We start from the raw sequence: 57,671 nt of genomic DNA, 5'->3' as shown, positions 1-57,671 counted from the left end.
ATAGTCTCATCCCAAATGGTATTAACACAAAATTTAGATGCAATTTCATTACTTAAATTTTTATTGTCAGGTAACTCTAGTTGTGATATATATCCTGCTTTTTGGTGTAGCTTTACAAGTCCTTCATCAGGTTCTAACCTTTGACTCAATATATCTATTAAAGTTGTTTTTCCTACACCATTTACACCTACAACCCCAATACAATCTCCAGAATAGATTTTAAGATTATCTATTTTTAATATTAAACGCTCACCAAAATATTTTTTAATTCCACTACATTCAACTAACAACATAAAAAATCCTCCTTTAGATAAAGAGGATAGCATCTTGCAAATATAATAATCTTAAACTATACAATAAATATACTTTAAATGCATAATATTCAAGGAAAGCCCATTGTATAATGGTCTAAAAATAATTATATATAAGCCAAGCTACTTTTAGCTACAAAAATACTATCCACTAATTAATTTTAATAAAATATACACCAGCAGAACTTGAGATAATCTCAAAAAACCAGTAGTTCTAACTATGCCTAATTTTAAATTCATTAAAAAAGTGAATTATTTTTTCATCGCTTTAAGTACCTTACCTTTCTTATTATTGTTTACTAAATTTAAATCTAATTATACATATTAGCTATTAATATGTCAATATCATTACCATTTTTTTACTGGATGTCATTTATGTAATTTAAATATGGACTCAATTCATATATATTTAAAAATATTATATGAATTAAATAAAATGTTTCATGCTTTAAATTTAAGGTATTATAAAATTAAAATAATTTACATAGAGCTAAATGTTAAAACTTAATATTATTTTTCTTACTTACCTTAAAAAATAGTTAAAGGTATGTTAAGGAAATCAAAATATTACTCAAAGTTTAGCCCTTATTGTATTTTTCTAAATTTTGCCACCACAAATGTTATAAAAGGTATCCCATAAAGAATAGGAATTGTATAGAACGGAAATACTCCATCTAAAAACTGTATTACTTCTACTTGATTTGGTATGAATAAATATAAGATAGCAAATAAAGCTGCTATAACAGGAATAATTAAAATTTTGTAATTTTTTACTCCAATAAGTTTAGAAGTACAATAAACTAACACATAAAAAAACACTGACATTTTAACAAAATTACCCATTAAATTGACAGCAACAAAAATAATATCATATCTTTCTATAAAGGCTGTTTCTTCTATGTATCTTACTATTGTATAAAAGGGATGAGTTAAATGCTGCCTAAGTGCCCCAAACACTGCTGTAAAAAACATCTCAGTAATTATTCCCCCTATTCCTATCAAAAGTACAGTGCTCATAGAATAAAAAGTTATTTTAGAGTTATTTTTTATGTTTGGAGCAAGAAATAAAACAAACATTATCTCTCCTGCCCATGCTAAAGGAGCTAAACTTGAACGCAGAACATTAAAAACACCATCATCTAAAACAGGAAGAAGGTTTTCTATATTAAAATCAGATGTATTTAAAAAAAACAAGAATAAAAAAGGTAATATAGTAAGAAAAAAGACAAACTGCCCACTCCTGGCTATACTTTCTATTCCTAAAAATACAGCATAAATCGAAGGAACTATAAGAATTATTGTAACCATAAAAAAAGGTGTTTCAGGAAGCAATGTGATTTTTGTAAAATTTGATGTTTGCCATATTACAATACTTGTAGTATGAAACATCCATATAACAAAGATAAGGATTATACTTTTCCCCAAAAACCTTCCGAATACTTCGGTAATATAAGTTACAAAATCTTTTTCTTTATACATTTTAGAAAGGCTTCCTATTAGTAAGCTTAAAATCAAACCTCCTATTGTGAATATAACTGCTGCCATCCAAGCATCCCTTGGTGCATGTATTCCAACGAGTATAGGAAGAGTTAAGACTGCTGTCCCCATTATTGTCCAAAACATTATACTTATCAACTGACCGCCACTTATTTTCTCTTGGTTCAATTACTTCTCCTCCTCTACATTTTTCAAGGGTTTATATCCCATATTTGTTCCTTCTATCTCTAACTCTACATCTACAGTAATATTAATGTCTTTATAAATTTCATGCCAGTCATGTTTTATTTCTCCCCAGACTTTAGGATATTTTATGTGAAGAAATCTTCCTATGCCTAGAGCGTCAGACTCAAGCTCCTGAAATTTTTCTATTCCTTTTTGTAAGACTTTCTGTATTTTTATTTTGAACTGCTCTTCTAATTTATTTAACTCCTCTTTTGTTAAATTAGAAAATAAATATATTTCATTTATTGTGCCTTTAATTTCTACATCATAATTTACTTTAATTCTTCCTTTATCTATATAAATTTTCCTTCTAACCTTTGTAGCTTCATATTTTAAAGATATCTCTCCATGCTCATAATGCACAGTAAAAACTCCTTTGTTCGCCAAATCCTTTAAAATAGAAAAAGCCTGTGTTTCCTGCATATTTAAAAATCCAACCATTTTATCATTTTTAAATAACGCAACACCATCTACTACAATTCTCTTATGCTCCGTTCTTTCTGGCGAATCCTTTATACTTATACCTTTCATAACTGGTGCCCATGGATCTATTCCCTCAGCTAAATAATCTCTTGCGAAATCTCCAAAGTAATTTATCAAAACATAATCAGACTCTATACTTCCCTTTTGAAGTATTATATTTAATTCTTCCGTTAATGTCCTTTCATATTCAGGCAAAGTATCAAAAAACTCAACCATTTTTCCACTAACCACTATTATATGACTTCTAAGCCTAAACCCCCTCTTTCTAATAATATAATCTAAACTTTTTACAACACCCTCTTTAGCAAATTCTTCTCCCCATAAAACAATACTGCTATGGTCTACATAAAAATGTTTTGGGACTCTTTTTGAAAATCTATTAATTGCCTCTTCAAAGGAATACCCCTTAGAACTCGGTGTCCATTGATCTTCACTTTCAATATCCCCTTCCTCTTCACCCATTCCCATTTCCTTTCCATTTTGATAAAGTTTTTTTGCAATAAAGGAAACCCTATATATTGGTCTGTTATCAGAGTCTTGATATAAGTCAAATGCAATTGCATCACTTAATAATAATTCCTCTACTTCTCGTCTATCCCAACATCCACTTGAAAATAAAAATAAAGCAATTACTAAAATTATCAATTTTATCATTTTAAAATTCAATATATACTTCTCCTTTCACTTACTTTTGGCGTTTTTTATTTGATTTTGCTAGCTGATTAGGCCTCAATTTAATAAACTGTGTTGGAAACCTTACTAAAAAATCTTTCCAATCCGAAAGAATAAAAGGGCTTATGGGCGACAAATATGGAATTCCAAAGCTTTTCAGATAAGCTATATGTAAAAAAATCATCATCAGTACACTTATAACTCCAGTCATTCCAAACATGCCTGCAGCAATTAAAACTGGAAATCTAAGAATTTTATATGGATTTGCAGCTTCAGTAAAAGGTATCGTAAAGGAGCTTATAGCTGTTAATGCAACAATAATTATAGATGGAGGTGATACCAAATTTGCAGCAACCGCCGCCTGTCCTATAACTAAGGCTCCTACAATACTAACCGCCTGCCCAGCAGGCCGAGGTAACCTCACTCCAGCTTCTCTTAATATTTCAAAAGCAAACTCAAGAATAATCATTTCAACAAATATAGGAAACGGTAAGTGCTCCCTCGCTTGGGCGACTGTTTTTAAAAGCTCTGTAGGAATCATTTCATTGTGAAATGAAAACACCGATACATATAAGCCCGGAAGCAAAAGATTGACATTTATAGAAATAAATCTTAACACTCTGGAAAAGCTTGCAACTAAATATTTAGAATTATAGTCTTCTGTAGATTGTAAAAACATACCAATGTTTGTAGGTGCTATAATTACGGATGGAGAATTATCCATAATCACAGCAATTCTTCCTTCTAAAAGATTACTACATACCCTATCAGGCCTTTCTGTAGAAAATGTTGAATTAAAAACTGAAAAAACAGAATCCTCAATTAATTCCTGTAAAGTTCCAATTGTAAAAATGCCATCAATATCAATTTTATTAATTCTTTCTTTAACATTACCTAAAAGATTGTCCTTAACAATTCCTTCAATATAAACAATATTTATTTCAGTATTAGTTAACCTTCCTATAGTAATTTTTTCAAATTTTAGCCTATGACTTTTTATCATTCTTCTTAAAAGAGAACCATTAACTCTTATATTTTCTATAAAGCCTGCTCGCATACCCTTTACAACAGTTTCAGCCTGGCTTTCTTCTACTTTTCTTTCTTGCCAGCCTACTGTTGAAATTATTAAAGCTTTTGATTCATTCTCCATAATAATACATGCGTTCCCTGACAAAATCTCAATTATTGAGGTTTCAACATTTTTTTCAGTGGTTATATTGCTTACACCAATCAAGCTTTCATATATGTTTTTTAATATTTCTTTATTATAAGCTTTTTCAATTTCACAATTTATTAATGGTTCTATGACACTCTGAGTCATAAAAATTGAATCAACCATGCCATTTACAAATATAATACAAGCATCTTTTTTTAAATTCTGTGATATTTTAAAATATCTATATTCTATATCACAACAATTAGAAAACTGACCTTTTATATGTTTTAAGTTTTTGTTAAAATCATCGGAAAAAATATTTTGTTTTTTAGTAATACTCAAATTAATCATCCCATAAATAATAATTTTTTATTATTTATATGTTTTGCATAATTAATTAAAATTATCCAACTGTTTGCAAAAATAATTTTTATATTTTTGGGGTGTATGTCATTTCAGATTTTTTTGTTAAAGTTTCGTAATGAATGTTAAATTATTGTTAGATAAATTGAAACTTCTAGTATAAAATAATAAAATATAAATTAGATGAATTGCAATAAATATTATAATAGGATTATTGTAAAACATTTAGAAATCTATTTAGTGAGGAGAATTACAATATGAATAAAATAAGGGTGCTTTTTTTATGTGTACACAATTCGGCAAGAAGTCAAATCGCTGAAGCATATATGAATAAATATGGGTCTGACTTTTTTGAAGCTGAAAGTGCAGGATTTGATCCTAAAGAGATAAACCCATTAGCAATTACTGTTATGAAAGAAGAGGGAATAGATATCTCAAAAAATTCTATAGACAATGTTTTTGATTTTTTTAAACAACAAAAATTCTTTGGTTATATAGTTACTGTGTGCGAAGAATCTACTAATCAAAAATGCCCTATATTTCCAGGTGTATTAAAAAGAATACACTGGGATTTAGAAGATCCTAATAATTTTTCAGGAACAAATGAAGAAAAGTTAGAAAAAATGAGAACTCTTAGAGACATTATTAAAAATAAGGTTTTGATTTTTATTAGAGAGTTAGAACAAAATTATAAAAAATAAACGCTTAAAAATGCGTTTATTTTTTAGTAAGGACTAAATAAAGTATGAACTTAAATTTTTTCTAGCTTATAGAAAACTAGAATTTACACTATGTATAATTCTATATAAACAGTTTTTACAACTGTAATTTTAAAAAAATTAATTATAAAATTAAAAGTTTTGGGAGTACATTTTAAATTTATAATTTTTATATTACATTTATAATTATAAATTTAAAAAATTAAAGCAGTATTAGAGTGATGTTAAAAAACTGTTAATTAATCTTTTATCACTTAATTATAACAATATTAAATTATATAAATATCCCATAATTATGCTTCCTGCGAGTATAAATCCTGAATATAGTATTATAGCCTTTGTTTTTATAATTGTTGCTATACCAGCCATAACACCTGCACTAGTTCCTGAACCTGTGATAATAAATGCTAAAAGTGCACCTGGCTTGCCCCTGATTCCATCAACGAATTGATTAACGGAAGCGAAGAAGATCCACTAACGTATAATGGCATTCCAATAATTGATGCAATTGGCACCGCAAATAAATTGCTTGAATTAAATAAATTAAATATTATTTCCTGTGGAACAAAACTGTTTATTATATAGCTTATAGCTGCAAATATTGAGAAAAAAAACAGAACTCTTTTTATTCCTAAGTTTATAACTGTTTTTAAAACTTCTCTAATTTTAAGCTTTTGCCAAAATTCTTTAGACTTTTCATTACTTCTTTTTGAATCACAACATGAATCACTTGACTTCTTTAAATTCTCATCACTGCAACCACAGGTTGTTTGCGTATTCTTTTGCTCTTTGCTATTACATTTGTTATTAGTTTTTTCTTTAACATTTTTTTCACTACATCCACAACCTTTTTTTACTGTATTCTTTTTATATCTTATCTGATTGTTTAAATAATTAGTGTTTTTTTCAATTATCTGCGATAAATAACCTGATAAGGCTCCAATTGTAACCGCTGAAATGGCTAAGGCAACTGCAAAATTTAAACTTACAACACCAGACATCATAATAAATAAATCTGGACTCATAATAGGTGATGCTGTTAAAAAAGCCATAGTAGCTCCCCATGGTATCGTTGCAGCTAGAAGAGAAACAATTACAGCCATAGTTCCACATGCACAAAATGGAGTAAAAGCTCCAAAGGCAACAGCACCAGGAACAGATACTTTTGATCTTTTTAAAAGATAATTTCTTATTTTTTCTGCATTTAAATGCACGCTTATCGTAGAAGCGATTAATATACCTATTAATAAAACAAGAAAATTATTTGATATTGTTTTAATAACATAAGTTATAGTTTCTATTATAAATTCTAACATACTTAAAATTCCTTTCAAATTTAGCGTAGGTTGATTTGTTAATGCACAAGATACGTCCATATTTTTATGCTTGATTTGTCATAGAATAGGATTTATTATCAGTTTTTTTGTTAATCATATATGCAAACTCGTCTGGTAAAAAATTGTTTTCTATTATTGCCTGTGCTGCCCTTTCATAATCATAACTAACTTTGTTTATTGATACTTCAACACTATCTTTTGTAATGTTAAGGATTAAATACGTTGGGTTAGGATCCTCTGTAGCTGGCTTACCTATTGACCCAGGATTTAAAATGTATTTGTTTCTTACTCTTTTAATAAATGGAATATGTGTATGACCTACAATTAATATATTTTCAGGTATTTCCTCTAAAACCTTTTCAATTAATGGTGAGTCTTCCTTTAAAGACTGGTTTATTTTTTTGGGACTACCATGGACAACTAAAATATTATATTCTCCGCATTTAAGTTTAAAATTTTCCGGTAAGTTCCTTAAGTATTCTCTATTTGATTCGGTTATTACTTTATTAGTGTATTCAAGTGAAATAGCACCTAATTCAATCAACCTTTCTTCTTTATAGTCACAGCCACATACTGGTTCTCTATTACCTATTGCTTTATCATAGTTTCCCTGAATTGATATTATATTTTTACTTTTTAAAAACTTTATAACTTCATTTGGAAAGGGTGAATATCCTACATTGTCACCTGTGCAAATAATAAAGTCTACTTTTTTCTTTTTTATATCTCTTACAGCACTTCTTAGTGCTAATAAATTACTATGTATGTCTCCTATTACTGCTAATTTCATATAAAAACCTCTCCTTTTTAGAGTTTTAAATTTAAAATAGTTAAAAAAAGTGGTTAGAGTTCACTCTATATTATGATACATTTTCACTTGATTCAAATTCAACAATTTTATATTTTAATAATTGTATTTCTTCAATAGACAAACCTAGATGAATAAAATATTTTTCAATACTTCCAAATGTATCAAGAATGAAGTAGTACGCGTATTCAATAAGTTTTTTGTCTGACAATGCTAGTGGCACTTCATTCTTTTTTATAATTCTACCTGCTGGAGTATAAGCTTCTTTAAGATAAGTATTAGAAATTTCATAATTTGCGTATATATCTTCTTTAGAAACACCTGCAATAGCCAAAAGCAACATAGATATAACTCCTGTTCGATCTTTTCCTACTTTACAATGGAACAATATGCCCCCTGGCTTTGCTGTAAGTATTATTCGAAAAATTGATGCCATCTTGGTATACTGTCTTAATAAATATGTATAGAAACTTTCTAAAGCATTGGTTGTTTGTTCCATTGAATATAATTGTTCTAAATCAAAAGGAATATGATAATAGTCGAAATTTTTAATATTTTTTATAGGATTTGGTGCTAAGTTTTTTTCAGTAATAGACCTAAGGTCTATTACTGTTTTAATCCCATAATTCTCCAAAAATATTAACTCGCCTTTTGTGAAATCATATATATCCTCTGAACGTATAAAAGATTTCCATTTCGTCTGATATCCTTTATCTGTTAAATATCCTCCAAGATCCCTTGTATTTCTTACCCTGTCCAATGGTAGTCTAGTCCAGTATTTTTTATATATTTTTTTATCCATGTTTTCCTCCTTGCAAATTGCCTAAATCTAAATATTTAAATTAATTCTCTTTTGTACCACTAACAGCTGTAGTTGGCAAATCTAATTGTTTTTTTATGTAGGCAGTTATTTTTTCTACTGCAACAATTATTATAAAAATAATAATTGTAACGCCTAATGCCTGATCGTAATTAGAAGATCTTGTATATCTGCTTAATTCCTGACCAATCCCTCCAGCTCCTACAACTCCAAGAATAGCTGCATATCTAATATTTATATCAAGCCTAAATACAGACCATGATATGAATATTTTTGATACTTCTGGCAAAATACCTTGCATAAAAACTTGAAAAGATGATGCTCCTGTTGCTCTAATAGCTTCTATTACTCCCTTATCTATTTCTTCAATTGATTCTGCATAAACTTTTAATAACATACCAATGCTATTAATAGCAAGTGCCATAATTCCAGCACTTGGACCAAAACCTACTGCCACTATAAACATAATAGCCCATATTAAGGCAGGTATAGCTCTAACAAAAACTGCAAATGCTTTTATTAAATATGATATCGTAAAGTGTGGAGATGTGTTCGAAGCTGCAAAAATTGCTAGTGTAATAGAGAACAAGACACCTAAAAAAGTTCCTATAACTGCTACTTGTATCGACTCAATTCCCGCAGCAATTAAAGCATTTAAATCTGTAATAACTGGGGGTAACATTCTTTGCAGCATAAATGAGCCTCTTTCATAACTTTCAATAAGCCTTTTCCACGTAAAGCCTAATTGCAAAAAACTGTATATAAATAGTATAGACATAATGACTAATAAAAGTTTTGTGGAATTCTTTTTTGAAAATAGACTACTTAAAAATTTTAATGATTTCACAATAATTTCCTCCTTAGCCTTGAGGTTATATATTCCACAATAATAATTAGCACAAAAATAGTCAGAATAGCTGTAGAAGCTTGTTGATATTGAAATAGTCTAATATTTCCCATCAAAGCCAATCCTAATCCACCTGCACCTATCATCCCTAAAATTGCTGAGTCTCTTATGTTTAGATCAAACTGAAATAAGGACCACCCTATAAATGTGGGCTTAAATTGAGGCATTACACCTTGGCCAATTATATGAAACCATTTAGCCCCCACCGATTTTAATGCCTCTATTTGTCCTTTATCAATTTCTTCTAATGCGGCTATATATGCTTTACCTAACATACCGATACCTGAGACACCTAATGCTAATGCTCCTGAAAAAACACCTAGACCAAAAGCTGCAACCAAAAAAATAGCTATAATAATGGATGGCATTGCTCTGATAAAACTTACCAGAGATGTAGCCACTTGTCCTATAATATAATTTGGTGTTGTAGTCTTTGCACCTAAAATAGCCAGTATCATAGAAAACATTATTGTAATAACTACTCCAACAATACTCATGTATATAGTATCTAAAGTAGGATTTATCATGGAGCTAAAAACCGTTAAATCAGGAGGAATTAAGTCTTCATAAATAAAGCTAAAAATACTTTTTGAACTAACCAAAATAGATTGTACGTTGAAGTCTGTACCAAGCCAAGACCATATAAATATAAATAAACCAAATCCCCATATAGTAAACATGTGATACATCTTGTTTTTTTTATTTTTTTGATATGATAAATATAATTCATGTGACATATCTATATTGTTAGCTTGGCTATATGTGTCACTTGTTTTTTCAATTACTTTTGTTGCCATTTTGCACCCCTCTTTTGCTAATTGTATATTTTGTGTAATTCTTCATCATTTAGCTCGGCTGGTGTTCCATTAAACACCAAAACACCTTTTTTTAAGCCTATAATTCTATCTGAAAATTTTTTAGCAAAGTCAACTTGATGAAGATTAACAATAGCAGTTATTTTATCTTCATGACATACAGTTTTAAAGTATTTCATGACTTTATCTGAGGATTGAGGATCTAAACTAGCAATAGGCTCATCAGCCATAATTATAGATGGATTTTGTGCAATGGCTCTGGCAATTCCAACACGTTGCTGCTGTCCCCCGCTTAATTCATCAGCTCTTTTAAATGCTTGTTCTTGCAATCCTACTCTTTCTAATAGCTTAATAGCCTCTTCAATGTTTTTTTTAGAAAAAAGCCCCAAGCCACCTTTTATGCTACTCATATAACCTAATTTTCCGTGCAACACATTTCTTAAAGTTTCAGATCGTTTTACCAAATTATGCCCCTGAAAAATCATCCCTATCCTGCGTCTTAATTTTCTCAAATCCTTTGACCCAGCTTTTACCACATCCTGATTGTGAAAAATTATACTTCCACCACTAGGCTCTACAAGTCTATTAATACAGCGAATAAATGAACTTTTACCAGCTCCACTAGGCCCTATAATAGATACGAACTCACCTTTTATAAACTCGGTACTAACTGAATTTAGAGCTTTTGTACCATCAGGATACACTTTTGATAATTCATTTATTTTTAAAATTATTTCTCTCATATTACTCTCCCACATAATAATTTTTTATTGCATTTCTAAACGCTCTGCTGTATCTATAACAATTTGATAGGCGTCTATATCTGCTGCAAAATATCCCCCAAGAGCATTTATTTCTTCCATGAATTCTGCTAATCCAGGATAATTTTCCTTCTCATCAAGCATATCAAGCATGGCATCTTGAACAGCTTTCTGAAAAGACTCTGGTAAATCTCCTCTTACAGTAAAAGGTGAGTTGGGTATAGGATTACCCCTATCTATTATAATCATATCGTCTATATTAGGATGATCTTGATTTCTTTCAGCAAATCTGTCAAATGACCTGTCATAAATAGCTGCCGCATCTACGTCACCATTTAGTACTGAAAGAAATGATGCTTCATGTCCTCCTGAGAAAGTCGTATTACCAAACCATGAATCAATTTCATCAAGACTTAAACCCATCTCATTCATAATATGAGCTTTAGGAAAAAGATGACCTGAGGTTGAAGCAGGATCTGCAAAGGCAAAATTCTTTCCTTTTAAATCTTCAAGTTTTTCAATTCCTGTATCTTTTCTTGTTATTATAAAAGATTCATATGTAGGATCATCTTCTGGTGTTGATAAACGTACGGCTACAGGTACAGCTCCAGCCCTTTGATAAGCTAAAACAAAAGAAAATGGTCCAAAAGTAGATATTTCTACATGCTTTCCTCTCATTGCTTCAACAGTTGCTGTATAATCTGTAGGGTGATTAAGTTCAACAGGTCTATCCAATCTTGCTTCAAGGTAATTAATAAATGGTTCATATGTTCTACCTAGCATTTCCATATCTTCTGTAGGAAGCAAAGCAAAACGTACAACTTCAGGCCATCCTTCTTTATCATCTTGTTCTTGTGTATCATTCTCATTACTTGATGGTACTTCATTTGATGGTTGTTCAACTTCATTATTCTGACTGGTAGTTTCTGTATCACTTGTTGTGTTTCCTGATGCGCAACCTGTTACAAATGTTAATGTTAAAAGAATAATTGTTATCGCACCAAAATAAAGTAAGTTTTTTCTGATTGGTGAAATGTTTTTCATTTTTAATATCATTGGTTTCATTTTTTACATCTCCTTTTAAATAATGATTTTTATTTACAAGACTATTTTAATATTAATAGAATTATTAGTCATCAAATTGATGTTAAAAGATAATTAAAGGTATGTTAAAGAAATGATTTTTGCATAAATTGTTATAATATGCACATCTTTGAGAATTGGCAAAAATAAAGACACAACAACCAGTGTCTTTATTTTGCTATACATATTTATGGGGGAAGTATATATTAAAATTTATTTTTCTAAGACAATTATATATATTTTTTGTTTTAGAAAGATTAATGCGATGTTAAATGTAGGTTAATTTAAAATACATTTAACAAGTACTCTATTTGCTTATTAAATATTGAAAACAATCACTTCTGTAAATAATTTTAGAAAACTCTAATATTTTATTTGTTTCTTTATCGTAGCATCCTGATTTTATAACTAAAATAGGAACAAACCCCGAACAATTTAATAGTTCTCTCTCTAATTTTGTGGGAAATGATACACTTAAAACACTCTGTTTTGAATTAAACTCATTAAATCCTTTACTTTTATAGTATTCAAACATTGAAAGTATTTTCATTCCTTCTGAATCTATATCATTAAAAGTAGATTTTTTAACATAAGAAATATGCAGTGCAACAGGTCTATCATCTACAATTCTTAATCTTCCAATTTTATAAATTTGCTCAAAATCATCAGCCTTTAGAATTTTATAAATTTTTTCATTGTAGTTTATTTTTTTGCAAAAAACATTTTTGGAATATAAATTGTAGTTGTTATCATTCATTTTTTTAGTAAAACTTTGATTCCCAGATAATATAAGATGAATTTTCTTTTTTCTTTCTTTTAAAAATGTTCCTTTCCCTTTTATGGAATTTATATATCCCATTTCATTTAATCTTTCATATGCTTTTCTCACAACAATTCTTGTAACAGAAAAATGATTAGCAATTTCATTCTCTGAAGGGAGTTTGTCTCCCTCTTTGTATTTTCCAGTTACTATGTTGTTTATTATAAAATCAATAATATCTTTTTCGGTATTCATTTTACACCTCTTATTTATAAAATATTTAAATTTAAGACAAAACAATACCGTCTACAATAGACGGTATTGTTTTCTTATAATACATTATTAATATAATTATTAATTATTAACATTAAAAATTTTTTAAGCCTTTGTTAAAAACCTGTTATTTTTTTATTAAATCTCATATCAATTTGTTGGCCAATTATTTTTCCTTCATTAATTTTATACTCTTTGGTACATAAATCTTTCATGAATTCAATATCATGAAAGATACCAATCATTGTAGTTCCTTTACTCATTAAGCTTTTAATAAGACTTTTTACTTTTATCTTTGATGCATTGTCAAGACTTGCTGTTGGTTCATCTAAAAGCAATAACCTTGGTTGTTTTACCATAGCTCTAGCTATGTTTAACCTAAGTTTTTCACCTCCAGAAAAAGTATTGGGGTAACTTTCCCAAAGGTTTTTGTCAAGTTCAAAGTGTTCTAATATAGTCTCCGCCCTCAATTTAGCCACAGTATTATCACATCCCATTTCTTTTACAGATGTCATCACACTTTCTATTGCTGTTGTTCTTGGCATAAGATTTAAAAACTGTGATACGTAGCCTATTTCTTTTTTCCTTAAATATATTATCTGCCTTTCTTTAGCAAAAGCTAAATTAATAAAACCATATTTTTTTGAATTGTACCATATCTCGCCTTCATAAGGAAAATATGTTGAATAAATGCATTTTAGAATTGTAGACTTTCCACTGCCACTTTTTCCTGTTATACCAATAAATTCCCCTTCGTTTATTTCTAAATTTATATTATCTATTGCTTTTATTTTATTATTTGAATTAAACAATTTAAATTCCTTTGACAAATTATTTACTTTTAAAATATTCATCATTTTCTTCTCCTTCTTTTAATTTATTTAAGATTATAAAACATTTTAGTTTTTATATTTCAGCTTTTATTACGCCATTTATTTTACAACAATGAGTAAACTAATTCCTGTGTATACGAATGTTGTGGATCTTCAAGTATTTGATCAGTAAGACCTGATTCTATTACTTTTCCTTCAAGCATAACAATTGTTCTGTCAGCTAGCATTCTTATTACAGCAAGATCGTGAGAAACAAGAATCATACTTATATTAAGTTCTCTTTGTATTTTTTTTATCAAATCTAAAACACTTGCCTGAACTGAAAGATCAAGTCCAGTTGTAACTTCATCTAATAATAATATAGGGGGATTATTTGAAAGAGCTTTTGCTATTTGAACTCTTTGTTGCATACCACCTGAAAAATTCTCCGGCGCTTCTTTCATTCTGTAAACAGGAATGTTAACATGTTCCAAAAGTTCCTTTCCTCTGTTTTCCATTTGGCCAACATTAAAGCAACCTGCTCCAATTAGCTTTTCTGCAATATTACCAATAGAACTAAAATTCATTCTAAGCCCAAGAATTGGATTTTGATAAACCTTTCCCATCATATTATTTCTAATATACCTTTTTTGCTGTGAAGATTGCTCGAATAAATTAACCATACCGTCTTTATAGATACTCATAAATAATTGTCCGCTAGAAACATCCTCGTCAAAATAAAGACATTTCATCAATGTTGATTTACCGCTGCCACTTTCTCCAACAATACCTAAAATCTCACCTTCAAATACATTGAATGAAATATTTTGACATGCATAAACTGTAGAACATTTAGGGCAATAGTTTTTTAATAGTTTTCCACTATCTAAATCTCGGCAATTATTACATCCACTCCCATAGTTTTTATTAAGGTTTTTAACCCTTAATAGAGGTTTTTCTTCATTAAAAACCATTTTAACTTCCTCCTTTTTCTGCTTCTTTAATATTTAGCCTTGTTATGCAATGGCTTGTATCATTGCATTGATAATATGTTTCTTTTGTTTCATTATCAAAAAGTTCATCCATAAATACTCCTTGTGCACCACATAGTTTACATTTTTTATTATCAAATGACTCTACAGAAAAAGGGTAATCTTCAAAATCCAATGACATAACTTTTGTATATGGTGGGACTGCATAGACTTTCTTTTCTCTTCCTGCTCCAAATAACATAAGAGACTTTGAATAGTTTAATTTAGGGTTATCAAATCTAGGAATAGGACTTGGTGCCATAACATATCTATCATGAACCATTACAGGATGACTTGCTCCTGTAGTCATATTTCCATATCTCATTATTTGCTCGAATAAAAGCAGCCAGGCTCCACAATACTCTTTTTCAGCATGTAATTTTTTTGTTTGATACTCACTTTCCTCATACGCCCTAAGAGGCTCAGGAATTGGAACTTGAAGAATGAGTATTTGTTTTTCATTTAGTTGGATTTCTGGTATCCTGTGTCTTGATTGAATTAGTGTAGCTTCTGATGTATTATCTGTTAAATTTATATTTGAAGTTTTGTAAATAAGTTTTTTTATATTAACAGCATTTACAGATTCATCAGAACCTTGATCTATAACCTTTAAAACATCTTCTTTTCCTAAAAGAGAGAAGGTTATTTGCAATCCACCAGTACCCCATCCTCTGGCTATCGGCATTTCTCTTGATGCAAAAGGAACTTGATATCCAGGTATTGCTATTGCTTTTAAAATTGCTCTTCTGATTTCTCTTTTTGATTCTTCATCAAAAAAAGCAAAATTGTATTCCATTTTCATATCCTTTTTCTCCTTTTTTCAATATAAAAATTTTAGATTAATTGGAATTTTTAGATTTTACCACGCTATCCATTTTAGATTTAAAAGTTACATAATGCGGAAGCTTTAAGTGAGAAATAAAACCTGTAGCTTCAACCGAATCAACATGTAGTAACACAAATTCCTCATTATGTGTCGCATAACTTTTATCACCTGTTTCCAGACATTGATCTAAAATACTCATGGCAATAGCCTTTGTTTCATTTTGTCCTAAACATAGTCCATATCCAATATCAAACTCCAACTCTTTTTTCCCAGTCTCGTTATTTTCTTTTTCTTTTGGAATTAATGTTTCCACTTCAGTAACTCTTATTTCTCCAATGTAATAGCTGTCTTCATCATTTTTTTCTTCGCCAAAAGGATTATCAATGTAAATTGGAATATTACCAACTCTTAGTTCACCAACTGTTGGATGGACTGAACCAAATCCTCTAAGTGATGCATAGCCAAGTGATGTAATAGCTCCTGTTTGACCTCTTGAAAGTGTTTGCAATCTTTGACTTCTGCTCGAAGGAAAGCTTATGCTTTTTTTTGTTATATCATCAGGTACTTCATTATTTATTTTCATTTCCTTAATAAGACCTTTTACCCTAAGATAATCTGATACTCTTCCTAACATATTTAAGTCTATTTTATCCTGCTCTAAATCTTTTTCTTCTTCAAACATATAGAGCCATTTTAAGCACTCTTCTAAAGTTTCATTTTGAAGTTGAAAATCAATTAATCTATGTGTGTAGTCATAGCAAGGTCCTAGTATTTGTCCTCCTAATATATCTTTAAAACTTGCAGATATTCGTCTCTCTATTTTCATGTAATCAGTATTAATTGTTTTTGAATAGTGTTTTCTCTGTAAAGTTGATCTGTAAGCTCTCATTAAAAACACCGCTTCTTCCGGACTTCCTTCTGCTTGTTTTATTGATATAGCAGCTAACTTTTTATTATAAAGGCTAGCTTCTGACATAACCTGATCAGTAAGGCACCTCATTCCACCTTCAATATCTGCTACATCTAAAATTTTCTTATTTTTAACTCTTTCATACTTGAGCATTTTAATTGATTCTTCTATAGCTTTTGTTCCTCCCTTTACAGCCACATAACCCAATTTAATCTACCTCCTTTTGAATTTGTGTAGTTCTAGGAATGCATACTAGATTGCCTTTCTTGTCAACAAAAATAATATCAACACCAGTGGGGTATTCAGCATTTTTCATATCTCTTACGTCAACCCAACCATCGTCACACTCAACATTTACGAAATTTGAATTTAGAATGCCTGGACCTTTTAATTCTAATTTTTTTGTACAGTCTATATTTTTAACCTCAACTATTAAAGTTGCAGACGATTGAGGATTAATGGAGTCTCCAAGTTTTGCTTTTTTTAGTGCTTTACTGAAATTAATCTCATTATTTCTTTCAGCTATTATAATATAGTCAGCTTCACTTTCATGAACAGAGTTAGCATATGTTAATTGGTTTATTATTTTTATGCTGTCATTTTCGTCATCTGAATAAAGCTTAAATGTTATTTCTGTATCAAAAAGCATCAATATTAAAACTAATGTGGGTTTATATAAATCTACACTAAAGTCAAGGTTTTTCGCTTCATTAAAAATGTTAGTCACCACACCTGGTCTTGACATTGACTCAACAACTTTCCTGTATGACGCTTGAATATCATGTACCATATCAATCATTCTTGTCACTCCTTTAAATATTCATAGTTTCAAAATTTACCTTTGTTTTTAAAATTCTATTTTTATATTGCTCGTATTCTTTAAGCTGTTTTGTTTCTTCAAGTAAAAGAATTTTCTCCAATTCCTTTGTTTCTTCAAGTTTCGCATTATATGCAGCATCTATTACAGACAAATAAAAAGCCATATCATCTTTATGACCTTTTATTATGCCAATACCAATATGACCTTTAATTTGAACTTTACACTCTGTAACTAAAACTTCACCTAAATAAAAAAGACTTTTTTTCGAAGTTTCCCGTACTTTCATCATTACCATTCCATAATCAGGTTTTTCAACAGTTACAACTTCATATTTATTGAGTATTTGTTCTGCTAAAAATTTAACAATATTTTCATTTGTATTGATTAAAATTTCTGTTCTTTTTCTTCTTTTCATATTAACCCATCCTCCTATCTCATAAAAATGTCTTCATAAATTATTATAACTTGTTGCCAAGTTTAGATATGTTAAGCCTTTGTAATAAATGTTAAATTACTGTTAGATAATTTGTAGTAAAAAAATGAATTAACAATAAACTTAGTTTTTAACCTTTATTTATCTTAAATTTAATATTGTTTTAGCATTTTAAACTTATAATTTTCTTATAAGATTATAAAAATTATTAGAGAGGATTTTTTTATGCATATAAATATTCATCTTTTAATAGCTAAAACAACAAAAAATTACATTGAAAATAATTTACCTTTTAAGCTTCACTCTTTTTCCCTTTTTCGGGGTAGTGTAAAACCTGATTTTTCTAAAGATGTAAGCCATTTTCCTCAATGGTCAAGAAAATATCTTATAAATGAAATAAAAACTTTTCCTTATAAAAAAAGAACAGATAATTATAATTGGATTTTTGCTGAGAAACTTGGTATAATAACTCATTTTCTTGCTGATTATTTTTGTTATGCACATTCTGATTATTATAATGGTAATTGTTTAAAACATTTTTCTTATGAACTTAAGCATATCCTGTATTTTAATAAAAGTGCTAAGAAAATGTTTGAATCTAAAAACAGAAAGACGGATTTTTATTATTCCAACGTTTTAGAGACTATTGATTCATATATTGACGAAAACTATTTAAATTATATAAATGGATCTCAATCATTAATTAATGATTTAGTTTATGCTCTTGATGTATGCACTACAGTATGTTATTCAATAGTATTAAAATATATATCTGTGAATTCTAGTGAAAATCTAAAAAAAGATTTGATTTTAGAAACTGCATAAATATAACTTGATTTTTACATTAATTTAATATTTTCTTATTAAACATAAATTATACTTTAAATTGTGGAAAAATTTTTTGGAGGGTTTACAATTATGAAAATAGCATTATTTACAGATACATATACACCACAAATAAATGGAGTTGCTAAAACTCTTGAAAAATATACACAGTATATGAAGAAACAAAAACTCAATTATAGAGTATTCGCACCAGGCAACGATGATAATAATTATGATGACAATATTAAAAGATTTTTAGGAATAAAATTTCTACTATACCCTCAACTTAAAGTCCCCCTTCCAAACTATTTTTCCATTGTTAAAGAACTAAACAATTTTAAGCCTGACATTATCCACGTAGCAACACCATTTAGTATTGGACTTTGTGGTTTAAAATACTCAAAGTCTTATAATGTACCATTGGTTTCATCGTTTCATACAAATTTTCACCAATATGTTAACTACTTTAATATGAATTTTCTATACAATATTGTATGGAACTATCTATTGTGGTTTCATAATAATTGCCTTATTAATTTCTGCCCTTCTAATTCAACAATGAATCTTCTAAAAGAAAAAGGATTTAGTAATTTAAAAATCTGGGATCGAGGCATAGATAAAGGTATTTACAATCCTAAATTTAGAAACAATAATTATAGAAATAAACTCGGAGTGAATGATAAAACTGTATTTTTATATGTAGGAAGATTATCTCCAGAAAAAGACATTGATATTTTAATAAGTACAATAAAAAGATTGAATATTAACTATATGGATAAAATTCACTTTTTAATAGTAGGAGATGGTCCTTTTTATAAATCATTAAAGAAAAATGAATTTCCAAATGTTACTCTGACTGGATTTAAAAAAGGAAAAGAATTATCTACAATATATGCTTCATCAGACATTTTTCTCTTTCCATCTTCTTCTGAAACTTTTGGAAATGTCATTTTAGAGGCAATGGCTTCAGGTCTTCCTGTTATTGCGTGTAAAAATGCAGGAGTAATAGATAAAAACCTTATTAAATCTAGCTTAATTACGTGCAAACCAAGAAATGGTAATGATTTTTTTAACGCAAGTGAGTTACTTTTAAACCATAAGGAATATCGTGATTTTTTAATATCTAAAGGTTTAAATTACATATCTAGTAAATCCTGGGACAATGTATTTTCTAGCTTAATTGATAATTATTCTACCATATTAGACCATGATGCGTTAAACATATGTAAAAAAGCAGTATAAAGCATCTATAGAAATTAATGTTATCAAGTCTTTGATTAACACTAATCTTTGTATTTCTCATAACATACTGTTTCTTCTATAGACTTACGAATGTTATGTTTTGTAGATGAAGATTGCACACAATCAGCATAACCTAAAGCCAAAAGGTTTATGGGTTCAATATATTCTGGCAAGTTAAACTCTTGTCTTATGATTTCAGGATTAAAATTACATACCCATAAAGTGCCTAACCCAAGATCGGTAGCAGTTAACATCATATGATCTGTAACAATAGTAACATCAATATCAAGTAGTAATTTTTGATCATATGATCTTATCCATGCATCTTGATAATTACCACATACAATAATAATAATAGGTGCATTAAATACGTTGGCAGCCTTTTTGACTTTATCCAATCCGTCTTGCTGACTCACCACAATGAGCTTTTGTGGTTGACTATTCTTTGAAGACGGAGCAATTCTTCCAGCTTCCAAAATTATTCTTAGTTTGTCTTCTTCCACTGAATCTTTTTTATAATTTCTCACAGAAAATCTTCTCTGTGCCAATTTAAAAAAACTCAAATCATACACCTTCTTTCAAAGTTTTATACTCTATAATTTGTAGTATGTATAAGTGTTCCATCTACAAACGTTTTAGTTATTATTGGAAACTCATCTTCTAATTTTTCAATAATCAATAAGTCTGCTTTTTTGCCTTCTTTAATTGAGCCAATTTCATCATCCATTTTTACAGCTCTAGCAGGATTTAGACTAACCTTTTTAATCATTTCTACAAGACTTATCCCATATATTTCGTGCATTTTAAATACCGCATGAATCATACCAGGAGGATAATAATCACTACAAAGTATATCAATACAATTTTCCTTAATTGCTTCATGTGCTGATAGGTTTCCATTATGGGAACCACCTAAGAGTACGTTTGGAGCTCCTGCTATAGTAAACATCCCCAGCTCATTTGCCCTTTTGGCAATATCAATTGAAGTAGGAAATTCGCTTATATTGGTTCCAATACTTTTTATAAAATCAAGCTTTTCATAAGTGTCATCATCATGAGAAGCAATAGGAATATTGTTTTCTCTGGCTAATTCAGCTATTTCTTGCATGCACTCTATAGTTATTTTTTCTTTACTTTGATGCTTAAGAATTTCTTTATCCACTTGTTCATCACTTAAGTTTCCATAACCCTTTAATGTGTCCTTATATAAACTTATATTTCTATATTGCCCCTGACCTGGGGTATGATCCATAAAAGAAATCATGTGCAATTTTTTATACGAAATATATTCTTTTAAGTTTTCTACTTCTCCTATACTGTCAACCTCAAACCTTGCATGGAATCTATGTCTTATTAGATGTTTTTTCTTATGAGAGTTTTCTATTACACTAATAATTTTTCTTATATTTTCTGATTTTCTTATGGGGTTATGGGTAAAGTGGTCAATTCCATAAATTGACAAAGAATGAAACATAGTTGTTATCCCATGAGAAACAAGTTCTCTTTCAGTCTCACGAAGGCTAAGATCTATATCCATAAGGCATGAAGGCCTAGGAGCAGCCATATGTTCTATAAAGTCTGAATGTATATCTATAAATCCAGGAACTACATACCCACCAGAAGCGTCAATAATTTCTACATCCTCATTGATTTCAATCTGTCCACTTTTAATTATTTTGTGGATATAACTGTCCTTTATTAAAAGATCAAATCCCTCTAAAATACTATTTTCAGTTATTATAATTCCATTAGTAATCAAATTCATCACAATTAAACCTCCTTATTTTTACAATAGCTAAACTTATAATAATGAATTTAACAAATGCTGTGGATAAGATTACTTTGAACATTTAACTATTTGTTTCATTACATAAGCTAAAAGCGTAAAATTTTTATTCATCGAATTTTATTAACGTTTTTGTCTCTTCCCATAATTTTTTAGATTTGAATGCTGCTACAAAGAATTTATCGTTGAAGTCTTTAGAATAAGTTGCTTTTTTTGTAACCATATGCCCGCCCCTTTGTTCTAGATATATTCTTGCGGCAGCTATATCCCATTCGTACACATTAGTAGATATGTACATATCATATTCTTTATTGGCAACCTTACAAATTTCAATAGAAGCACAACCTAAATATCTATGTGCTTGAGCTTTTGAAAGCAAGTCAATTACATTAACTCCTTTTTCAAACATTGATTTGATTGTTTTAGAGCTCATAGAAATAACAGCATTTTTTAGTTCTTTAACCTCACAAGCATTATCGTTTTCAATTTTTTGCCCATGGATTCCTGAATACATAATATTGTTTGAGCAATCATATACCAGTCCAAAAACAGGCTTGTCAATATTATATAAAGCAATGGAAATAGCATAATCTTTCCCATTTCTAAAGTAGTTTGTTGTGCCATCAATTGGATCAATAATCCATCTGTATCCTTCATTGTTCTGACTTCTACAGTTTCCACCTTCCTCTGATAAAATGCAATGGTAAGGAAATTTATCTTTAATTTCAGAAGTAAGTAAATTATCTACATAAACATCGTGCTCTGTGACAAGATCGGAATGGGAACTTTTCTCAAAAGCTTTAACCACTTCTGAATTTCTTTTGACTTTAAGTTTCTTCCCAACAGTTTCTATAAGTACCCACATAAAATCATACATTTTTCTTTCTTGTTCGTTCATAAACATTACTCCTCCCAATATAACTATTTAACAAAATCATTTAATCCATGAATTGTTTCTTTATCTTATGTTTTTTCTATAAACTAAACAATTCAATACATATTTTGTCTTATAAAAACGTACAAACAATAATACTGTTAAACGCTTAATAGTGTGTATACAAACTTTATTATGCTAGGAAACAGAACAATAACACTTATAAGCCTAACTAATTGCATAATAACTACTTTTGTCTGATCTGCTCCAAATTCTTTTGAAATCAATGCCATATCTGACATCCCCCCAGGAGCACTCGCAAAAAGTGCTGTAGGAAAATCAATTTTACTTACTTTATTTATAAGTATACCAATAAAAATATTTATAACTGTAACCCCAACTATAAGAACCAAAATAGCAATTAGAAAATCCTTTTTTAGCAAAAAACCTGAAAAAGAAAAACTACTACCTATTAATGTACCAGCTAATATCTGACATATAAGCCTTTGATGTTTGAAAACCCTTCCCATTTTTTTAACTATATTAATTAGAGCCACCGCGAGCATTGAAAAAGTAAGAGCTCCCGCTGGAATTGGTAAAATTGAACCAATAAGTCCAAAAACAATGGAAACAGTTAATGTAATTGCAATTCTTTCCTTTTTACTGTATTCATTTTCTTTGTCTTCTACTAAACCTTCACACTTTTTATCATCTTTTATGAAATCATTAGAAGATAATTTTTTGTTACAAATTTTCCCCAGAACAAATGGTGATATACTCATAACACTTATAAACCTTATTAGCTGAATTACTGCTACTAGAGCTGCGTTTCCACCTAAATTAACAGCAATTAATGACATTTCAGTCACTCCTCCCGGGGCACTCGCTAAAAGTGATGTTGCAAGGTCTAAACTAGAAAAGCTAAAAATAGCAAATCCGATTAGCATGTTTAAAATAATCATGCATGCAATCAACATCAATGAGGGAAAAATTATAGATTTAAGTTCTGTTATGTCATTTTTGTTTATGTTAGCACCCAGTACTCCACCTGCAGATATTTGAACAGCCAAAGTTGTAATTGAAGGCATGGCAGAGTCATAAAAAAAGGAGTTTAATATAGCTACTGATAAAAGTGACCCCATAAGGTAACCTGCGGGTAGTCTGAGTTTGCGACCCACAAATCCCCCTAAAATTCCAGTAATTAATGTTAATAACATTTTAGTTCCTAGCTTTCTTTGTTGAATTTTGGTAAGTTATAAATACACATGAGCTTGGGATAAGCCTTCTCTATCAATTTCTATGCTTCTGTTAGAACTGTATTATTGTTATGTTAATAAATTATTAAATTTCAAACACTTAGTTTTTTAAGAAATCTAGATTTATCAAAAATTTGCTTAATATATATAGATAGAACTTTTAAAACTAATTGTGCTTTCAAGCAGCTTTTTCTTTTCTTCTAAATAAACTATTTACACTATCTTCTCCAACTACAGTAAGCCCCATTGGGCTTGTATGCCCTTCATACATTCCATGAAAGTCAGAGCCTCCTGTCATAATAAGGTCGTATTTTCCTGATATCATAATCAACTGATTTGTCTCGGCTTTTGTATGAGATGGATGAAAAGCTTCAACTCCATCTAGCCCAACATCTATTAGTTCAGGAATGATATCTATATTTTTATATCCTGCAGGATGAGCTAAAACAGCCAGTCCTCCACTCTTTTTTATTTCTCTAACAGCTTCAAAAGCATCAACATAATTTATTTCTTTATATAAAATACCTCCTGCTGACTTTTCTTTAGGTTTTGAAAAAAGCCAATTATATAATTCACCTTTAATTGAACTTGAATAACCTATTTCCATTAATGCTCTCATTATGTGCTGTTTATAAACATTCTTTTTTTTGTATGCAAAACCACTGACAAAATCCCATGATAAAGGAAAGCCTTTTTTTATTAACTCTGAAACCATCCATTTAGAGTTCTTTATCCTCTCTTCTACCATAGGTCTGCAAAAATTCCCTAGTTCCTCCGGCCTATCTAAAAGATATCCTAATATATGAACTTTTTTATCCCTTTTATAATCATATGCCGATATTTCTATGGCAGGTATGTTTAGTATATTGTGCTTTTCACATTCTATTGCAGCTTCTTTAAAACCTTCAACAGTGTCATGATCAGAAATTGCAAGAGCATTTATACCTACCCTTTCTGCCAGTTTAACAAGTTGCTTTGTGCTCAAAGAGCCATCTGATACATAAGAATGACAATGTAAATCAGCTTTCATAAAAATAATCCTCCTCTTTTAATTATTTTTTAAAAATAAATCTAAATCTATTAACTCTTTAAATTTATTTTCTATGGTCTCTTTTTCCCACTCCCACCATTTAGAATCTATTATTTTTTTAATAGTAAAATCATCAAATCTTTTTTTTATAACTTTTGCAGGAACTCCAACTGCAATTGAATAATCAGGAATATCTTTTGTTACAACTGCTCCTGAACCAATTACACTCCCAATACCAACTTTTACACCTGGCATAATAACAACTCCATGACCCAACCAAACATCATGACCTATTTCAACTTTTTTACTTCTTCTCCAATCAAAGAATTCCTCATCATCATTATTATCTAAACCATATTGTAATCTCCTATATGTCATATGATGTTGAGTTACCCTCCACATAGGGTGATTCCCAGGATTTATTCTTACATGGGAAGCTATTGAACAAAATTTGCCTACATTTGAATATATAACATTGTTATGACCTGCAAGATACGTAAAATCTCCAATTTCTGATTCAACAATACTGCTAAAATCTCCAATTTCTGTCCATCTTCCTAGATAGCTTTTTTTAATACACGTAGTTTTTGCTATAGTTGGTTTTTCAGTTAGCATCTTTTTCTCTTTTGTATAATTTTCTGGCACTAAGTTTTCATATTTAAACAATGGCAACACTTCCTCTCAAACCTAAATTTTTTGAATCATAATTTAAGTTTCTATAATTAAGATCTGAAACTAAATGACCATCTATAAAAACTTTAGTTATTGCTGGTTTTTCATTTATTATATGAATTAAAACTAAATCTGCTTTTTTACCATTTTCAATAGTTCCATAATCTTTTTCTATCCCAAGAGCTTTAGCAGGATTTACTGTGACAAGTTTCATGCTTTCCCATAAAGGAATCTTATAATTGCGATTTAGTTTAAAAACTGCATGAAGCATTGCAGGGGGATAATAATCAGAACACAAAATATCAATACAACCATCTAAAATTGCTTCTGTTGCTGAAACATTACCTGAATGTGATCTTCCAAGTAGTACATTTGGTGCTCCGGCAACTGTTAGCATACCTCTTTTTTTTGCCTTTCTTGCAACATCTAGCTCTATAGGAAATTCGCTTATTACAGCATTTAGTTTAGTATTTACATATAATAGTTTTTCTTCACTGTCATCGTCATGAGACGCTATGGGTATTCCTTTTTCACGCGCCATATTTGCAGAATCTTCTATTTTTTCATTACTTAGAACTGGAATAGAAATTTTCTCCTTAATAAGCGTATCTATTTCTCTATCATCTATACCACTTTTATATTTTTTCATAGTTTCCTTATATCTACCTAAATTTTTATACTGTCCCTGACCTGGTGTATGATCCATAAAAGATAGTAAATCTAAATAATTCTTTTCAATATAGTCCATAAGAACATCATATCCAGAGGTATTTCTAACATCAAATCTACAATGAAATTTATGTCTTATTAAGTGATTTGTTTTTTCAAGATTTTTAATAAGCTCTACTATTTCTTTCATTTTATCAGGCTTTCTAGCTTCTTTTTCTCTTAAAACAGAGCTACCTTCGTCAATAAAAGACAGCGAATGATACATAGTTGTAATTCCCTGGTTAGCCAATTGTTTTTCCTGTTCCATTAAAGCTATTTCAAAATCTATTATACTATTTGGTCTTGGCTGAACTGCTGACTCTAAATTATCCGAGTGAATATCTATGAATCCTGGAGCCAAATATCCTCCTTCCCCATCAATCACTTCGCCAATACTTGTTTTTTTAGCATTCAATCCTATTTGTTCCATAGGGAATAAATGTTTAATCTTTCCATCTTCCATAATTAAGCCTTGATTTTTTAAAATACTATTTTTAGCTATTACATCTACATTAATTATAAGTTTTGCTCCGCCCATAACATTTCTCCTAACATTATTTTTTTATATGTTAAACCATCTAAAATTTGTATTTACATGGCTTTTATCTCATTTAATTCTTTCATTATATAGTTACTCTCTGGTATTTTTGCATTAATGGCTACATCAACAACTGCCATTGCCAAAACCTTTTCTAAATCATCACCTGACAAAACCGCTATTCCTTTTTCTTCTCCTAAGCCCACTTCTGCCTCACAAGCCGGAATCTTTTTTAACTTATAATTTGAATTATATCCTGACTCTTTTTTGTTTATTATTACCATTATTTTACATGGTTTTTTTATAACTTTTATTTCGTTTTTTTTCATTATACTTTGTGCAAGTTCTATTATTATTTCTCTAGGACTTTGTGACATTATTTTTAAAATTTCATATTTATTCATTTACTCACCCACTTTAATATTAATTACTAAAAAAGCAAAATTTCTAAGCTATTCTCTATTTATATAAAACTTAAATTATACTAATTAAAACTCAATTTATAATCTTATAGTAATTTAAATAAATTAAATACAAATAAAATCTCTGTTAAATTTTGTTTAAACTTAACAGAGATTTTTATAAGTTTTAACCAAAAAATAGACGCACTATAATGCGTCCATTTTTTTAGGTAAGGGAATCAATGTATTTATACTTTTATAGTATAAATTCAACAGATGCTTGTTAATTTTTAGCAACATTCATTTTTTTTAACTGGTTCATTAACATTATCAATTATTTTTGACAATTGATCTTTTTGCTCATATATTTTTTTTGCTTTATTTGTCAAAATTATTTTAACATACTTTCTGTCTTCTGGTTTCATACTTCTTATTATAAGACCGTTAAATGCAAGATTATTTATAACTCTGCTCATATTTTTTTTGTCTAGTTCTAGAATATTTTCAAGTTCACTTAAAGTTATAGCCTTTGCTTTTCCTATTTCGAATATAGTCTGCAATTGTAAAAGCTTTTCTGATTTTTTCATGTTCTCACCTCATAAACAAATTGATTATCATTAAAAATTTCTTTAAATTCCTTTGACATTTAAATATTTATTAGCATCATCCAGCTAGAAAACAAATAAAATGTTTTAATTGTTTTTGTTAACCCATCTAAAAAACGCAAATGAAGCATATGATGATAAAACAAAAGCTACAAAGAATAATATTATAATTTCAGTAGTCATAAAATCATCTCCTTTTACTTCAAAAAACTTTAGTTACTAAAATTAAGTTTAAATTTCTTAATTTCTATGATTTAAATATAACAGTTTTTTGTTTGGAGATTATTATGTCTTTGTTAAATTCATGTAAAGTTTCTAGTTTGGAATCTGTACAATAAACTCTGTACCTTCCCCTAATTTACTGTTAACTTTAACATTTCCGCTATATAGGTTAACAATATGCTTTACAATTGAAAGACCTAGTCCAGTCCCCCCTAAATCTCTAGACCTTCCCTTGTCAACCCTATAAAACCTCTCAAAAATCCTCAAAAAATGGTTAGAATCAATTCCTATACCTGTATCTTTTATTTTGATAACTATTTTACCTTCATCCTTATATGCTTTGATAATAACTTTTCCACCTTTTACATTATATTTTATTGCATTATCAATAAGATTTAAAAACAGCTGTTTTAATCTATTTTTATCCCCATTTATAAATATGTTTTTTGTTACTTCATTGTACAGGGTTACTTCTTTTTCATCTGCTATGTTTTGCACTATACTAATCACTTCATTTACCAAGACTTTTATATTAACATTTTCCTTTTTTAAATTAATCTGCTTTGTTTCAATTTCAGATAATTGAAGTATATCATCAATCAGTGCATGAAGGCGCTCTGCCTCTATATCTATTATATCTAAAAATCTCATTGAAACCTGCTTATTATCTATTGCTCCATCTTTCAATGTTTCTATAAAACCTCTAATAGAAGTAATAGGAGTTTTTAATTCATGGGTAACATTTGAAACAAATTCTGTTCTTATTTTCTCAAGTTTTCTTATTTTAGTTACATCCTGAATAAACACGATAACTCCTGAATTTTTGCCACCTTTACTCTTTGGCTTTATTGGGCTTGTATATAATTTTAATATTTTTTCATCTATATTAATGTAATCACTTTCAAGAGATTTATTATTAATAAAAGTTTCTTTTATAATAATGTTTAACTGATTATTTCTTATGCTTTCCAATATGTTTTTGCCGATTATTTTTTTTTGTGAATCAATCTTAAAAAAACTTCTTGCCATTGTATTTATCAAAATTAATTCTTCCTCACTATTCACTGCAACAATTCCAGCATTCATACTGTCTACAATTGATTCTACCTCAACCTTCTTATCTTTTAAATCACTTATTGTTTTTTCAAGCTTTGTTGCCATCTCGTTAAAAGATTTTGACAACTGCCCTAATTCATCTTTTGATTTTATATTAATTCTGCCTTTATACTTTCCATCAGAAATCTCTTTTGATGCAAATATTAATTCATTTAGAGGCTTTGTCAAAGATTTAGATATTTTAAAAGATATCAAAATTGCTAATATTATGGCAGCTAAAGTTATAAGAATTGTATAAAACCAAATAAGTCTGTTTATCTCATTAATTTGAGTTAATGGAAGTGAAATTCTAATAATAACCTCTGGTTGATTTACTGCAACTGCAATATATAATAGGTCTGTATTAATTGTACTACTTTTTCTTATGTCCTTTCCAATACCATCTTCAATGGTCAAAACTACTTCTTCTCTGTCGATATGATTTTCCATACTTTGAAAGTCCGCCTCTGAATCACCCAAAACATTGCCATCAAAGTCAATAAAAGTCACTCGTAATCTATTTTCATTATCATCCTCATTAAAATACTCAGAAAAATTTTTAGATATATAATCATAATCTATGTCTTGATATTTTTCAATTTCAACTAGATGGTGCTCAATTGAAGAAGCAATGTTTATAAGCTTGTTTTCAACTTCCTCTTTATAAAATTTCCCTGCAATTGAAGATGTAAAAAAAGCTGTAATAAATAATATGCATATAAACAAAATTACATAGTATTTAAATATCCTTTTTTTCATATAATCACTTATCCTTTTTTATCTGTGAATCTATAACCTATTCCTCTTACAGTCTCAATATAAAAAGGCTGGTTATCATCATCTTCTATTTTTTGACGCAAATATCTAATATGTACATCTACCGTTCTGGTTTCGCCAAAATAATCAAAACCCCATATTTTTTCTAAGAGTATTTCTCTTGACAACACTTTGCCCTTGTTTATCATTAATAACCTTAATATTTCAAATTCTTTATAAGAAAGCTCTAAAATCTCTCCATTTTTTGATACTTCACGCTTTGAAAAATCAATTGTAATATTACCTGCTTTTACAACTTCATCATCACTGATTTCACAGCTGTCAGACCTTCTAAACATAGCTTTCACCCTTGCTACTAGCTCTCTTATGCTAAAAGGTTTTGTAATATAATCATCTGCACCAATTTCTAACCCAAAAACCTTATCAAATTCATCACTTTTAGCAGTAAGCATTATAACAGGTATTTTTTCTAGTTTAATATTTTGACGCAACTTTTTGCATATTTCAAAACCATCTATCCCTGGCAACATTACATCTAGTATAAAAAGATCTGGGACTTTATTTTTGCATTCACTTAAGAGGTCTTCTCCATTTTCAAAAACACTAACCTTATATCCCTTTTCCTCTAAATTAAATTTTACCAATTCTTGAATGTGCTTTTCGTCCTCTACTAAAAATATAGTTTTTTCAATCATACACTCTCTCCAAATTAAAATTATATTCTCATTATATATTATTTTCTACATAATTTAAAATTAGATTTGTAATATATAAGTGAACATCATTTATGTGAATAAAAATATAGAATAAACATCATGGCAATACTTTATTTCACAAAAGGATTTCGTACTCTGTCATCTTTATGATAATATCTTGTAAGATTTTCATGCTCTCCAGTAATATTGTAAACTACCCATTCAGCAATATTTGTTGCGTGATCTGCCATTCTCTCAAGGTATTTAGCTATAAACATAAAGTTAATTGCCTGTTCAACTGAAGATACATCACTTTTCATAATATTTATCAGCTCCAGTATAATTTTATAAAATAAATCATCTACCTCATCATCACTGCCACATACTCTTTTTGCCAAATCCAAATCATCATTTATATAGGCATCAATTGCTCTATTTACCATTTGTTTTGCTAAATTAGCCATTTTAGGTATATCAATTAATGGTTTAATATATTTTTCATCTGCCATTCTTATTGTTATCTCTGCAATGTCAGCAGAGTGGTCACCAATTCTCTCCATATCGGTTATAATTTTAAGTGCAGTACTGATACTTCTTAAATCTTTTGCCAAAGGCTGCTGTCTCGCTATAAGATTAAGACACTGTCTTTCTATCTTTTTCTCATAATCATCTATAATGTCATCACTTTCAAAAATATCCCTAGCAAACCTTACATCCTGATTTTTAAGTGCCTCAATGGTATTTTCTATTGATTCTTCAACAAGGCTTCCCATTTTTATCATATCAATATGTAGGTCTTCCAGTTCTTTTTCAAAATAATTCCTTGTCATATACAATCATGCTCCTTTTATACTATAAATTATAATAACTTTTGTAATCTGTAACAATCACTAATAAGTGCTTAGAACCTTTATTAGAATCATTGCAATAAATTCCTACCCAAATCTACCTGTAATATAGTCTTCGGTTCTCTTATCTTCTGGCACACTAAAAATCTTTTCTGTAGAATTGTATTCAACAATTTCACCTAAGAGGAAAAATGCTGTTTTATCAGATATGCGTCCTGCCTGCTGCATATTATGTGTCACAATTATTATGGTATAGTTTTTTTTAAGCTCTCCAATTAAGTCTTCTATTTTTAAAGTTGAAAGAGGATCTAATGCAGATGTCGGTTCATCCATAAGAACTATTTCAGGCTCCACTGCTAAAACTCTTGCAATACAAAGTCTCTGTTGCTGACCTCCAGATAACCCCAATGCATTTTGCTTTAATCTATCTTTTACTTCGTCCCATAGAGCTGCATTTTTTAAACTCTTTTCAACTATATCATCCAGTTTAGCTTTTGATCTAATTCCATGTACTTTAGGACCATATGCAATGTTATCATATATTGACATCGGAAAAGGATTGGGCTTTTGAAATACCATTCCTACTCTCTTTCTAAGCTCTACTATATCACATTTTTCATATATATTTGAATTATCCAGATATACCTGCCCGGATATTTTTACATTTTCAACCAAATCATTCATTCGGTTAAGTGTTTTTAAAAAAGTAGATTTTCCACAGCCTGAAGGTCCAATAAAAGCTGTTACCTCTTTTTCTTCAATTGAAATAGAAACATTTTTTAAAGCTTGAACATCCCCGTAATGTAAATTAAGATTTTTTGTGCAAATTTTACACTTGTTATTTTTCATTTTAAGAATCATTCCTTTCTAGAAGCACAAAACTGAATGAAAGCAAGTCACTAACAATTCCTGCTAAATCAATTTTTCTACTCTAATAAATTTTAAGCCCCAGTAGTTAATCTCTTTATATTTGAAGCTATTTTGCCTGCAACAAAATTTAAAGTTGCAATAATAATTAGTAATACCGTAGCTGTAGCAAAAGCCTGTTCAAAAGAAATTCCCTCGTGGGCAAGCATGTATAAATGAACAGATAATGTTCTACCTGATTCCATAATTTTAGGAATTCGCGTAGCCATTCCTGCTGTAAAATAAACTGCTGCTGTCTCCCCAACTATTCTCCCCATGCTTAAAATTACAGATGCTAAAATTCCTGGTATAGCAGAAGGTAATACAATTTTAATTATAGTTGTAAGTTTAGTGGCTCCTAATGCAAGACTTCCCTCACGATAAGATTTAGGAACAGATTTTAAAGCTTCTTCTGTTGTTCTGATTATAGTTGGCAATACCATGATGCTAAGAGTCAGTGCTCCAGATAACAATGACATTTTAAAACCCAATGCAATAACAAAAAACATATATCCAAACAACCCATATATTATTGAAGGTATTCCTGCCAATGTCTCTATTGAAAATTTAATAATATTAACAACTTTCCCAGGCTTTGAGTATTCGACAAGGTAAATAGCTGAAAAAATTCCAATAGGAGCTGATAGAGCTAGAGATAGTGCTATAATATAAATTGTTGTAATCATCATTGGAAATATTCCCGTACTATCTCCTCTGTATTCACTAGTCAAAAATCCCCAATTAATATTAGGTAAGCCCTTCATAGTTACATAACCCACAATCCAAAATAAAATAGCTATTGTTATAAATGATACTGCACATATTGCAGTATATAAAATTTTGTCTGATACTTTTTTATTCATTTACCTTAAGTCACCCGCCTTTTTATTACAGTATTTAAAACAATATTTAAAATTAAAATGAAAACAAACAAAATTACACCTGTTGCAAAAAGTGCATCTTCATGGAGGCCTGAAGCATATCCCATTTCAATTGCAATATTTGCAGTTAAGGTACGAACAGGACTTGTCAATGAAGAAGGTAAAATAGGTGAATTCCCTGCAACAAGAATTACTGCCATCGTCTCACCTATTGCTCTTCCTATTGCTAAGACTATAGCAGCCATTATTCCTGATTTTGATGCTGGAATTAAAACTTTAAATATTGTCTGTATATGACTTGCACCAAGTGCCAATGAGCCTTCTTTGTATTCTCTTGGAACTGACCTTAAAGATACTTCTGATATACTTATTAATGTGGGTAAAATCATCATAGAAAGAATAACTATTACAGCTAAAAGGCTATTTCCTCCACCTCCAAAAGCTTTATGAATCATTGGAACTATTACAAGCAAACCGAAAAAACCATAGACAACCGACGGTATTCCTGCTAATAATTCTACAGAAGGTCTAAAAACCTTAGCCATCCAAGGTGGCGCTAGCTCGGCCATAAAAATAGCTGTAAATAGCCCTATTGTTACACCTACAATTATTGCACCAAAAGTTCCTAAAAGAGAAGCAATTATCATTGGAAATATTCCAAACTCCCCTTGTAAAGGAGCCCATTTTGTTCCAAATAAAAAATCAATAAATCCTATTTTAAAAATAGCTGGGGATCCTTTTGAAAATATATAAATAATAATTATACCAACAGAAATTACAGAAATACAGGCACATAAAAGAAATATGTGCTCCACTAATTTTTCAAATATATCTTTGCTCATTTTCTTTGCTTTTGATTTGCTTAATATACTATCCTTTTCTTTGATTTCTGTATTATAACTTTTAGTTATTATTTTTGAATTCATCTCAATAACACACCAACTTTCTCAATCATATATTTACAAATAGTTCTTTTAAACTGCATATGAAGAGTATTCTCCATATACAGTTTATGCAAAGTATTAAACTAATCCATTGGTATGTAATCCTTAGATACTATCTCATTTCCTTCACGACTGAAAATAAAATCCAAATAAGCCTGTACCTCAGGAGCCACTTCACCTTTTGTAAGCATTAAAAGTCTTCTTGAAACTGGGTAATCCCCTGATTTAATTTTTTCTTCTGATGGCTCAAACCCATCAACCTTAAGTACTTTCACACTATCATCAACATATCCTAAAGATATATATCCAATTGCCTCTTCAGTAGTCATTACTTTTGCTCTTACAGGTCCATTTCCGTCTTGGATTAAAGCATCTTCTACAAGTTCGCCTTTTATTCCTATTATCTCATCATATGCCCCCCTAGTTCCTGATCCATCTTCACGACTAACAACAATTATTTCTTTGTCTTCTCCACCAACGTCTTTCCAATTTGTTATTTCACCTTTGTATATTTGTGTTATTTGTTCTAATGATAACTCGGTTACTGAGTTGTTTGGATTTAATATTACTGCTATTCCGTCAACAGCTATAGGGATTTCTGTAATTCCCCATTCCTTCTCTTCCTCTTTTAACTCTCTTGATGCCATACCAATATCCGCACTTTCATCATTTGCAGCTTTAATTCCAGCAGATGAACCAACACCCTGCACATCTATTACAACTTCAGTTTCTATGTCTGTAAAAGCATCAGCTAATAGCTGTGCCAATGGTTGGACAGAAGTTGAGCCAACTATACTTATATGTCCACTTAATTTTGGTTCTTCATCTAAATCCTCCACATTTTCTGCTGCTGGCTTAGGAGTTGCTTGTTCATTAATTTTTGAATCATCCTCATTTGCTCCACAACCTGTGAAAACACTTCCTAATCCTAAAGCTATAATAACCGTTAGTGCTAATTTTTTAAAAATCTTGTTCATTTAATATCCTCCTCTAATAATATTTACACTTTAAATACTAAACTCTCAAGATTAAAGGATTATTATATCTTTGTTAAATTGAGTTAAATGAATGTTAAATCTATGTTAAATAAAAAACTCTAAGACATTGGAGAAATTTTATTTTTAAGTCTTTCACTTCGTTACAAGATTTAAAAATAAAAAACTCCAGCCTTTTTGAGAGCGGAGTTTTTTGTCTTATATACAAAACTGCCATCTTATATAATGGCAGTTTTACTTTTAAATTTATTTGTAATAAAATCTTGTTTTACAAGCCTCTATATTTAGCTAAACTAATTTTATAGTTTTAAATAATACACTACTAAACTTAAGCGATATCATATGATGTTTTTTGCCATTTAATCTTTATAGAATTTCTCTACGCTACTAAACTCTGAATCCCGACCCATACTACCATATTTAACAAGGTCTTCTAATGAGGTTTGAAGTTTTCCTTCACTATTAAATAAATTCATGTCTTTTACATCTGAAATACCCTCTAATATGATTATATAGGCCCTATCACCAGTAACTATTTCTTTTATGGATTCTCCATTTTCAAATTCAGTTATAATATAATCAAAAGAAACTTCTTTTGATTCATCTGGTTCTACCAACCACGTTCTATCTCTAAGTACGCTAAACAAAATTGTGTTATTTTCATAGACTACACTATTAATAGTAAATGCCATACTTATTGGAATATCCCCAAATGCCTCCTTTGAAACAGTATACTTATCATCAGTTTTTTGTAATAAAAGTAATTCACTTGGAGGATGCCCGTCTCCGTCATGACATCCAGCAAGAACAAGATATTTATCCCCAAATGGCTTTGTTTTATAAATGGTTATTTCAAATTCCCTCACAACTTCAGATTTGAGATGACTCATAATTATATAATTATCTCTTTGAGTTGTCTCGTATTCTTCTCCGTAACCCAACTTTCGTTTGTAATAGTCCATTACTGCATCTTTAATTTCTTGTTCAACTGTACTTTGACCAGAAATATTATCCTGAGATTTGTCATCACCCTCAATTATGCCAGCTCCACCACAGCCAGCTAATAGAATAACTGTTACAATCATACAGATTAATATGATTTTTTTCATAAATTTCGTCCTCCCATTTTATACTTTAATTATAATTTATTTAATACACTAAAAGCAGGTTAAGTTTCAACTTGCTTTTAGTGTATTTTTTATAATTAACTGTTGAAGTTTGCAGTACTAAATTTAATAAGTCTTATAAAACAATTTTGATTTCCATAACTCGAGATTACATCAGTTAAAGCTCTATTATATACGTCATCAGAATTTTGGCTTACATAAATACGTGAATAATCACTTCCGTGTGAAGGAGTTAGAGTAAGAGTCACATACATGGAATGACCATAGATTGTTGAAAGTAGGTTGTTTCTAGCTTGTATAACATCACCTACACTAAAAGATGTTGATGCCAAGTTGAAGTAAGCACGATTATTATTATATCCTGTACCATTAGGACCTACTGTTTTAGAACTTGTTGTGTAATTCCAAAAACTCTCGGCGTTTTCCCATGCTGGGAAACCACCACCACCCTTCAATCCTGCTTGCCATACACTGTTTACCATTCTAACTCTATTTACTATATCTGAGCTAGTTTGCTGGTTATTCCATGGATAGCTTCCTCCTCCATATGCTGCCCAAACACATTGAGAAACAAAATTAGTACAGTTGCCACCAGTCCCAGCAACATAAAATAAAGAGCCATCTCTATCTTCAGCATATAATTGGGCATACTGTCTACCGAGACTAGGGGTGTAAGTGTATGAAGTCGACAATATACCAAAATCTTGATTATTAAACTCTTGGTTATTTGAAATTTCAATATAATCATCGGCTTTTTTTGCTTTTTCTAAGACTTCTTTCATTACATAAATGTCAGATATCTTTTCCTTTTTTACTTTTGATATAATATCAGAGTCAAGTTTATCATTATTTGACTTACTAATTTCTACAACTCTATTTTTAAAATGTTCAAATTCATAAAATTCAGAATTAATTTCTGTTATCATCCACTTATCATCTAGGTTTTCTAATGTAAAAGTATAACCCATATTGCGAATATAAGACTTGTTTCCATCGGCATTTACATACTCATAATCTAGATTAATTAGCAACTCAACATTAGCAAAATTTTTATTAATATTAATATCCTTATAAACAATTTCAAAATCATAGCTTTTATATTGAGTCTCAAATACTTTACTTACTTCTAAATCGTATTCCTGAATACTTCTGTATAGGTATGTACTCTTTGTATCTTGAAGAATGTCGCTAAAATCATATAGTTCAAGTGTCTTAAACTCATTAAAGTACCTATCAAAATACTTATTCAATACACTTTTAATTTCATATTCGGTATCTTGATTTTGATTGCTAGTATTTGTTAAATCTCCTGCTTTACCACTAGCATTGCCAAGTGTAAGCAATGCAATAATAGTTACTAATACAACCGCTAGAAATACATTTTTTTTGTAATAATTCATGTTTTTTACTCTCCTTTTATTAATTTTATTTAAATGCATATATATATATATATTTAAAATTTATCATAAAAAACTTAAAAAGTCAACTTTTAAAAAAATAAGTGTTTCTATAAGTTTAAATCCTTATCAAGGAATTTTTTATGTCAATAATAATTATATCTTTATTTGCATATAATTACAAGTTACAGTGTAAACTATGGGAGTTTTACAGTATAAATAAAGATAGAATTTTGGAATCTTTTACACACTCACGTGTATTTCCGAGATTAAAAAAATTATAGGTATGTCAAAAAATAATCTATTATGCTACATATTTATTAAAAATAAAAAACTCCAACCTTTTTGAGAGTGGAGTTTTTTGTCTTATATACAAAACCACCATCTTATATAATGGCAGTTTTACTTTTAAATTCATTTGTGATAGATAAAACTAAATATATGAACTATAACTTTTAAATAATAGTTAATAATATTTAGGTATTAAATTTACCTTTAACACCTAAAACTTAAAAAAACCATTTCACAATTCCTAAGAAACCTTGCTTCCAAGGAACTCTATGACTAACCCCCGATTCATCTTTAAAACTGTCTACATTATCTAGATACCACTGGTAGTTTCTTAAAAGAGCATCTTTATTTGAGTGCTTTGGCTTGTATCCTAAAATTTCTTTAGCCTTATCAATTGAAACAAAGGAATCTTTGCTAGCTGTCTCATAGACCCATGCATATAAAGGAGAAATTTTCAAAAGTTCTAAAAATTTCAATCCTAAGATTACAGGTTTTGCAGGAAATCCAATTATCTTTTTACCAAATCCAGCTTTATCTAAAACTGCCTGATAATCTTCCTTCATTGTAGTAAATTCTTCAGCACCTATATTAAAAGTATCATTTACTTTTTTTAAATCTAAAGTTGCCGTTAAATAAATAGCATTACACAAATCTTCAACATCTAAAAGTTGATATCTGTTTTTACCACTTCCTATCATAGGAAAATTCTTTCCACTGCTTGCCCAATCATAAAATAAGGCAAATACACCTAATCTTTCTGGTCCAATAAAAGATTTTGGTCTTACAATAGGAACACACATGCCCTTTTTTCTATATTTTTCACAAACCTTTTCCGCTTCTATTTTTGCTTCCCCATAAGGCCCAACTCCAATCAATTTATCCTCTTCCACTAATGGATGATGGTCTGGAACTCCATAAACAGCAGTAGAAGAAACAAATATTGCTCTTTTAATACCCCTTTTTAATGATTCAGATAAAACCATTTCTGTCCCATCTACATCTGTTGAAAATATATCTTCTTTTGAATATAGGGGTAATGCAGCTGCTCCATGAACTACTATATCCACGTTCTTTAAAGAATTTTCAACTGCCTTTTTATCCCTAACATCACCTTTGACTATTCTTATTTTATCTTTCATGTCCTCATAATCAAAATCCATTATATCAAGTGACGTAACATCATGTCCTTTATCAACTAAAAATCGAATAAGATTTATTCCTAAAAAACCTGCCCCACCTGTAACTAAATATCTCATACCAATCTCCTCTAATTGTAATATTAATAAATCATTAATATTATACTATATACATATAATTATGTACAAGGGTACAAAATAAAGCTACTCCTGAACTAACTGCTTTTATTAAAAGCACCTTTTAAAAATAATTTTTTGTCTTTCCATTTGTCCCATAGTTTATTTGCTGCTTCCACTACAAGAGGATCAAATTGCACTGAAGCATTTAAATTTATTTCCTCAATACATTGTCTCCATGTCATAGCTTTTCTATATGGCCTATCTGTAGTCATGGCATCAATAGAATCCGCAACAGCAATAATTCTTGAACCAATTGGGATATTATCTTCTAAAAGCCCCTCGGGATATCCTGTTCCATCCCATCTCTCATGATGATAGAGAACTATTTTAGCAATATTTTTAAAATTCTTTGATTTATTTAAAATATTAAATCCTATATACGGATGTTTCTCTATTTCTATTCTCTCTTTTGGAAGAAGCATCCCCTTTTTATTTATAATGTTTTGTGAAATATTTAACTTTCCTATATCATGTAAATGTGCTGCGAGGTGAATATCCTCAAAGCCAATCCCTTTTATACCCATTTCTTTTGATAAATCCATACTCATATCTGCCACATTTGATGAATGCCCTCCAGTATATGGATCCTCTTTTTCAAGAGCTGTCACCAGCTGGTCAATTACTTCGTGAAATGCACCACGCCCCATGAGCCTATTTAATATATACAATATCATATAATCCCTCCTTTACTTCGTTTTTATAATTATGCTTTGATATGTATATTCACTATTATATTAATATTATGTCCTCTTATTATGAACAATGATTATCATTATCAATTATTCATTAGTAATATCTTAACAAAAGTTGCCTCATTTGTCAACAAAATTTCCCGGTAAATTAATTAATTCATACTAAAACCTTGCCTACCCTAAAAAAAAGAGTTGCTAACTCGAATATATATGTATGTGATGTAAGTCATCGGAATTTTGTCCTTGAGAACAGAGCATTATTTCTGAGATATTCTTATATAAAATGGAGGTGATTTTTGTGAAAGGAATAGTTGTTGAGATAGAAAAAGAACATGCAATAATATTAAATAGTAACGGAGAATTTTTGAAAATTAAAAATTCCGGCAATCTTACTATAGGTTATGAAGTTGATGTTCCTTCTAAAACTTTTAACTTTAAGAAATTTAAAACAATTGCATCAGCAGCAGCTATATTCTTAATGGTATTTGGACTATCAATAGTTTTTTACAACTATTTTACACCATATAGCTATGTCAGTGTTGATATTAATCCTAGCATGGAAATCACTCTTAATACTTTTGATAAAGTCATAGATGTAAATGCCATTAACAATGAGGGTGAAAAATTATTAGAAAATACTTCATATAAAAGCAAAAATCTTGAAGATGTTTTGGATTCCATATTTTATATTGCCTCTGAAAAGGGCTATGTAAGTGCTGACACAGAAAATACAATTATGATTGCCGTTTCAAGTAAAAGCAAAAAAGAAATCTCTGAAGTTAGTGAAAATATAACCACTTTAACCAAAGAAATGTTTAAAAGCAAAAATTTGAATTCAGAAATAATAGTAGAAAACACCTCTGTAGAAAAACGTGAAGAGGCTAAAGAAAAAGGAGTGTCTCAAGGTAAACTTTTTTTAATGGATACACTTAAAGTATTTGATCCCGAAATGGTTTCTGATGATTTTAAAGATATACCTGTTAAAGAAATGGTAAATATAATAAATAAATCATCTGGTGAAATAGACCCTGTTAATACAACTAATGAAAATAAAAAATCTTTGCCAAATAATAAAGTTCAACCTCCAAAAAAAGATGATATACAGCAAATAAATCCATCTCAAAGCAAAGAGGATGATAGTTCCAGTAATACTAACTCCAACAATAATAACTCCAGAAATGATAATAGGAACCCAAATAATAATTCCGCACGTCCTAATATCTCAAGTGATTTTACTGCTGGAAAATCAGGAAACAATCCATTTTCTGATGATCACACAACAAATAATGGCAACGTTCCCAATTCCATTCATTCAAGAAATAATGAAGAGGATATTCAGAATATACCTGAGCAAAATAGATCTGATAATGTTCCTGCTAAAGTAAATCCTAACAATATTCAATATAAAGTTAAAAATAACAAGCCTGAAATAAAAAATGAAGATAAGCAGGATGAAGAAAAACAAAGTGAAGATGAGAAAGAAAAGGAGGAAAAAGATAATAACTCAAATGGTAAACCTCATGATAAAATGCCTCCATCTTCAAATAAAAAACATTAACTTTATGTACAAAACTTAGCCTTTTAGAAAAAAATTTTTATATTACTTTAAGACTACATGATAAATTCTTGATATCATAAATACTAACCGTTATAATTAGTTTTGATAACTCAATTTTAACAAGGTATTTATGATTTTTTTATGTTGTTATAATGGTTAAAAAAACACTTTATAAATCACAATAAAAATATTTTGATAATCGACTAGGAGAAATGGAGATAAATATGGATATTATAAAAAATGTAACAATGTATATTCTTGGCTTTGAACCTTATGTAATGTTGCCTTTTATTATTTTGATTTTGGCAATGATTTTTAGAATTAAGCTTTCTACTGCAATAAAATCATCTTTTACCATTGGTATTGGCTTTATAGGAATATTTGTAATATTTGACTATTTTGTCACAATAATTAATCCTGTTATTCAAAAACTTATATCTAGAGCAGGGCTTCAACTTGATATTCTAGACGCCGGGTGGCCTCCTCTAGCAGCTATAACCTGGGCTTTTTCTTTAGCCCCTTTACTTTTGGTTATATTAATACTTTTAAATATTATTTTACTTATAACCAAATTAACTAAAACGGTTAATATAGATATCTGGAATTATTGGCATTTTATATTTGCCGGGGCATTGGTTTATAATATATCAAGCAGTGTTTTCTTGTCTATTCTTGCCAGCATAACAACATTTATAATTACAATTAAACTGGCAGACTGGAGTGCTCCGATGCTTCATAAGTTTTCTGGTTTAAAGGGAATTTCTGTGCCTACTCTATCCGCTGTAGCTTACTTTCCCTTTGGCGTTTTAGGTAATAAATTAATCGATTATATCCCTTTTGTAAATAAAATTAACGCCAACCCTGAGAAAATAAAAGAGAAAATGGGGCTTATAGGTGAACCAATGATTATTGGTTTTATATTAGGGGTTTTACTTGGTATTGGGGCAGGTTGCGACATTAGACAAATTGCAGAATTTGCATTTGGCATTGCAGCAGTAATATACATATTGCCCAAAATGGCAAATATTGTCGGAACTTCTTTGATTCCAATTTCTGAAGGAATGAAAGATTTTATAAAAAAACATTTTCCCAAAACAAAAAAAACATATATTGGACTTGATGTTGCTGTAATAATAGGTCTTCCTTCAGTTGTTGTAACTTCAATACTCCTTATACCTGTTTCACTGGCTTTAGCTTTTATTCTTCCTGGAGTAAGATTTATTCCACTAGGAGATTTGGTAAATTTGGTAGTAATTGCTTCACTTCTTTGTGTTGCTACAAAAGGAAATGTTGTACGTTCTTTTCTTATCGGAATTCCTATAGTCATACTCCATCTTTATTTAGCTTCAAATATGGCTTATCTATATACAAGGCTTGCAGGAAGTGTAAATTTTAGCCTTGCAGATTATGATGGAATTTTCACAAGCTTTTTAGATGGGGGAAATGCATTACGTGTATGGACTGTAGAAACATTTTCAGGTAATATCTATGCTTTCCTCTTACTCCCTGTGGTTGTAGGTGTGTTATATTTAACAAGAAAATTTTCCAGTAAAAATAACTAATATAATAAGTGTTTTTTACTTTTTCTCATGTTTGTTGTTCCTTATTTGGTATTAAACACAATAGTTTCTTCCCTCATGTTCAAAAATGCAATTAGTAAATATTAAAATTACTTATTCCATATGTAAGTTTTGTGTTAATATAATTGTTATTATGGTATATAGTAAGTATATTAACATTAAATAATGGAGATGAAATATATGGGAATAAAGCCCAATAGTTTAAAAGACTTGTATAATTTAGTAAATTATATTTTAAATAGTATAGATGCACTTATATATGTTGCCGATTTAAATACCTATGAAATATTATTTGTTAATGAAAATGTAAAAAGAGAATTTGGGAATGTCAAAGGAAAAAAGTGCTGGCAAGTATTTCATGGAAAACAAAATGAGGTCTGCAATTTCTGCAATATTGATAAAATTTTAACAGGCGAAATAAGCAAAAGCACATATGCATGGGAGTACAAAAGCATTGTTACAAATAGGTGGTACGAATGTAGAGAAAGAATAATTGAATGGATAGATGGCAGAGATGTTCACCTTCAAGTAGCTTATGATATAACCAACAGAAAGAATATTGAGGAAGACTTAAAAAAAAGTAGGGGGCAATTTGAATTGGCAGTAAAAGGTTCTCAGGATGGCATATGGGATTGGGACATAAAGACAAACAAGCTTTTTCTTTCAACTCGTTGGAAAGAGATGATTGGATATACAGACAGCGAGTTGGAAAATAATTTTTCTACTTTTGAAAGCAGAATTCATCCTAATGACAAACTAGGTGTTTTAGAGTACGTTCAAGATTATCTTAATGGAAAAATACCTTTTTATAATATGGAGTTTAGATTCAGACATAAAAAAGGTCATTATTTGTGGATACTTGCTAAAGGTGAAGCTCTTAGGGATGAAACTGGAAAACCTTACAGAATGGCAGGTTCTCATACAGATATCACAGAAATTAAAGAAAAAGAAAAAGAGCTTATTAGGCAAAAAGAAAAAGCAGATGCTGCAAATGTAGCTAAAAGTCAGTTTCTTGCTAATATGAGCCATGAAATCAGGACTCCTATGAATGGTGTAATTGGTTTTATACAATTATTAGAAATGACAAATCTAGACGAAGAACAAAAATCATTTTTGAAAAGTATAAAAACATCTTCAGATGCCCTGTTAAATATAATAAATGATATTCTTGATTTATCTAAAATAGAGGCTGGAAAACTGGAAATGGAACAAATTCCTTTTAATTTACGTGCAACTGTTGAAAAGGCAGTACAACCATTTGAGGCAAAAGCTTTAGAAAAAGGTATAGATTTAAGCATTATAACTAAATCTGACTTGCCCAAAATGCTACTTGGAGATCCTACTAGATTAAGACAAGTTATTTCTAACATTGTATGCAATGGGGTGAAATTCACAAAAAAAGGAGAAGTTTTGGTAAAAGTAGAATTGTTACAGGAAAAAGAAGCAACGTATCAAATACTTTTTACTATAGAAGACACTGGAATAGGTATAAGTGAAGACTTTTTAGATCAATTATTTTCACCTTTTGCCCAACAGGATACTTCAACAACAAGAAGATATGGAGGAACTGGCCTTGGACTTCCTATATGTAAAAATATTATTGAAATGATGGGTGGAGAAATAAAAGTAAAAAGCAAGAAAGATAAAGGTTCGTGTTTTAGTTTTTCCTTAATATTTGAAAAAACAACAGAGGAATATTCAATAAAAAACATAGATCATTCTATTTTTAAAAAAGCTAGAATACTTCTTGTTGATATTAATAAGGACGATAGAAACATAGTCAATATGTATGTTAAAAAGTTAGATTGCTTTATAGAAGAAATAGATGATTCAATGAAAGCACTTGAAGAAATATTAAATTCAATTAGAAATGATAAATACGATGTTGTTTTAATAGAAAAAGACTTGGGTGAAGTTTCAGGTTATGATTTGGTTAATGCATTAAAAGCACTACCTCTTACAAGAAATATACCTTTAATTTTATTAGATTCTAGTCCAGAAAAAGGAGAAGCTAAAAAAGCAAAAGCTGCAGGCTTTTCAGCTTATATTTCAAAACCTTTTACTCAAAATGAATTTTTAAATACCCTAGTGACATTATTTGAAGTTATTAAAAGTAACGATTTTAGTAGTAAGTTTTTTGTAACTAAACATTCTCTACGAGAAGCAAACTACAATAATAAAATAAAAATTCTCCTAGTTGAAGATAATGAAATTAATAGAAATCTCTTTGTCAAGATGTTAAATAAAAATGATTTATCTTGTGATGTTGCATACAATGGAGAAGAAGCTGTGAAAGCTTGTAAAACAAAGAAGTATGACATAATATTCATGGATTGTCAAATGCCCGGAATAGATGGTTTTGAAGCAACCAGACAAATAAGAAAAAATAATTCAGATAGCACTAAACCAATGATTGTTGCTATTACTGCTCATGCAATGAAAGAATATAAAGAAAAATGTATGGATGCTGGAATGAATGAATATATAAGTAAACCCTTTAACTATGGTGAAATAATAAAAATTATAAATCGTGTAAAAAATACATTTCACCATTAACATTTTAATCAAATACTATTTATAAAATTAACATTATATTAAAACTATAAACAGTAGTTTTTGAATAAGTCCGGCATTTCATTTCGCATTTCTTAAAATAGTTAATCTTATTCTAAGACTCCATCTTCTATAAAGTGGAGTTGCTCTTATAAATTTTCAGGTGGAGTTGAGTCTCCACCTAAAGTCTCGATGTTTAGCTTTTGCTAAACGAGTTCACTTTACCACATCCACTTAAACATTATTGCTTTACGGTAAGAACTCTAGTGAATATTAAATTAGGGTCTTTTAGTAATATACTAATTTTAAATAATAGATAAATATAAAAGTCTTTTCAAAATGTATTATAAATAATATAATTTTCTTATAAGTTTAATTTCAGTGTTTGAATGTAATTATACAAAAAAGGAAGTTAAACATGCTATTAAAAGGCATAGTTCTAACTCCAACCTAGTGTTATGTAGTTATATTAACACTTACATATTATTGGAAAATACACGCGACCAGTGAAAGTCACAAATGAATTAATAGTAAAGGGTGAAAGAAATGTCTCATACTTTTAATATATTGGAGAATATTACATGTTCAGACTTAAATTCAATTATTGATAATATTCGAGCAGCTATTTTTATTACTGACAAAAAGGAATATATTATTTATGCCAATAAAACTTGTACCAAATATTTAAAGCATACTATAGATACATTCATAGGAAAAAAAATAAAAGATTTTTTAATTTCTGAGGATCATATAAAGCTTAAGTCTCTTATGAATTCAAATGATGATAAAAATTATTGGGAACTTAATTTTAAAACTGGTAATGACGACTATGTGCTTCTAAATTGCTATAAGTTTTTTAAAGGTGATTTAATATTTTTAATAGCAAGATATAATGATCCAAGAATTACTCTTCTTCAAGACGAACTTATGTTAATAAACAACCAGATGACAAACTTAAACAGAGAAATTGAAAAAAAGAACAAGCAACTAATGGTGTTAAATGACAAATTAGAACAGCAAAAATATCACTTATATATTAAAAATAAAGTATTAAACAATCAACTTTCAATGGCAAAGAAGATACAACAACATTTAGTAAAAAAAGAAACTTTAAATCTATATAATCTGATTTTTAAAATGGATTATATTCCTGCATATCACATAGGTGGAGATTATTTTGATGTTGTGGACTTGAAAAACGGAAAAGTTGGAGTTTTTATGTCTGATGTTAGTGGCCACGGCATTTCTGCAGCTTTAATAATGGCTATTATTAAAACTATTTTCTCAAAACAAAAAAATTATTATGAGAATCCTTCAAAACTATTTTTTTATATGAATAAAGAGTTTAATGAAATTTTTGGTGAAAGCTTTGATGAGATTTATTGTGCTGCATTTTACTGTGTTATAGATACTGTTAATATGAAAATAAAATATTGTAATGCTGGAAATCCAGGAGCATATATTTTTGATAAAAAAACTATTACTAAAATGGATAAAGGTAATTTCCCGATAGGTATGTTCAAATTTTCAGAATACAAAAATAATCAAATTGCTTTTTCTCCTAAAGATAAAATTGCTTTTTTTACTGATGGATATGAAGAAATTGTTCTTCATTCTAAGTATGAGAATATAGATAATGAGTCTGTTATTAAAATCCTAAATGAAAATTGCTTAACAAAAATTGTAAACAGTAATAAAAAAATAAGAGATGATATAAGTATTATTGTTGTAGAATATAACACCCATTGCAAAAATTAGCCTGCATAAAATTTATAACTATTTTACTCACATTTCTTATGTCTACTAATTGTCATTCAAGGGAGCTTCCAACCCCTTTACAATATATGCAAAAGCTTTTTTAACACAAACAATAGCAAAAAAATACAAATCTTTAATAGGCGAGAAGCTATGTATTTAGACTATTAATTACTTTGTCTAAAATGCGTTCACTATACTTACTTTCATAATTCCCTGGAGCCCATCCTTTAAAAAATCGATAAAAATCAGTCCATGCAACAGGATATAATATACGCCATTCTTTTTCTAAAGCTTCAAAATCAACATCTTTTTTATTAATAATTAATGCTTTTTCAAGTTCTCCAAAATAAAAATTCAAAATATCCTCTTCCCAACTTTCACATTCCTCATCGTATAAGCAACTGTCCACAAAATAAGCAACATCTTTCATGCCACAGCCACCACCAACGTATTGAAAATCCACTGCAGCCACACTGTTTTTATCTTCAGATAAACAAAAGTTTTCAAGTTTAGCATCGCCATGAACAAAGGTTTTAAATCTACAATTATTGAGTTTTCCATCTATTCTTTTAGCAACACTCTTTAAATTGGTATCTTTTAAAGCCTTTAATTCATCAGGTCTGGTTTCTAAATGCCAATATGTACCTTTTGTCCATAACCCTTCCGGCTTTTCTCCTATAAAAGTAGCGTGAAAATTTGCCAACCATTTTAAACACAATCGCATTTCGTTCCAAGTTGCACTTTGCATTCTCCTTTTAAACCCCGACAAATCAAGATCTTCAAGCACCATTAAGAACTCATTATTTTGCCACTCAAGTGCATACCAATTAGCCACTCTGCAATCTTCGTTGCATTTTTTACTCCAATTTTTATAAAAAGCCATTTCCATTTTATAGGATTTTAACTTTCTCTGGTAGGAAATATTTGAGCCACGAGCTTTCTTACCTTTATCAGGTAAACATACATTTTTAACTATAACACTTCTAAAATTCGACTCGCTAAGTCCATAACGTAATATTTTACCGTATCCACCCCAAAGTTCCTGTATTTCTTCTACTTCATGTAATTCTCTTGACTGAGTTGCCTTTAGTATTAGTCTTTTAAAATATTTATTCATAACATTAAATACCTCCATATGCTATTATAAAAGGGTAATCCTTTAAAGTACAGCATTTCAGTAGACTTTTTTGATGCCAGAAAACGATTCACTTTCTTAGGCATTAAAAAACATGATAATCAAGGAAGAATTTCTCCTTCCTTGATTACCTGTTTTTTTATATAATTTTAAACCTATTTAAAAGGATTTTCTGTAGGATACATCATTGCTTTTGATTGATTGAAGTTTATTTCATCAACAGGCACTCCTAAGTATTTAAACACCTCATATAAAGCTTTGCCAAAGTGACCAAAAGCGACTGCTCCATGATGAGGATAGTTCTTTTCAATCAGCACATGACGATAGAACCTTGCCATTTCTGAAATTGCAAAAATACCAATTCCACCAAATGAACGTGTAGCCACAGGAAGAACTTCACCATTAGCTATATAAGCACGTATTTTAGAGTCAGCAGTACTTTGAAGTCTGAAAAATGTAATGTCCCCAGGAATTATATCACCTTCAAGGGTACCTTGAGTTACCTCTTCTGGAAGTGCTCTTGCCATTATCATCTGATACTTCATTTCACAAGATGATAACTTACACGATGCAGTATTCCCACAGTGAAAGCCCATAAATATATCGGTTGGATTGTAATCAAATTTGCCTTTAATGTCTTCATTATATATATCATAAGGAACGGTATTATTAATATCTAAAAGAGTCACTGCATCTTGTGATACAACTGTTCCTATAAATTCACTTAACGCCCCGTAAATATCCACTTCACATGACACTGGAATACCCTTTGCAGCTAAGCGACTGTTTACATAACAGGGAACAAAACCAAATTGTGTCTGAAATGCAGGCCAGCATTTCCCAGCAATTGTAACATATTTTCTATATCCCCTATGCTCTTCAATCCAGTCAAGTAGTGTTAATTCATACTGGGCAAGTTTTTCAAGAATTTCTGGTTTTTTATTGCCGGCCCCAAGCTCCTCTTCCATCTCTTTAACAACTTCAGGAATTCTTTCATCCCCTTCATGTTTGTTAAAAGCTTCAAAAAGATCTAATTCAGAATTTTCCTCAATTTCAACATTCATGTTGAAAAGTTGTTTAATTGGTGCATTACAGGCTAAAAAGTTTAATGGGCGTGGCCCAAAACTAATAATTTTTAAATTATTCAATCCATGAATTGCACGAGCTATTGGAAGAAACTCATTAATCATATCAGCACACTCGTCTGCTGTTCCCACAGGATATTCCGGAATATATGCTTTTATATTGCGCAATTTTAAGTTATAGCTTGCATTTAGCATACCACAATATGCATCACCACGACCTTGAATAAGTCCACCATCTTTTGATGTTTCTTCTGCTGCTGCTATAAACATTTTAGGACCTTCAAAATGTTTAGCAAGCAATGTTTCAGCTATCTCAGGACCAAAGTTACCTAAATATACACAAAGAGCATTACACCCTGCTTTTTTTAGATCTTCTAAAGCCTTCTCCATATGTATTTCACTTTCAACAATACATATTGGACATTCATATATATCTGCTTTATCATATTTTTTACTGTACGCTTCTATTAATGCTTTTCTTCTGTTTACAGATAATGATTCCGGGAAACAATCCCTACTAACTGCCACGATTCCAACTTTAATTTTCGGCATATTATTCATTTTTTTGACCTCCTTTGTTTTGAGACAATTCTAATTTTTTTATCTAATTCCGCTGTGTTTAAAATTCACTACTTTATTTGTAGTTAGCTTTGCGACATAGGATATATGTCATTTATATGAGTGAAAATATGAAAAAACATTCCTCTTCACATTTATCATATACACCTAGCGACATATATTAATTTTACATGAATCTTTTATTGACTTCAAGAATAATTATTTTCATGCTAAAGCAAATTAAAACTACACTAGTAAACAGCTTAAAATTAGAAGAATTCAATTACAAAGGTATTTAGAATTGACTTCCATGAACATAAATCTCAGAAATATAAGGAAATGAAAAATTAGCATTTTAAATCTAGAAACAGCCGGTATGTTGCATAGCTTTATCTCTTGTTCGATTTATTGATATCAGCATTCTCTTTATCTGTGTGGCTAAACATAATCTTATGAATTTCCCTTGTATTTTGAATTAGGAGGACATCAAAATTAAAGGTGTTTGTCGAAAACTTTTCTACTTTATGTAAGTTGATTGAGTTATTGTTATTTAATATATAACTTTTCTTATTTTTCACAAAAATTCTGTTCAACCTTTCTCTCTATATATTTTGCAATATTTGTTTTGGATATTGCAAAATCATTTTCCTTGATTAATGAATTGCAAATTCATCTATCTTAATCACAAAATTACTCCCCTTTATAAATAATTCATTCCACACAGATACACTTTTTATTTTTTATATATGCAACACTACCAGCTGACATTTATATAATACATCACAAAAGGTCACGCATGTAAGTGCCATTAGTCACTACTTTTCGTGACTATAGTCACTATTTTATATAAAAAAACGTGACTATAGTCACGTTACCAGTGTGTTTGTATATGTTTAATTGGATTATTTTCAAGTAATAGTTTAAGATTTTTATAGCTCACTAAAACTTATTGACTATTGAAAATAATTGTACTATGCTTGTTTTATTATTGACATAGTAATTTTTATCTCTTTTCATCTAGATATTTAGGAGGCAGAAAATGATTATTGTAGAGCTTAAAGGACATGATTATTTATATCAAGTAAAGGATGTTATTAAATTATTTTTTGAAAACAACACTGTTGAAGAAAAAAAACAAGTTTTAAAAAACAAAAGTGGAATAGTAATATATACAGAACTTAAAAAAAAGGAGAATCAGTTTGAGCTTGAAACCATTATTCTAAATGATGGTATTTCTTGTTATAAAAATGCCCATCAATTTGAGCCTTTCTCTCCTATAGATGAATCAGAAGAAAAGGCTTTAAAAAGAGAAGTAAAAAGAGAACTTTATATTGCATTGTCAAAATATACACATCAAGAGTTCCCTTGGGGATTTTTAACTGGCATAAGGCCTGCTAAACTTGTACACAAGCTACTTAATAAAGAACTCAATTATAGAGAAATAGAGAAAATATTTCAAAAATATTATTTTGTATCAAGAGAAAAAACCCAGCTTCTCTTTGATATTGCAAAAAGAGAAAAGGAAATCCTTGATTATACAAAACCTCATATGATAAGCATATATATTGGCATACCCTTTTGTAAGTCAAGATGCTTATATTGCTCATTTACTTCTAATCCAATTGATAAGTATAAAAATTCTGTTTCTTATTATATAAAAGCTTTAAAAGCTGAAATTAAAGGTGTAAAACAAATAATTAAAGAAAAAGGCTATCAAGTTCAAAGTATTTATATTGGAGGTGGTACGCCTACTTCTATTGATAAAATACATTTAGAGGAACTTTTGACTGAGGTGGAGAAAACTTTTGAGTTAAATAATCTCAGTGAATACACTTTAGAAGCTGGACGTCCTGACTCAATTACTAGGGAAAAACTCTCTTTAATTAAAAAGTATAGCGTAAACAGAATAAGTATAAACCCTCAAACCATGAACAATAAAACACTTAAAATGATTGGTCGTAAACACAGTTCAAAAGATATAATCAAATCCTTTCATATGGCAAGAGAAATTGGTTTTAAAAATATTAATATGGATGTAATTGCTGGTCTTCCAGATGAAACTATAATGGATTTTCATAAAACTATTAAAGATATTAAAACCCTTAATCCTGAAAGTCTTACTGTCCACACAATGGCAGTTAAGAGAGCATCAAAATTGACAGAAAACAATGGCATTATTGATTTTACTCCAAATAAAGAGACTCCTTTAATGATAAACATGGCATCAGAATATGCTAAAGAAATGAAAATGCACCCATACTATCTATATAGACAAAAAAACATGGCTGGCAAACTCGAAAATATTGGATACTCCAAAAAGGGTTTTGAAAGTACATATAACATTCAAATTATGGAGGAAAAACAGTCTATAATTGCCCTTGGAGCCGGTGGAATAACTAAAATAGTTTATCCAAATGATGATAGTATAAAAAGATCATTTAATGTAAAAAGTGTGGAGCTTTATATAGATAGTGTTGACGAAATGCTAAAAAGAAAAAAATCACTTATGCTTTAAAAAAGGAGCGTTGCCTAATTGGTGCAACAGCCCCTTTGCTATCAAATCCTTCACTTTTTTTAAAGGCTTATATATAAAATCCTCAACTTTTAAGTAAATTATTCAAGCCTGACCCCATTAGTAGTTTTTGTCTGCGTAGCCTACCCAGCCGCCTTCTTTTACAAGGGTTTTGTCGAATTCTCCAACAGTAAAATCAATTTCTTCAGATTTGTCACTTGCTGAAACAATAATTTTGTTGTTATCAACATCAACTTTTATTGATGTCTCCTTATTTTTATAAGTTTCAAAAAGATAATCAATCTTTTCTTTTGGCAGTTCAATTGCAAACATACCACAATTGTACATGTTTTGTCTGAATATTCTTGCAAAACTTTCAGCAATTACAACGTTAATGTCGTTTACTTCTAACGCCCAGGGTGCATGTTCCCTTGATGAGCCACATCCAAAATTGGCTCTTGTAACAATAATAGATTTACCTTCAACATCTTTTTTAGCGTCAAAACCTTCTAAACTTAAATCTTCTAAAAGATATGGCTTTAAAGCTTCCTTTGTAATCTCTGTAAGATATTTTGCAGGAATTATTTCATCTGTATTTATATCACTTCTATCTAAAAATAATACTTTTCCACTAAAAGTTTTCATCTTACCCCTCCTTCTATTAATATAAGTCAGAATTAACAATACTTCCTTTAATTGCTGTAGCTGCAGCAGTTGCAGGACTCATCAAATGAACCATTCCGCCCTTTCCCATACGACCGTTAAAGTTTCTGTTTGTTGTAGATGCACACACCTCTCCACTTGCTAATACACCATTACTCATACCAAGACAGGCTCCACAAGTAGGATTTGTTACACAAAAACCTGCATCCTGGAAAATTTCTATAATTCCTTCATTAAGTGCAGCTTTGTATATATCCGGTGTAGCTGGACTTACTATTCCACGAACATTATCGTTAATCTTTTTACCTTTTAAAACTTTAGCTGCAATTCTAAGATCCTCAATTCGTCCATTTGTACAGCTTCCAATATAAACCTGATCAACTTTTGTTCCTGTTATATCCTTTACAGTTTTAACCTGATCTGGCTTGTAACCAAAGGTAACCATTGGTTCTAAATTGGACACATCATATTCATATACTTTTTCGTAAACAGCATCTTCATCAGATATCCATTTAGAGTATTCTTTTAATGCATCTTCTTTAGTTTCAAATTCATCTTTTATAAAATCCCAAAGATAATCTACTGTTGTAGCATCTGGATAACAAATTCCACATGTTCCACCAGCTTCTATAGCCATATTACATAGAGTCATGCGAGACTCCATTGACATTTCATCAACAATAGAACCTGTAAATTCCATAACCATATTAGTTGCACCATTTACAGTTAGTTCTTTTATTACAAAGAGAATAACATCTTTTGCATAAACACCTGGCTTTAATTTTCCATTTAGCTCTATCTTTATGGTTTTCGGAAAATGGAAAGCAGAAACTCCTTTTAATATTCCAACTTCTAAATCTGTTGTTCCAATTCCGGCAGCAAAAGCTCCAAAAGCTCCATGAGTACATGTGTGAGAATCTCCCATTATTATTGTGTATCCAGGTCTTACAAATCCTTTTTCAGGAAATATAGCGTGACATACTCCATTACGTCCAATATCAAAGAAGTCCTTAATGCCATGCTTTTTAGCCCATTCACGAAGTATTTTACCCTGCTCAGCTGTTTTGCTGTCCTTTGCAGGCGTTACATGATCAATTACTGCTTTAATCTTGTTAGGATCAAAAACCCTGTCCATTCCTCTTTTTTGTAAATCAGTTATGGCTATAGGCGTAGTAATTTCATGACAAAATACTGCATCAAGCTTTAGTACATGAGTGTCTGGAAAGGGCATGTTAACCCTGTGGGCATCAAAAATTTTTTCAGCTATTGTTTTCTTCATGCTAATCATCCTTTTTTATTTATTCTATAATTCATAATAAACTAATAATTGATTATATACTATACATTATAACGCCTTATATAAAACATGCTACCTGAAATATATCCAAAACATCCTGAATTTTTAATGATTTTTGACATTTTGGATATTAAAAACCCCCTCCTTTTATAATAAAAGAAGGGGGCGTGATGTCCAAATCCGACTAGTACAAAGCATTCATTACCATCTTGTTAAAAGTTCTATTTTTCTTTAGGTAAAGTTAATGTCCATAGTTACCTAAATTCTAACTCTAAGTTATTTATCAAATATAACAGTAGTTATATTTCTCCAGTGCTTTTTTATAAGTTCTTCATATTTTTTATAAAATATATCTCTGTGTCCTTCTTCCCACTTTGCAATCTCCTTTAAAAACTTCTGTGCATTTACATCTTCAACTTCAGTTACTGCATTTTTATAAAACATTGCAAAATCACTTTCCATATGATATGCCATTCTTATAATTGAAAGATCTGACATTTCCTTTTCATCTTCTCCAATTAGTTCCGAATTAAAGGAGAGAATTGAAGGATCCAATGACTTCGAGTCATCGTCTACCACCCATGAAATTGTCAAAGGTGGCTCTTTTAATTCTAGCTGATCAAATTTTTTCTTTAAAATTTCATAATGACCTCTTTCCATCTTGGCTAATTCTTCAAACATGTTTTTTATAGGCTCTGACTGTACTTTATCCATGTAGTAATTATAAAAATTCTCAGCATCCTTTTCCATCCTCATTGCAAATTTTAAAATGTCTTTTATTTTCTCCATATTATTTAACACCTCCGAATATATTAATACCCCTAAATGTTACATATAAACACTTTGATTTAATTTTATATAAATTTTTTTGTTTTAGCTATTATGCTCATTGATTCACTATTAGTTTCAAAATAGTTCTTTTTTAGAATATTTAAGGACAGGTTTAGCATATGTATTACTAAAAGACAAATGCTAAATGGAGGAAATACAAATGAAAACATATAAATCTTTAGTGGTATTTTTAATTTTGCCTATCTTTTTATATTGCTCTATTATACAGGTACATGGAACTGATTCAAAAGAAACTGAATATTTTGAAACTGTCCGTGGTAAAGTTATTGAAATTTTAAATTCCGAAAAAGACAATATTGAAAAAAGAAATAAACCAGTATCCTGCTTAGTAAAAGTTGAAATACTAAATGGAAAACATAGTGGAAAAGTTGTAAATGCCGAATACACTATAAGTGCCGGCTATGTTAACAAGGAAAATCCTATTTTGATTAAACCTAGAGATACTGTATTAATATATTTAAACCAAAACTCAAATGGTGAAGTTATTAATGCTTACATTTCAGATACTGTAAGGGATAAATATCTGCTTTATCTAGTAGGTACATTTATATTTTTCCTTTTGGCAATAGGAAGATTTAAAGGACTTAAAGCTATTATCACTTTAGGGGTCACAGCTTTTGCAATTATAAAGTTTTTTATTCCATTAATTATAGAAGGCTATGACCCTATAGCTGTTTCTATAGGTGTATGCATAGTAATAACTACTTTAACTCTAATTATCATAGGAGGATTAAATAAAAAAGCTGCTGCTGCAATTATTGGAACTATAGGAGGGTTTGCAGTTGCAGGGGGAATAACTCAATTTATAGGCTCTTTAGCTAATTTGACGGGCCTTGGAAATGAAGAAGCTCAAATGTTAATGAATATGCCTCAAAGTGTAAATATAAATTTTAGAGGTTTGCTTTTTTCAGGTATAATAATAGGAGCTTTAGGTGCTACTATGGACGTAGGAATGTCAATATCCTCAGCTATGCATGAAATTGAAATGACAAATCCTAAAATTAAGAAAAGTGCATTAATAGGCTCTGGAATGAATATTGGAAGAGATATAATGGCAACTATGTCAAATACTTTGATTCTTGCTTATGCAGGGAGTTCTCTGCACTTGCTTCTTTTGCTTATTATGCATGATATACCTTTTATAGAAATTATCAATAGTGACATGATTGCAAGTGAAGTGGTTAGATCTTTAGCTGGCAGCCTAGGATTAATTTTTACCATTCCGATAACAGCAATTGCAGCAGGTGTTCTAAGTTCAAGAAAGCAATCACATAATCCAGGCAGAAAGAGAAAAAAACAGTATGTATAGAAAAGTTTAAAAACTTCTATTTATACAATATATTTTATCTTATACTATTCCATCTCATTCTAAGATTATAGATGAATTCATGATTTTTAGCCAGATCTAAACGATTTCACTTTTACTTAGTATTAATGTTTATTACTGCATTTTCTGTGTCTATTGAATTTGGCAAGCTATCTTCATTAATATCTTTTGGTAAATCATTTTTTATTCTTTCATTTTTAACATCTGTAATATAGTTATTTAATATTTTATCAGACACATCCTCGTAATCTATTTCTGATGAAAAAACACATGTAAATTCGTAAGAGGAACTACGTATTCTTGTGCCATCATGATAAATAATTAGTCTAGGTATAGAAAAGACATCAGAAGCTGATCTTTCATTCTTAATAGGAATTGTATACTTATTGAGAAGTAAAAAAACTACATCTACTGCCATTTTAGCATCTTCAAATGAATTTATACTTAATTTTAAATATGAGCGTTCTAAATCAGTATTATATTCATATTCCAAACCACTTAACTCAAGCAAAACCCTAATTTCCTCTCCGTGGTGATTTAAAAATGCAATTGCATAATCACAAGAATTATTTTTTCTGCTTCCAAAAGTATCTCCTCCAAAAACAATTGGTCTCATAGCTGAAGTATAACTAAATTCGACCCCATTCTCATCTTCAAAATGATAGGTTTTGTCTCTGTCTGTACCACTCCAGTATCTAAATGTAAAGGATTCTGATAAGTCCCTTTTTAAAGCCTCTTCAACTTCAGGCTGTTCATCAATGCTACAGCTTGTTAGTGTAAAAACACAAATAGCTATAATAAACAAAGCATTTGAAATACAAACTAATTTATTTTTCATATTCTTTCTC

The 57,671-nt window shown here is 29.7% G+C and carries 53 protein-coding genes (1 of these 53 running past the window's edge); 9 read left to right on the top strand and 44 right to left on the bottom strand.

What is annotated here, in order from left to right:
* From abc-f to RBH29_RS10040, 4 genes are all read right to left on the bottom strand, one after another.
* Positions 1-293, bottom strand: the 5' portion of a protein-coding gene (gene abc-f / locus RBH29_RS10055; RefSeq protein ID WP_306696685.1) for a ribosomal protection-like ABC-F family protein. Its footprint begins 1,348 nt before the window's first position; only the first 293 of its 1,641 coding nucleotides appear in the window; it begins with the start codon at positions 291-293; the stop codon falls past the left edge of the window.
* 603 nt (positions 294-896) lie between these two features.
* On the bottom strand, positions 897-1,976 hold the full coding sequence (locus tag RBH29_RS10050) for a GerAB/ArcD/ProY family transporter (RefSeq protein WP_306696684.1): 1,080 nt from the start codon (positions 1,974-1,976) through the stop codon (positions 897-899).
* Entirely contained in the window at positions 1,977-3,182 is a 1,206-nt protein-coding gene (locus tag RBH29_RS10045) for a Ger(x)C family spore germination protein (protein ID WP_306696682.1), read from the bottom strand.
* Between the two features lie 19 nt (positions 3,183-3,201).
* Positions 3,202-4,686 (bottom strand): spore germination protein, encoded by a 1,485-nt coding sequence (locus RBH29_RS10040; protein ID WP_306696681.1) that lies wholly within the window; start codon positions 4,684-4,686, stop codon positions 3,202-3,204.
* Between the two features lie 278 nt (positions 4,687-4,964).
* Here RBH29_RS10040 and RBH29_RS10035 point away from each other — a divergent pair, with 278 nt between their 5' ends.
* Positions 4,965-5,408 (top strand): arsenate reductase ArsC, encoded by a 444-nt coding sequence (locus tag RBH29_RS10035; RefSeq protein WP_306696680.1) that lies wholly within the window; start codon positions 4,965-4,967, stop codon positions 5,406-5,408.
* A 425-nt stretch (positions 5,409-5,833) separates the two neighbouring features.
* Here RBH29_RS10035 and RBH29_RS10030 read toward each other — a convergent pair whose 3' ends face one another.
* From RBH29_RS10030 to phnG, 14 genes are all read right to left on the bottom strand, one after another.
* A complete protein-coding gene (locus tag RBH29_RS10030) occupies positions 5,834-6,802 on the bottom strand; it encodes a permease (RefSeq protein WP_306696679.1) in 969 nt (322 codons plus the stop codon).
* 4 nt (positions 6,803-6,806) lie between these two features.
* Positions 6,807-7,553 carry a metallophosphoesterase family protein gene (locus tag RBH29_RS10025; RefSeq protein ID WP_306696678.1) on the bottom strand — a complete coding sequence of 249 codons (747 nt, stop codon included), beginning with the start codon at positions 7,551-7,553 and terminating at the stop codon, positions 6,807-6,809.
* 70 nt (positions 7,554-7,623) lie between these two features.
* A complete protein-coding gene (locus RBH29_RS10020; RefSeq protein WP_306696677.1) occupies positions 7,624-8,373 on the bottom strand; it encodes a tyrosine-protein phosphatase in 750 nt (249 codons plus the stop codon).
* 40 nt (positions 8,374-8,413) lie between these two features.
* The gene (gene phnE, locus RBH29_RS10015; protein WP_306696676.1) at positions 8,414-9,238 is read right to left on the bottom strand and encodes a phosphonate ABC transporter, permease protein PhnE; all 825 of its coding nucleotides are present in this window, start codon (positions 9,236-9,238) and stop codon (positions 8,414-8,416) included.
* On the bottom strand, positions 9,235-10,095 hold the full coding sequence (gene phnE / locus RBH29_RS10010; protein WP_306696675.1) for a phosphonate ABC transporter, permease protein PhnE: 861 nt from the start codon (positions 10,093-10,095) through the stop codon (positions 9,235-9,237). Before phnE (RBH29_RS10010) ends, phnE (RBH29_RS10015) begins: the two co-directional genes overlap by 4 nt.
* Before the next feature lie 17 nt (positions 10,096-10,112).
* Entirely contained in the window at positions 10,113-10,856 is a 744-nt protein-coding gene (gene phnC / locus RBH29_RS10005) for a phosphonate ABC transporter ATP-binding protein (protein WP_306696674.1), read from the bottom strand.
* A gap of 24 nt (positions 10,857-10,880) precedes the next feature.
* Entirely contained in the window at positions 10,881-11,939 is a 1,059-nt protein-coding gene (locus RBH29_RS10000) for a phosphate/phosphite/phosphonate ABC transporter substrate-binding protein (protein ID WP_306696673.1), read from the bottom strand.
* 325 nt (positions 11,940-12,264) lie between these two features.
* Positions 12,265-12,972: a GntR family transcriptional regulator gene (locus RBH29_RS09995; protein WP_306696672.1), complete on the bottom strand. Its 708-nt coding sequence runs from the start codon at positions 12,970-12,972 to the stop codon at positions 12,265-12,267.
* 134 nt (positions 12,973-13,106) lie between these two features.
* Complete coding sequence (locus RBH29_RS09990; RefSeq protein WP_306696671.1) at positions 13,107-13,847, bottom strand: phosphonate C-P lyase system protein PhnL; 741 nt, start codon at positions 13,845-13,847, stop codon at positions 13,107-13,109.
* Positions 13,848-13,927: 80 nt separating this feature from the next.
* Positions 13,928-14,776, bottom strand: coding sequence for an ATP-binding cassette domain-containing protein (locus RBH29_RS09985; protein WP_306696670.1), 849 nt, complete (start codon positions 14,774-14,776; stop codon positions 13,928-13,930).
* Position 14,777: 1 nt separating this feature from the next.
* Positions 14,778-15,635 carry an alpha-D-ribose 1-methylphosphonate 5-phosphate C-P-lyase PhnJ gene (locus tag RBH29_RS09980; RefSeq protein ID WP_306696669.1) on the bottom strand — a complete coding sequence of 286 codons (858 nt, stop codon included), beginning with the start codon at positions 15,633-15,635 and terminating at the stop codon, positions 14,778-14,780.
* Between the two features lie 37 nt (positions 15,636-15,672).
* On the bottom strand, positions 15,673-16,776 hold the full coding sequence (locus RBH29_RS09975; protein ID WP_373463318.1) for a carbon-phosphorus lyase complex subunit PhnI: 1,104 nt from the start codon (positions 16,774-16,776) through the stop codon (positions 15,673-15,675).
* Position 16,777: 1 nt separating this feature from the next.
* Positions 16,778-17,368, bottom strand: a complete 591-nt coding sequence (phnH, locus tag RBH29_RS09970; protein ID WP_306696668.1) for a phosphonate C-P lyase system protein PhnH — start codon at positions 17,366-17,368, stop codon at positions 16,778-16,780.
* 13 nt (positions 17,369-17,381) lie between these two features.
* Entirely contained in the window at positions 17,382-17,804 is a 423-nt protein-coding gene (gene phnG, locus RBH29_RS09965) for a phosphonate C-P lyase system protein PhnG (RefSeq protein ID WP_306696667.1), read from the bottom strand.
* A gap of 243 nt (positions 17,805-18,047) precedes the next feature.
* Here phnG and RBH29_RS09960 point away from each other — a divergent pair, with 243 nt between their 5' ends.
* Together RBH29_RS09960 and RBH29_RS09955 are read left to right on the top strand one after the other, a co-directional pair.
* Positions 18,048-18,647: a zinc dependent phospholipase C family protein gene (locus tag RBH29_RS09960; protein ID WP_306696666.1), complete on the top strand. Its 600-nt coding sequence runs from the start codon at positions 18,048-18,050 to the stop codon at positions 18,645-18,647.
* A gap of 93 nt (positions 18,648-18,740) precedes the next feature.
* On the top strand, positions 18,741-19,889 hold the full coding sequence (locus RBH29_RS09955) for a glycosyltransferase family 4 protein (RefSeq protein WP_306696665.1): 1,149 nt from the start codon (positions 18,741-18,743) through the stop codon (positions 19,887-19,889).
* Between the two features lie 41 nt (positions 19,890-19,930).
* Here the strand turns inward: RBH29_RS09955 and RBH29_RS09950 are convergent, their stop codons facing one another.
* From RBH29_RS09950 to RBH29_RS09855, 20 genes are all read right to left on the bottom strand, one after another.
* Entirely contained in the window at positions 19,931-20,452 is a 522-nt protein-coding gene (locus RBH29_RS09950) for a nitroreductase family protein (RefSeq protein ID WP_306696664.1), read from the bottom strand.
* A gap of 23 nt (positions 20,453-20,475) precedes the next feature.
* Entirely contained in the window at positions 20,476-21,654 is a 1,179-nt protein-coding gene (phnM, locus tag RBH29_RS09945; protein ID WP_306696689.1) for a phosphonate metabolism protein PhnM, read from the bottom strand.
* Positions 21,655-21,781: 127 nt separating this feature from the next.
* The gene (locus tag RBH29_RS09940) at positions 21,782-22,573 is read right to left on the bottom strand and encodes an inositol monophosphatase family protein (protein WP_306696663.1); all 792 of its coding nucleotides are present in this window, start codon (positions 22,571-22,573) and stop codon (positions 21,782-21,784) included.
* Positions 22,574-22,710: 137 nt separating this feature from the next.
* Positions 22,711-23,766: an AbrB family transcriptional regulator gene (locus tag RBH29_RS09935; RefSeq protein WP_306696662.1), complete on the bottom strand. Its 1,056-nt coding sequence runs from the start codon at positions 23,764-23,766 to the stop codon at positions 22,711-22,713.
* Positions 23,767-23,983: 217 nt separating this feature from the next.
* Positions 23,984-24,835, bottom strand: coding sequence for a PHP domain-containing protein (locus RBH29_RS09930; protein WP_306696661.1), 852 nt, complete (start codon positions 24,833-24,835; stop codon positions 23,984-23,986).
* 18 nt (positions 24,836-24,853) lie between these two features.
* Positions 24,854-25,501, bottom strand: a complete 648-nt coding sequence (locus tag RBH29_RS09925) for an LbetaH domain-containing protein (protein ID WP_306696660.1) — start codon at positions 25,499-25,501, stop codon at positions 24,854-24,856.
* Positions 25,494-26,753 carry an alpha-D-ribose 1-methylphosphonate 5-triphosphate diphosphatase gene (locus RBH29_RS09920; protein ID WP_306696659.1) on the bottom strand — a complete coding sequence of 420 codons (1,260 nt, stop codon included), beginning with the start codon at positions 26,751-26,753 and terminating at the stop codon, positions 25,494-25,496. The genes RBH29_RS09925 and RBH29_RS09920 overlap by 8 nt, the downstream gene beginning before the upstream one ends.
* A gap of 53 nt (positions 26,754-26,806) precedes the next feature.
* Positions 26,807-27,157, bottom strand: a complete 351-nt coding sequence (locus RBH29_RS09915; RefSeq protein ID WP_306696658.1) for a phosphonate C-P lyase system protein PhnG — start codon at positions 27,155-27,157, stop codon at positions 26,807-26,809.
* 287 nt (positions 27,158-27,444) lie between these two features.
* Positions 27,445-27,741, bottom strand: a complete 297-nt coding sequence (locus tag RBH29_RS09910; protein ID WP_306696657.1) for a MarR family winged helix-turn-helix transcriptional regulator — start codon at positions 27,739-27,741, stop codon at positions 27,445-27,447.
* A gap of 333 nt (positions 27,742-28,074) precedes the next feature.
* Positions 28,075-29,835: a two-component system histidine kinase PnpS gene (gene pnpS / locus RBH29_RS09905; protein WP_306696656.1), complete on the bottom strand. Its 1,761-nt coding sequence runs from the start codon at positions 29,833-29,835 to the stop codon at positions 28,075-28,077.
* A gap of 8 nt (positions 29,836-29,843) precedes the next feature.
* Complete coding sequence (locus tag RBH29_RS09900; protein ID WP_306696655.1) at positions 29,844-30,548, bottom strand: response regulator transcription factor; 705 nt, start codon at positions 30,546-30,548, stop codon at positions 29,844-29,846.
* A gap of 131 nt (positions 30,549-30,679) precedes the next feature.
* Complete coding sequence (gene phoU, locus RBH29_RS09895; protein WP_306696654.1) at positions 30,680-31,378, bottom strand: phosphate signaling complex protein PhoU; 699 nt, start codon at positions 31,376-31,378, stop codon at positions 30,680-30,682.
* Between the two features lie 105 nt (positions 31,379-31,483).
* Positions 31,484-32,245: a phosphate ABC transporter ATP-binding protein PstB gene (pstB, locus tag RBH29_RS09890; protein WP_306696653.1), complete on the bottom strand. Its 762-nt coding sequence runs from the start codon at positions 32,243-32,245 to the stop codon at positions 31,484-31,486.
* 92 nt (positions 32,246-32,337) lie between these two features.
* The gene (gene pstA, locus RBH29_RS09885; RefSeq protein ID WP_306696652.1) at positions 32,338-33,165 is read right to left on the bottom strand and encodes a phosphate ABC transporter permease PstA; all 828 of its coding nucleotides are present in this window, start codon (positions 33,163-33,165) and stop codon (positions 32,338-32,340) included.
* Between the two features lie 5 nt (positions 33,166-33,170).
* Entirely contained in the window at positions 33,171-34,052 is an 882-nt protein-coding gene (gene pstC / locus RBH29_RS09880; protein ID WP_306696688.1) for a phosphate ABC transporter permease subunit PstC, read from the bottom strand.
* Positions 34,053-34,210: 158 nt separating this feature from the next.
* Positions 34,211-35,104, bottom strand: coding sequence for a phosphate ABC transporter substrate-binding protein (locus RBH29_RS09875; protein ID WP_306696651.1), 894 nt, complete (start codon positions 35,102-35,104; stop codon positions 34,211-34,213).
* Positions 35,105-35,481: 377 nt separating this feature from the next.
* Positions 35,482-36,231, bottom strand: a complete 750-nt coding sequence (locus RBH29_RS09870; RefSeq protein WP_306696650.1) for a hypothetical protein — start codon at positions 36,229-36,231, stop codon at positions 35,482-35,484.
* Between the two features lie 95 nt (positions 36,232-36,326).
* Complete coding sequence (locus tag RBH29_RS09865; protein WP_306696649.1) at positions 36,327-37,649, bottom strand: amidase domain-containing protein; 1,323 nt, start codon at positions 37,647-37,649, stop codon at positions 36,327-36,329.
* A 506-nt stretch (positions 37,650-38,155) separates the two neighbouring features.
* Positions 38,156-39,193 (bottom strand): NAD-dependent epimerase/dehydratase family protein, encoded by a 1,038-nt coding sequence (locus RBH29_RS09860; protein WP_306696648.1) that lies wholly within the window; start codon positions 39,191-39,193, stop codon positions 38,156-38,158.
* 95 nt (positions 39,194-39,288) lie between these two features.
* A complete protein-coding gene (locus tag RBH29_RS09855) occupies positions 39,289-39,927 on the bottom strand; it encodes an HD-GYP domain-containing protein (RefSeq protein ID WP_306696647.1) in 639 nt (212 codons plus the stop codon).
* Between the two features lie 316 nt (positions 39,928-40,243).
* Between RBH29_RS09855 and RBH29_RS09850 the strand changes: the two genes are divergently transcribed.
* The 4 genes from RBH29_RS09850 to RBH29_RS09835 all read left to right on the top strand — a co-directional run bounded on the left by RBH29_RS09850 (position 40,244) and on the right by RBH29_RS09835 (position 47,394).
* Positions 40,244-41,503, top strand: coding sequence for an anti-sigma factor domain-containing protein (locus RBH29_RS09850; protein ID WP_306696646.1), 1,260 nt, complete (start codon positions 40,244-40,246; stop codon positions 41,501-41,503).
* A gap of 212 nt (positions 41,504-41,715) precedes the next feature.
* Positions 41,716-43,065, top strand: a complete 1,350-nt coding sequence (locus RBH29_RS09845; RefSeq protein ID WP_306696645.1) for a PTS transporter subunit IIC — start codon at positions 41,716-41,718, stop codon at positions 43,063-43,065.
* Positions 43,066-43,263: 198 nt separating this feature from the next.
* Positions 43,264-45,639 (top strand): PAS domain-containing hybrid sensor histidine kinase/response regulator, encoded by a 2,376-nt coding sequence (locus RBH29_RS09840; RefSeq protein ID WP_306696644.1) that lies wholly within the window; start codon positions 43,264-43,266, stop codon positions 45,637-45,639.
* 543 nt (positions 45,640-46,182) lie between these two features.
* Complete coding sequence (locus tag RBH29_RS09835; protein ID WP_306696643.1) at positions 46,183-47,394, top strand: SpoIIE family protein phosphatase; 1,212 nt, start codon at positions 46,183-46,185, stop codon at positions 47,392-47,394.
* A gap of 148 nt (positions 47,395-47,542) precedes the next feature.
* Here the strand turns inward: RBH29_RS09835 and RBH29_RS09830 are convergent, their stop codons facing one another.
* Together RBH29_RS09830 and RBH29_RS09825 are read right to left on the bottom strand one after the other, a co-directional pair.
* On the bottom strand, positions 47,543-48,511 hold the full coding sequence (locus RBH29_RS09830; protein ID WP_306696642.1) for a phosphotransferase: 969 nt from the start codon (positions 48,509-48,511) through the stop codon (positions 47,543-47,545).
* Positions 48,512-48,684: 173 nt separating this feature from the next.
* On the bottom strand, positions 48,685-50,175 hold the full coding sequence (locus RBH29_RS09825; protein WP_306696641.1) for an L-fucose/L-arabinose isomerase family protein: 1,491 nt from the start codon (positions 50,173-50,175) through the stop codon (positions 48,685-48,687).
* A 1,036-nt stretch (positions 50,176-51,211) separates the two neighbouring features.
* Between RBH29_RS09825 and hemZ the strand changes: the two genes are divergently transcribed.
* Positions 51,212-52,687: a coproporphyrinogen dehydrogenase HemZ gene (gene hemZ, locus RBH29_RS09820; RefSeq protein ID WP_306696639.1), complete on the top strand. Its 1,476-nt coding sequence runs from the start codon at positions 51,212-51,214 to the stop codon at positions 52,685-52,687.
* 117 nt (positions 52,688-52,804) lie between these two features.
* Here hemZ and leuD read toward each other — a convergent pair whose 3' ends face one another.
* The 3 genes from leuD to RBH29_RS09805 form a co-directional block, all read right to left on the bottom strand.
* A complete protein-coding gene (gene leuD / locus RBH29_RS09815; RefSeq protein WP_373463316.1) occupies positions 52,805-53,329 on the bottom strand; it encodes a 3-isopropylmalate dehydratase small subunit in 525 nt (174 codons plus the stop codon).
* Between the two features lie 16 nt (positions 53,330-53,345).
* Entirely contained in the window at positions 53,346-54,626 is a 1,281-nt protein-coding gene (locus RBH29_RS09810; RefSeq protein WP_306696638.1) for a 3-isopropylmalate dehydratase large subunit, read from the bottom strand.
* A 294-nt stretch (positions 54,627-54,920) separates the two neighbouring features.
* Positions 54,921-55,433, bottom strand: coding sequence for a ferritin family protein (locus RBH29_RS09805; protein WP_306696637.1), 513 nt, complete (start codon positions 55,431-55,433; stop codon positions 54,921-54,923).
* A gap of 202 nt (positions 55,434-55,635) precedes the next feature.
* Between RBH29_RS09805 and RBH29_RS09800 the strand changes: the two genes are divergently transcribed.
* Positions 55,636-56,805 (top strand): YibE/F family protein, encoded by a 1,170-nt coding sequence (locus RBH29_RS09800; protein ID WP_306696636.1) that lies wholly within the window; start codon positions 55,636-55,638, stop codon positions 56,803-56,805.
* Positions 56,806-56,917: 112 nt separating this feature from the next.
* Here the strand turns inward: RBH29_RS09800 and RBH29_RS09795 are convergent.
* Positions 56,918-57,671, bottom strand: a 754-nt coding sequence (locus tag RBH29_RS09795; protein ID WP_306696635.1) for a hypothetical protein, incomplete at its 5' end; no start/stop codon positions are given.

Origin of the sequence: Herbivorax alkaliphila, from assembly GCF_030848475.1 — a bacterium.
Taxonomy (GTDB): Bacteria; Bacillota; Clostridia; order Acetivibrionales; family Acetivibrionaceae; genus Herbivorax.
Note: the sequence above shows the minus strand (reverse complement) of the source record. Positions and strands in the feature narration are given on the sequence as shown.

Excerpts from the sequence above, each read along its gene's own strand:
- RBH29_RS10035 (WP_306696680.1), top strand. The coding sequence starts at position 4,965 with ATGAATAAAATAAGGGTGCTTTTTTTATGTGTACACAATTCGGCAAGA.
- RBH29_RS10030 (WP_306696679.1), bottom strand. The coding sequence starts at position 6,802 with ATGGACGTATCTTGTGCATTAACAAATCAACCTACGCTAAATTTGAAA.
- RBH29_RS10025 (WP_306696678.1), bottom strand. The coding sequence starts at position 7,553 with ATGAAATTAGCAGTAATAGGAGACATACATAGTAATTTATTAGCACTA.
- RBH29_RS10020 (WP_306696677.1), bottom strand. The coding sequence starts at position 8,373 with ATGGATAAAAAAATATATAAAAAATACTGGACTAGACTACCATTGGAC.
- phnE (WP_306696675.1), bottom strand. The coding sequence starts at position 10,095 with ATGGCAACAAAAGTAATTGAAAAAACAAGTGACACATATAGCCAAGCT.
- phnC (WP_306696674.1), bottom strand. The coding sequence starts at position 10,856 with ATGAGAGAAATAATTTTAAAAATAAATGAATTATCAAAAGTGTATCCT.
- RBH29_RS10000 (WP_306696673.1), bottom strand. The coding sequence starts at position 11,939 with ATGAAACCAATGATATTAAAAATGAAAAACATTTCACCAATCAGAAAA.
- RBH29_RS09995 (WP_306696672.1), bottom strand. The coding sequence starts at position 12,972 with ATGAATACCGAAAAAGATATTATTGATTTTATAATAAACAACATAGTA.
- RBH29_RS09990 (WP_306696671.1), bottom strand. The coding sequence starts at position 13,847 with ATGATGAATATTTTAAAAGTAAATAATTTGTCAAAGGAATTTAAATTG.
- RBH29_RS09985 (WP_306696670.1), bottom strand. The coding sequence starts at position 14,776 with ATGGTTTTTAATGAAGAAAAACCTCTATTAAGGGTTAAAAACCTTAAT.
- RBH29_RS09980 (WP_306696669.1), bottom strand. The coding sequence starts at position 15,635 with ATGAAAATGGAATACAATTTTGCTTTTTTTGATGAAGAATCAAAAAGA.
- phnH (WP_306696668.1), bottom strand. The coding sequence starts at position 17,368 with ATGATTGATATGGTACATGATATTCAAGCGTCATACAGGAAAGTTGTT.
- phnG (WP_306696667.1), bottom strand. The coding sequence starts at position 17,804 with ATGAAAAGAAGAAAAAGAACAGAAATTTTAATCAATACAAATGAAAAT.
- RBH29_RS09960 (WP_306696666.1), top strand. The coding sequence starts at position 18,048 with ATGCATATAAATATTCATCTTTTAATAGCTAAAACAACAAAAAATTAC.
- RBH29_RS09955 (WP_306696665.1), top strand. The coding sequence starts at position 18,741 with ATGAAAATAGCATTATTTACAGATACATATACACCACAAATAAATGGA.
- phnM (WP_306696689.1), bottom strand. The coding sequence starts at position 21,654 with ATGAATTTGATTACTAATGGAATTATAATAACTGAAAATAGTATTTTA.
- RBH29_RS09940 (WP_306696663.1), bottom strand. The coding sequence starts at position 22,573 with ATGAACGAACAAGAAAGAAAAATGTATGATTTTATGTGGGTACTTATA.
- RBH29_RS09935 (WP_306696662.1), bottom strand. The coding sequence starts at position 23,766 with ATGTTATTAACATTAATTACTGGAATTTTAGGGGGATTTGTGGGTCGC.
- RBH29_RS09930 (WP_306696661.1), bottom strand. The coding sequence starts at position 24,835 with ATGAAAGCTGATTTACATTGTCATTCTTATGTATCAGATGGCTCTTTG.
- RBH29_RS09920 (WP_306696659.1), bottom strand. The coding sequence starts at position 26,753 with ATGGGCGGAGCAAAACTTATAATTAATGTAGATGTAATAGCTAAAAAT.
- RBH29_RS09915 (WP_306696658.1), bottom strand. The coding sequence starts at position 27,157 with ATGAATAAATATGAAATTTTAAAAATAATGTCACAAAGTCCTAGAGAA.
- RBH29_RS09910 (WP_306696657.1), bottom strand. The coding sequence starts at position 27,741 with ATGAAAAAATCAGAAAAGCTTTTACAATTGCAGACTATATTCGAAATA.
- pnpS (WP_306696656.1), bottom strand. The coding sequence starts at position 29,835 with ATGAAAAAAAGGATATTTAAATACTATGTAATTTTGTTTATATGCATA.
- RBH29_RS09900 (WP_306696655.1), bottom strand. The coding sequence starts at position 30,548 with ATGATTGAAAAAACTATATTTTTAGTAGAGGACGAAAAGCACATTCAA.
- phoU (WP_306696654.1), bottom strand. The coding sequence starts at position 31,378 with ATGACAAGGAATTATTTTGAAAAAGAACTGGAAGACCTACATATTGAT.
- pstB (WP_306696653.1), bottom strand. The coding sequence starts at position 32,245 with ATGAAAAATAACAAGTGTAAAATTTGCACAAAAAATCTTAATTTACAT.
- pstA (WP_306696652.1), bottom strand. The coding sequence starts at position 33,165 with ATGAATAAAAAAGTATCAGACAAAATTTTATATACTGCAATATGTGCA.
- RBH29_RS09875 (WP_306696651.1), bottom strand. The coding sequence starts at position 35,104 with ATGAACAAGATTTTTAAAAAATTAGCACTAACGGTTATTATAGCTTTA.
- RBH29_RS09870 (WP_306696650.1), bottom strand. The coding sequence starts at position 36,231 with ATGAAAAAAATCATATTAATCTGTATGATTGTAACAGTTATTCTATTA.
- RBH29_RS09865 (WP_306696649.1), bottom strand. The coding sequence starts at position 37,649 with ATGAATTATTACAAAAAAAATGTATTTCTAGCGGTTGTATTAGTAACT.
- RBH29_RS09860 (WP_306696648.1), bottom strand. The coding sequence starts at position 39,193 with ATGAGATATTTAGTTACAGGTGGGGCAGGTTTTTTAGGAATAAATCTT.
- RBH29_RS09855 (WP_306696647.1), bottom strand. The coding sequence starts at position 39,927 with ATGATATTGTATATATTAAATAGGCTCATGGGGCGTGGTGCATTTCAC.
- RBH29_RS09845 (WP_306696645.1), top strand. The coding sequence starts at position 41,716 with ATGGAGATAAATATGGATATTATAAAAAATGTAACAATGTATATTCTT.
- RBH29_RS09840 (WP_306696644.1), top strand. The coding sequence starts at position 43,264 with ATGGGAATAAAGCCCAATAGTTTAAAAGACTTGTATAATTTAGTAAAT.
- RBH29_RS09835 (WP_306696643.1), top strand. The coding sequence starts at position 46,183 with ATGTCTCATACTTTTAATATATTGGAGAATATTACATGTTCAGACTTA.
- RBH29_RS09830 (WP_306696642.1), bottom strand. The coding sequence starts at position 48,511 with ATGAATAAATATTTTAAAAGACTAATACTAAAGGCAACTCAGTCAAGA.
- RBH29_RS09825 (WP_306696641.1), bottom strand. The coding sequence starts at position 50,175 with ATGAATAATATGCCGAAAATTAAAGTTGGAATCGTGGCAGTTAGTAGG.
- hemZ (WP_306696639.1), top strand. The coding sequence starts at position 51,212 with ATGATTATTGTAGAGCTTAAAGGACATGATTATTTATATCAAGTAAAG.
- leuD (WP_373463316.1), bottom strand. The coding sequence starts at position 53,329 with ATGAAAACTTTTAGTGGAAAAGTATTATTTTTAGATAGAAGTGATATA.
- RBH29_RS09810 (WP_306696638.1), bottom strand. The coding sequence starts at position 54,626 with ATGAAGAAAACAATAGCTGAAAAAATTTTTGATGCCCACAGGGTTAAC.
- RBH29_RS09805 (WP_306696637.1), bottom strand. The coding sequence starts at position 55,433 with ATGGAGAAAATAAAAGACATTTTAAAATTTGCAATGAGGATGGAAAAG.
- RBH29_RS09800 (WP_306696636.1), top strand. The coding sequence starts at position 55,636 with ATGAAAACATATAAATCTTTAGTGGTATTTTTAATTTTGCCTATCTTT.